The 57013-nt window shown below is 56.9% G+C and carries 54 protein-coding genes, 6 tRNA genes and 2 pseudogenes (1 of these 62 only partly in view); 24 read left to right on the plus strand and 38 right to left on the minus strand.

Annotated features, from left to right (window positions below):
- Positions 1 to 19 precede the first annotated feature (19 nt).
- A complete protein-coding gene (locus H8Z83_RS19865) occupies positions 20 to 271 on the plus strand; it encodes a DUF6076 domain-containing protein (RefSeq protein WP_256435319.1) in 252 nt (83 codons plus the stop codon).
- A 426-nt stretch (positions 272 to 697) separates the two neighbouring features.
- On the opposite strand, the gene H8Z83_RS07130 is transcribed toward H8Z83_RS19865, so the two are convergent.
- The 3 genes from H8Z83_RS07130 to H8Z83_RS07140 form a co-directional block, all read right to left on the minus strand.
- Positions 698 to 2167, minus strand: coding sequence for an S-layer homology domain-containing protein (locus H8Z83_RS07130; RefSeq protein WP_187014392.1), 1470 nt, complete (start codon positions 2165 to 2167; stop codon positions 698 to 700).
- 64 nt (positions 2168 to 2231) lie between these two features.
- Positions 2232 to 2942 (minus strand): response regulator transcription factor, encoded by a 711-nt coding sequence (locus tag H8Z83_RS07135; RefSeq protein WP_187014393.1) that lies wholly within the window; start codon positions 2940 to 2942, stop codon positions 2232 to 2234.
- Positions 2932 to 3996: a sensor histidine kinase gene (locus tag H8Z83_RS07140; protein WP_187014394.1), complete on the minus strand. Its 1065-nt coding sequence runs from the start codon at positions 3994 to 3996 to the stop codon at positions 2932 to 2934. The genes H8Z83_RS07135 and H8Z83_RS07140 overlap by 11 nt, the downstream gene beginning before the upstream one ends.
- 389 nt (positions 3997 to 4385) lie before the next feature.
- On the opposite strand from H8Z83_RS07140, the gene H8Z83_RS07145 reads away from it, so the two are divergent.
- Genes H8Z83_RS07145 through H8Z83_RS07155 form a run of 3 tightly spaced genes read left to right on the plus strand, consistent with a single transcriptional unit; the run spans position 4386 to position 7677 of the window.
- The gene (locus H8Z83_RS07145) at positions 4386 to 5636 is read left to right on the plus strand and encodes an HlyC/CorC family transporter (RefSeq protein ID WP_187014395.1); all 1251 of its coding nucleotides are present in this window, start codon (positions 4386 to 4388) and stop codon (positions 5634 to 5636) included.
- 32 nt (positions 5637 to 5668) lie between these two features.
- Complete coding sequence (locus H8Z83_RS07150; RefSeq protein WP_187014396.1) at positions 5669 to 7009, plus strand: TrkH family potassium uptake protein; 1341 nt, start codon at positions 5669 to 5671, stop codon at positions 7007 to 7009.
- A gap of 20 nt (positions 7010 to 7029) precedes the next feature.
- Positions 7030 to 7677: a potassium channel family protein gene (locus H8Z83_RS07155; RefSeq protein ID WP_187014397.1), complete on the plus strand. Its 648-nt coding sequence runs from the start codon at positions 7030 to 7032 to the stop codon at positions 7675 to 7677.
- Between the two features lie 349 nt (positions 7678 to 8026).
- On the opposite strand, the gene H8Z83_RS07160 is transcribed toward H8Z83_RS07155, so the two are convergent.
- Positions 8027 to 8872 carry a sigma-70 family RNA polymerase sigma factor gene (locus tag H8Z83_RS07160; protein ID WP_187014398.1) on the minus strand — a complete coding sequence of 282 codons (846 nt, stop codon included), beginning with the start codon at positions 8870 to 8872 and terminating at the stop codon, positions 8027 to 8029.
- Positions 8869 to 10086: a DUF6076 domain-containing protein gene (locus H8Z83_RS07165; protein WP_187014399.1), complete on the minus strand. Its 1218-nt coding sequence runs from the start codon at positions 10084 to 10086 to the stop codon at positions 8869 to 8871. The genes H8Z83_RS07160 and H8Z83_RS07165 overlap by 4 nt, the downstream gene beginning before the upstream one ends.
- Before the next feature lie 150 nt (positions 10087 to 10236).
- Between H8Z83_RS07165 and H8Z83_RS07170 the strand changes: the two genes are divergently transcribed.
- The 4 genes from H8Z83_RS07170 to mobP3 all read left to right on the plus strand — a co-directional run bounded on the left by H8Z83_RS07170 (position 10237) and on the right by mobP3 (position 13788).
- Positions 10237 to 10452: a helix-turn-helix transcriptional regulator gene (locus H8Z83_RS07170; protein WP_136891034.1), complete on the plus strand. Its 216-nt coding sequence runs from the start codon at positions 10237 to 10239 to the stop codon at positions 10450 to 10452.
- Positions 10449 to 11234, plus strand: coding sequence for a helix-turn-helix domain-containing protein (locus H8Z83_RS07175; RefSeq protein ID WP_243184805.1), 786 nt, complete (start codon positions 10449 to 10451; stop codon positions 11232 to 11234). Before H8Z83_RS07170 ends, H8Z83_RS07175 begins: the two co-directional genes overlap by 4 nt.
- 188 nt (positions 11235 to 11422) lie before the next feature.
- On the plus strand, positions 11423 to 11842 hold the full coding sequence (locus H8Z83_RS07180; RefSeq protein WP_187014400.1) for a hypothetical protein: 420 nt from the start codon (positions 11423 to 11425) through the stop codon (positions 11840 to 11842).
- Positions 11830 to 13788, plus strand: a complete 1959-nt coding sequence (gene mobP3, locus H8Z83_RS07185) for a MobP3 family relaxase (RefSeq protein WP_187014401.1) — start codon at positions 11830 to 11832, stop codon at positions 13786 to 13788. Before H8Z83_RS07180 ends, mobP3 begins: the two co-directional genes overlap by 13 nt.
- 239 nt (positions 13789 to 14027) lie before the next feature.
- On the opposite strand, the gene H8Z83_RS07190 is transcribed toward mobP3, so the two are convergent.
- Both H8Z83_RS07190 and H8Z83_RS07195 read right to left on the minus strand, forming a co-directional pair.
- The gene (locus tag H8Z83_RS07190) at positions 14028 to 14888 is read right to left on the minus strand and encodes a zeta toxin family protein (RefSeq protein ID WP_187014402.1); all 861 of its coding nucleotides are present in this window, start codon (positions 14886 to 14888) and stop codon (positions 14028 to 14030) included.
- 5 nt (positions 14889 to 14893) lie between these two features.
- Positions 14894 to 15148, minus strand: a complete 255-nt coding sequence (locus tag H8Z83_RS07195; RefSeq protein WP_187014403.1) for a hypothetical protein — start codon at positions 15146 to 15148, stop codon at positions 14894 to 14896.
- Between the two features lie 222 nt (positions 15149 to 15370).
- Between H8Z83_RS07195 and H8Z83_RS07200 the strand changes: the two genes are divergently transcribed.
- The 4 genes from H8Z83_RS07200 to H8Z83_RS07215 all read left to right on the plus strand — a co-directional run bounded on the left by H8Z83_RS07200 (position 15371) and on the right by H8Z83_RS07215 (position 18698).
- Positions 15371 to 15568, plus strand: coding sequence for a CAP domain-containing protein (locus H8Z83_RS07200; RefSeq protein WP_207732017.1), 198 nt, complete (start codon positions 15371 to 15373; stop codon positions 15566 to 15568).
- 203 nt (positions 15569 to 15771) lie between these two features.
- The gene (locus H8Z83_RS07205; protein ID WP_366463934.1) at positions 15772 to 16035 is read left to right on the plus strand and encodes a DUF6809 family protein; all 264 of its coding nucleotides are present in this window, start codon (positions 15772 to 15774) and stop codon (positions 16033 to 16035) included.
- A 63-nt stretch (positions 16036 to 16098) separates the two neighbouring features.
- The gene (locus H8Z83_RS07210; protein WP_187014405.1) at positions 16099 to 17307 is read left to right on the plus strand and encodes a tyrosine-type recombinase/integrase; all 1209 of its coding nucleotides are present in this window, start codon (positions 16099 to 16101) and stop codon (positions 17305 to 17307) included.
- Complete coding sequence (locus H8Z83_RS07215; RefSeq protein ID WP_187014406.1) at positions 17265 to 18698, plus strand: tyrosine-type recombinase/integrase; 1434 nt, start codon at positions 17265 to 17267, stop codon at positions 18696 to 18698. The genes H8Z83_RS07210 and H8Z83_RS07215 overlap by 43 nt, the downstream gene beginning before the upstream one ends.
- Before the next feature lie 161 nt (positions 18699 to 18859).
- On the opposite strand, the gene H8Z83_RS07220 is transcribed toward H8Z83_RS07215, so the two are convergent.
- From H8Z83_RS07220 to H8Z83_RS07245, 6 genes are all read right to left on the minus strand, one after another.
- Positions 18860 to 18936 (minus strand) — tRNA-Val (locus tag H8Z83_RS07220).
- A 128-nt stretch (positions 18937 to 19064) separates the two neighbouring features.
- Positions 19065 to 19724, minus strand: a complete 660-nt coding sequence (locus H8Z83_RS07225) for a P-II family nitrogen regulator (protein ID WP_187014407.1) — start codon at positions 19722 to 19724, stop codon at positions 19065 to 19067.
- Between the two features lie 13 nt (positions 19725 to 19737).
- The gene (locus tag H8Z83_RS07230; protein ID WP_243184807.1) at positions 19738 to 21303 is read right to left on the minus strand and encodes a DUF1538 domain-containing protein; all 1566 of its coding nucleotides are present in this window, start codon (positions 21301 to 21303) and stop codon (positions 19738 to 19740) included.
- A gap of 172 nt (positions 21304 to 21475) precedes the next feature.
- Complete coding sequence (spoIIP, locus tag H8Z83_RS07235) at positions 21476 to 22630, minus strand: stage II sporulation protein P (RefSeq protein WP_187014408.1); 1155 nt, start codon at positions 22628 to 22630, stop codon at positions 21476 to 21478.
- Positions 22631 to 22749: 119 nt separating this feature from the next.
- Positions 22750 to 23580 (minus strand): deoxyribonuclease IV, encoded by an 831-nt coding sequence (locus tag H8Z83_RS07240; RefSeq protein WP_187014409.1) that lies wholly within the window; start codon positions 23578 to 23580, stop codon positions 22750 to 22752.
- A gap of 65 nt (positions 23581 to 23645) precedes the next feature.
- Positions 23646 to 23816 (minus strand): hypothetical protein, encoded by a 171-nt coding sequence (locus H8Z83_RS07245; protein ID WP_187014410.1) that lies wholly within the window; start codon positions 23814 to 23816, stop codon positions 23646 to 23648.
- Between the two features lie 223 nt (positions 23817 to 24039).
- Here H8Z83_RS07245 and H8Z83_RS07250 point away from each other — a divergent pair, with 223 nt between their 5' ends.
- Positions 24040 to 25110 carry a uridine kinase family protein gene (locus H8Z83_RS07250; protein ID WP_187014411.1) on the plus strand — a complete coding sequence of 357 codons (1071 nt, stop codon included), beginning with the start codon at positions 24040 to 24042 and terminating at the stop codon, positions 25108 to 25110.
- Positions 25107 to 25535: a DUF3842 family protein gene (locus H8Z83_RS07255; protein WP_187014412.1), complete on the plus strand. Its 429-nt coding sequence runs from the start codon at positions 25107 to 25109 to the stop codon at positions 25533 to 25535. The genes H8Z83_RS07250 and H8Z83_RS07255 overlap by 4 nt, the downstream gene beginning before the upstream one ends.
- Before the next feature lie 55 nt (positions 25536 to 25590).
- Here H8Z83_RS07255 and H8Z83_RS07260 read toward each other — a convergent pair whose 3' ends face one another.
- The 11 genes from H8Z83_RS07260 to H8Z83_RS07310 form a co-directional block, all read right to left on the minus strand.
- Positions 25591 to 26193, minus strand: a complete 603-nt coding sequence (locus H8Z83_RS07260; RefSeq protein WP_187014413.1) for a chromate transporter — start codon at positions 26191 to 26193, stop codon at positions 25591 to 25593.
- Entirely contained in the window at positions 26190 to 26735 is a 546-nt protein-coding gene (locus tag H8Z83_RS07265; protein ID WP_187014414.1) for a chromate transporter, read from the minus strand. Before H8Z83_RS07265 ends, H8Z83_RS07260 begins: the two co-directional genes overlap by 4 nt.
- Before the next feature lie 118 nt (positions 26736 to 26853).
- On the minus strand, positions 26854 to 27414 hold the full coding sequence (locus tag H8Z83_RS07270) for an ECF transporter S component (protein WP_187014415.1): 561 nt from the start codon (positions 27412 to 27414) through the stop codon (positions 26854 to 26856).
- Between the two features lie 147 nt (positions 27415 to 27561).
- Entirely contained in the window at positions 27562 to 28497 is a 936-nt protein-coding gene (locus tag H8Z83_RS07275) for an SPFH domain-containing protein (protein WP_187014416.1), read from the minus strand.
- Positions 28498 to 28700: 203 nt separating this feature from the next.
- Entirely contained in the window at positions 28701 to 29903 is a 1203-nt protein-coding gene (locus tag H8Z83_RS07280; RefSeq protein ID WP_187014417.1) for a dicarboxylate/amino acid:cation symporter, read from the minus strand.
- 84 nt (positions 29904 to 29987) lie between these two features.
- Positions 29988 to 31178 carry a threonine ammonia-lyase gene (gene ilvA / locus H8Z83_RS07285; protein WP_187014418.1) on the minus strand — a complete coding sequence of 397 codons (1191 nt, stop codon included), beginning with the start codon at positions 31176 to 31178 and terminating at the stop codon, positions 29988 to 29990.
- A gap of 392 nt (positions 31179 to 31570) precedes the next feature.
- A tRNA-Lys gene (locus H8Z83_RS07290) sits at positions 31571 to 31646 on the minus strand.
- A gap of 57 nt (positions 31647 to 31703) precedes the next feature.
- Positions 31704 to 31778: transfer RNA gene (locus H8Z83_RS07295), tRNA-Gln, on the minus strand.
- 46 nt (positions 31779 to 31824) lie between these two features.
- Positions 31825 to 31900: transfer RNA gene (locus H8Z83_RS07300), tRNA-His, on the minus strand.
- Positions 31901 to 31940: 40 nt separating this feature from the next.
- A tRNA-Arg gene (locus H8Z83_RS07305) sits at positions 31941 to 32017 on the minus strand.
- Between the two features lie 5 nt (positions 32018 to 32022).
- Positions 32023 to 32097, minus strand: a tRNA-Gly gene (locus H8Z83_RS07310).
- 473 nt (positions 32098 to 32570) lie between these two features.
- Here H8Z83_RS07310 and H8Z83_RS07315 point away from each other — a divergent pair.
- From H8Z83_RS07315 to H8Z83_RS20135, 5 genes are all read left to right on the plus strand, one after another.
- Positions 32571 to 33626, plus strand: coding sequence for an ABC transporter substrate-binding protein (locus H8Z83_RS07315; protein WP_243184809.1), 1056 nt, complete (start codon positions 32571 to 32573; stop codon positions 33624 to 33626).
- Positions 33627 to 33677: 51 nt separating this feature from the next.
- Positions 33678 to 33899 carry a hypothetical protein gene (locus H8Z83_RS19515; RefSeq protein WP_243184811.1) on the plus strand — a complete coding sequence of 74 codons (222 nt, stop codon included), beginning with the start codon at positions 33678 to 33680 and terminating at the stop codon, positions 33897 to 33899.
- 14 nt (positions 33900 to 33913) lie between these two features.
- Entirely contained in the window at positions 33914 to 34429 is a 516-nt protein-coding gene (locus tag H8Z83_RS07320) for a hypothetical protein (RefSeq protein ID WP_187014419.1), read from the plus strand.
- A gap of 3 nt (positions 34430 to 34432) precedes the next feature.
- Complete coding sequence (locus tag H8Z83_RS20130; protein ID WP_187014420.1) at positions 34433 to 35458, plus strand: LuxR C-terminal-related transcriptional regulator; 1026 nt, start codon at positions 34433 to 34435, stop codon at positions 35456 to 35458.
- A 275-nt stretch (positions 35459 to 35733) separates the two neighbouring features.
- Positions 35734 to 35946: an integrase core domain-containing protein gene (locus H8Z83_RS20135; RefSeq protein WP_366463936.1), complete on the plus strand. Its 213-nt coding sequence runs from the start codon at positions 35734 to 35736 to the stop codon at positions 35944 to 35946.
- Between the two features lie 192 nt (positions 35947 to 36138).
- On the opposite strand, the gene H8Z83_RS07335 is transcribed toward H8Z83_RS20135, so the two are convergent.
- On the minus strand, positions 36139 to 36777 hold the full coding sequence (locus H8Z83_RS07335; protein ID WP_187014422.1) for a helix-turn-helix transcriptional regulator: 639 nt from the start codon (positions 36775 to 36777) through the stop codon (positions 36139 to 36141).
- 520 nt (positions 36778 to 37297) lie between these two features.
- On the opposite strand from H8Z83_RS07335, the gene dpaL reads away from it, so the two are divergent.
- The 5 genes from dpaL to H8Z83_RS07360 all read left to right on the plus strand — a co-directional run bounded on the left by dpaL (position 37298) and on the right by H8Z83_RS07360 (position 43389).
- Positions 37298 to 38533, plus strand: coding sequence for a diaminopropionate ammonia-lyase (gene dpaL / locus H8Z83_RS07340; protein WP_187014423.1), 1236 nt, complete (start codon positions 37298 to 37300; stop codon positions 38531 to 38533).
- A 60-nt stretch (positions 38534 to 38593) separates the two neighbouring features.
- Positions 38594 to 39985 carry a YgeY family selenium metabolism-linked hydrolase gene (locus tag H8Z83_RS07345; protein WP_187014424.1) on the plus strand — a complete coding sequence of 464 codons (1392 nt, stop codon included), beginning with the start codon at positions 38594 to 38596 and terminating at the stop codon, positions 39983 to 39985.
- A gap of 70 nt (positions 39986 to 40055) precedes the next feature.
- Entirely contained in the window at positions 40056 to 41255 is a 1200-nt protein-coding gene (gene ygeW, locus H8Z83_RS07350; protein WP_187014425.1) for a knotted carbamoyltransferase YgeW, read from the plus strand.
- Between the two features lie 225 nt (positions 41256 to 41480).
- Positions 41481 to 42422, plus strand: a complete 942-nt coding sequence (gene arcC, locus H8Z83_RS07355; RefSeq protein WP_187014426.1) for a carbamate kinase — start codon at positions 41481 to 41483, stop codon at positions 42420 to 42422.
- 220 nt (positions 42423 to 42642) lie between these two features.
- The gene (locus H8Z83_RS07360; protein ID WP_187014427.1) at positions 42643 to 43389 is read left to right on the plus strand and encodes a glycerophosphodiester phosphodiesterase; all 747 of its coding nucleotides are present in this window, start codon (positions 42643 to 42645) and stop codon (positions 43387 to 43389) included.
- A gap of 467 nt (positions 43390 to 43856) precedes the next feature.
- On the opposite strand, the pseudogene H8Z83_RS07365 reads toward H8Z83_RS07360, so the two are convergent.
- The 13 genes and pseudogenes from H8Z83_RS07365 to H8Z83_RS07420 form a co-directional block, all read right to left on the minus strand.
- A pseudogene (locus H8Z83_RS07365) lies at positions 43857 to 44639 on the minus strand (virulence RhuM family protein); the annotation flags it as partial.
- Positions 44587 to 45051: a GNAT family N-acetyltransferase gene (locus H8Z83_RS20140; RefSeq protein ID WP_366463926.1), complete on the minus strand. Its 465-nt coding sequence runs from the start codon at positions 45049 to 45051 to the stop codon at positions 44587 to 44589. The pseudogene H8Z83_RS07365 and the gene H8Z83_RS20140, both read right to left, overlap by 53 nt.
- A gap of 40 nt (positions 45052 to 45091) precedes the next feature.
- A complete protein-coding gene (locus tag H8Z83_RS07375; protein ID WP_187014429.1) occupies positions 45092 to 45844 on the minus strand; it encodes a response regulator transcription factor in 753 nt (250 codons plus the stop codon).
- Complete coding sequence (locus H8Z83_RS07380; protein ID WP_187014430.1) at positions 45838 to 47523, minus strand: sensor histidine kinase; 1686 nt, start codon at positions 47521 to 47523, stop codon at positions 45838 to 45840. The genes H8Z83_RS07375 and H8Z83_RS07380 overlap by 7 nt, the downstream gene beginning before the upstream one ends.
- Positions 47520 to 48542, minus strand: a complete 1023-nt coding sequence (locus tag H8Z83_RS07385) for an ABC transporter substrate-binding protein (RefSeq protein WP_187014431.1) — start codon at positions 48540 to 48542, stop codon at positions 47520 to 47522. Before H8Z83_RS07385 ends, H8Z83_RS07380 begins: the two co-directional genes overlap by 4 nt.
- A gap of 32 nt (positions 48543 to 48574) precedes the next feature.
- Complete coding sequence (gene pgmB, locus H8Z83_RS07390; protein ID WP_187014432.1) at positions 48575 to 49207, minus strand: beta-phosphoglucomutase; 633 nt, start codon at positions 49205 to 49207, stop codon at positions 48575 to 48577.
- The gene (locus H8Z83_RS07395) at positions 49195 to 50019 is read right to left on the minus strand and encodes an HAD family hydrolase (RefSeq protein WP_187014433.1); all 825 of its coding nucleotides are present in this window, start codon (positions 50017 to 50019) and stop codon (positions 49195 to 49197) included. The genes pgmB and H8Z83_RS07395 overlap by 13 nt, the downstream gene beginning before the upstream one ends.
- Positions 50020 to 50118: 99 nt before the next feature.
- Positions 50119 to 51765, minus strand: coding sequence for an ABC transporter ATP-binding protein (locus tag H8Z83_RS07400; protein ID WP_187014434.1), 1647 nt, complete (start codon positions 51763 to 51765; stop codon positions 50119 to 50121).
- A 3-nt stretch (positions 51766 to 51768) separates the two neighbouring features.
- Entirely contained in the window at positions 51769 to 53598 is a 1830-nt protein-coding gene (locus H8Z83_RS07405) for an ABC transporter permease (protein WP_187014435.1), read from the minus strand.
- A 189-nt stretch (positions 53599 to 53787) separates the two neighbouring features.
- Positions 53788 to 55179, minus strand: a complete 1392-nt coding sequence (locus H8Z83_RS07410; protein ID WP_187014436.1) for a hypothetical protein — start codon at positions 55177 to 55179, stop codon at positions 53788 to 53790.
- A 522-nt stretch (positions 55180 to 55701) separates the two neighbouring features.
- Positions 55702 to 55926: pseudogene (locus H8Z83_RS19530) on the minus strand (transposase); the annotation flags it as partial.
- A gap of 296 nt (positions 55927 to 56222) precedes the next feature.
- Positions 56223 to 56399 carry a hypothetical protein gene (locus H8Z83_RS19535; RefSeq protein WP_243184814.1) on the minus strand — a complete coding sequence of 59 codons (177 nt, stop codon included), beginning with the start codon at positions 56397 to 56399 and terminating at the stop codon, positions 56223 to 56225.
- A gap of 5 nt (positions 56400 to 56404) precedes the next feature.
- A protein-coding gene (locus tag H8Z83_RS07420) for a phage portal protein (RefSeq protein ID WP_243184816.1) crosses the window boundary here: on the minus strand, positions 56405 to 57013 show its final stretch. 795 nt of this gene lie beyond the right edge of the window; 609 of the gene's 1404 nt are visible here — the last part of the coding sequence; its start codon lies beyond the right edge, outside the window; it ends in the stop codon at positions 56405 to 56407.

Genomic DNA, 57013 nt, shown 5'->3' on the forward strand with positions numbered 1-57013 from the left:
ACAAGTGAAATAGTCATCTATGGTGAAGGAGCAAATAACGTCCGAAACGCTATTCCATAGATCGTACTTCGAAAGCACGCGCAAAGGAAGCTACAAAAAATATTTTGCCCGTACCCGAAAGGGGACGATGAGCAAGGGCGTGTTTGAAGTGTGGTCCCGGAAAATGGAGACGCTGCGGGACGATGCGTTGAAGGAATACAACAGAGCACAGAGTGAAGAGGAGCGTCAGCGCATTGTGGATGAAGTCACGCAAAAACTGAATAAGCTGTGAGCGAAAAAGCAGGAGGGAGCTGCGTCCGCATTTGCGGATGCAGTTCCCTCCTGTGCCGCAGTGCCGAAGCACTGCGTAGTCCCATTACGGAGCCCGGAGCAGTGGAGCACTTCGCAGACCGCTCTGGATCATACTGACAACAGCTTGTGTTTGATTTTCAATGCAAATCTTGACTTTCCATCTAACAATCTGTACTCTTAAATCGTATTATCTTATCCCACTCTTTTTTACCAGATAGAATATGCTATAATGCCTTTGCGATGCGACTAAATATCCTCATTAAAATTTTTTAGGGCCTCTTCCAATGAAAAGGTAGAGAACTGAAATTTAATCTATCGTTGTATAGGCTTCAGCGGCAGAGAGAGTGCCGAGGTCTTACCTCCTACGGTCCGATTGCGCCAAAGGTTCTGGATGACAGACGTAGTCTCAGAGTATCGCATCATATCGGGCTAAAATCACCGCTGCCTGTGCACGGGTTACAGCTCCGTTTGGAGTCAGCGTATGGGGAGTCGTGCCGCTGAGTAGTCCCTTTTCCACCGCCCACCCCATGGCTTTGGTCGCATAGGGTGCGATCTCGGTAAAATCGTTGTATTGATCCAGTGTATTTTGCGTATCGCGAGAACCGGAGAGACGCCACAAAAAGGTAACCATCTGCTGCCGGGTGACCTCTGTCATGGGATTACTTCCGTCACTGAGCCCTGTGGATACAGCCCATTGCCGAGCCTCTTCCATGGACTGGGGACGCACATTTTTTAGTCTTGCCATGACCATCCACATCTGCTGCCGGGTCATGGCGTGCTGAGGAGAAAAGATGGTTGCTGAGATACCGGAAAACAGTTGACGCCGGTAAACATACGACACCGCAGACTGATACCATGCACCTTCCGGCACATCCTGAAATGGAAGCGCCTGCGCCCCATAGATCGCCATAAAAACAGGTTGCATGTCCTCCAGCCACTTATGTTGTTCACGGTCATAAAAATGGCTGTCTGCATTGATCGCAAAGGGGATGCCCGCATCCGTCAACGATTGTGTCATATAGGAGGCGAAAGCAACCTGCTCGTCTACAGTGTAAGTATTTCCTTCATTGTAATTCCCTGGCATCCATGCCCCCACCCAAGTAGGAACTCCTGTTTCCTCCTGCCATTGGAGGGCCAAATCGATCTTTTCCTGAATCAGCGCCTTTTCCTCGGCAGTCCCACTGGTCCACAGCTTGCGTGGGTTCTCTTTGGAAGGACCGGAGGCATAAAAATGCCATTCCGCCATCAGGTATCCATTCGCCGCCGAGGGAATGGTGAGATCCCGCAGATATGTCGCGTCAGACCGCAAACGCGGCGAGATCATAACGATCCGCTCCGGATTGCTCTCCCGGACTACCGATACCAGCCGCTCATAAATCTCGTTAAGACGTTCCGGCTGGTTCTTCAAAGCATCGGTCACTTCGATGATAAGATCAAAGGACAGCAGGAACGACTCATCCTGAAAATGCTCTGAGACGGTTCTCCACCATGCTTCGACCCGGCGGAGATTTTTGTCTGATGGGTCTTTTTTCAGTTCATCGGCTTGATAGGCAATAATGGGGATCAGTCCAGTCTCCAGACAGTCGCTGACCTGCCGCTCCAGCAGTGCCAGAACCCCTGCAGTAGCCTCGTCCTTCACCCGGATACGGACATGGGATATTCCGGCCTGCTTAAAGTCTTTGGGGACATCTGAGCGGTAAAGCGACATACCAGCGGCAGTTTTACACCAATCAACATCCATGCCTTTTCCCAGCATCTGCTGGTATACCAGCGGATCGATCGGCGCGGCGGCGTGGGCTGTATCCGCCGCCTTTGCGGAAGGAAAGATCGAACATGTCAAAACAAACGTGAGCAGTATGATGATACTTTTTTTCATAGGGCCTCCTTATAGTTATAAAAACTATCAAAAAATGTTGAAGACTTGCTGTATAAGCCGCCTTTCATTCGTCCTCCGCCAGCATCCGGTAGCCGACGCCAAGCTCATTGATGATATAGCGCTTTTCGCCGGGCGTCACGCCCATTTTCTTGCGGATGTTCTTCATATTGACTTGCAGCTTCTTGACGCTGCCATAGTCGGAATACCCCCAAACCGCGCGGATGATGGCGGCATACGTCAGCACTTTCCCGGCGTGAACGGAGAGAAATACCATGATGTTGTACTCCGTCTGGGTCAGGTCGATCTCCTCTTTGCCAACAAAGACCTGCCGCGTATCATAATCGATCAGCAAGTCCTGAAGGCGGAATTTTCCGCCGGGGGAACTTTCCTTCTCTTCGCTGTGCCGATGGCTGCGGAGAACGGCGCGGATGCGGGCCAGCAATTCCTCCGTACCAAAGGGCTTGGTAATATAATCATTCGCCCCCAGATCCAGCGCCTCCACCTTGTCCCGCTCGTTGGAGCGGGCGGAGAGCACGATGATGGGTACAGTGTCCGTCTTTCGCACCTCTTGAATCAGACTCATGCCATCTCTGTCCGGCAGACCGAGATCCAGAACGATGAGATCCGGATGATGGGAGGCGTACATCATCATGCCGAGCGCACAGGTTTCCGCGCAGAGCACCTGATAGTCACTGGTTTCCAGATTGGCTTTGATAAAGCTTCGGATGTTGGCCTCGTCCTCTACGATCAGGATCTTGTACTTGTTATTGCCCATCGTCCTCACACCCTCTTTCCAGTGCAAAGCGGAATACCGCACCGCCGCCCTTTCTGTTTTCTGCGGTAATGTCACTGCCGTGCGCTTTGACGATGGCGGCGCATACAGATAGTCCGATCCCCATATTGCGGCGGGTCCCGTCCACCGGTGCGGCAGACTTTTCATAGCTTCCGGTGAAAATCTTTTGAAGCGCATCCTCCGGGAGGCCGCAGCCGTTGTCAGAAACCTCAAATACCGCCTTGTCCCCCGCAAGGGAAACGGAAAGCATCAGTTCCGTCATGCCTTTTGCGTGGAACACGGCGTTTTCCAGAAGATTCATCAGCACCTGCTCAATAAGGAGCGAATCCATGGGAATGTCCACAAATTCCTCCGGTATCTGTGTGATGACCTTCTGATTCGGATGCTTTTTGGAAAACTTCATGAGAACCGAGTCAATCAGCTCATCCAGAACCGTGGGTGTCTTCACGACTTCCACTTTCGCGCCGTCGATTCTTGTAACCGACAGAAGATTTTCAACCATGCGGATGAGCCATTCGCTGTCCTCCTGAATTTCTCCCAACAGCTTGAGCTGTTGCTCCTTTGGCAGCGCGTCATACTTGGAGATCAGCGTGGAGGAGGACCCGTATATAGAGGTGAGTGGTGTGCGCAGATCATGGGAAATCGCCCGCAGCAAATTGCCCCGCATTCTCTCTTTTTCACTTTCTGCCCGCAGCTTTTCCTGATCCCGAATGCGGCTGTTCAGCGTACTGGTGGAAACGGCAACTGCCAGCATAATGACGGCAGATAAGATGCTTTCCTCCACGAAAAAGTCGAAGACATAATAGGGATAGGTAAAGGCAAAATTCACCGCAAATACGCTGACAATTGCCGACGTGATGCCATAGCAATACCCGTGGGTTTTCAGCGAGATCAAAAACACGCCGAACACAAAGATCATGGGTACCAGCGTCTGCGTGGTAAAGAGCTTCTGAATCAGCAAATTGACGGCAAAGGCACTGCCAAAAATAAGGATCGAAAATAGAGTATCCTTTTGTCGCTGTCGATTCTTCATCATGCTTCTCCTGAAATTTATTGCGGGATAATACGCCATGTTTTTCGGTTTCGGGCGAAGCCCGGGAGAAAAACGGCTTAAATCCAGTGGTATAAATAACTGCCAGCAGTTATTATATCGCATAAGCGGAAGCGCTTCAAGATTTCTCACAGGAGGATATTGCGCCGCACTCGTTTCTTTACCGAATCTACACCGGAAAAATGCTATGATATAAGCACACAGCAAAAAGGAGGAAGAAATCCGTGGAAAATGACAGTAGCGACGATAACGGTAACTGCTCTTATATGGTCTGTTCGTATGTGGCATGTCTACGCCCTTTGCTGCGGTATCGGGTATAGGTGTGTCTTTTTTGCATGAAATGATCGTATGAACAGAACATAAAGGAGTTTGAAATGAATTATTTTGGAAGCATTTTCGCAATGGTGGCCTGCATCGTCATGTCCGCCTATTTCAGCGCCACAGAAACGGCATTCTCGTCTCTGAATAAGACCCGCCTCAAGGTGTTGGCGGACAACGGAAACAAGCGGGCAGCGCTGGCGCTCAAGCTGTCCGAAGATTATGACAAGCTGATTTCCACCATCCTGATCGGCAACAATATCGTCAATATCATGGTGGCGTCCATCGGCACACTTCTGTTCGTCGGACTTTACGGCGACATCGGCGCGACGGTTTCTACGGTCGTCGTAACGATCGTTGTTTTGATTTTTGGTGAGATCACCCCCAAGAGTGTTGCAAAGGACGCCCCTGAACGCTTTGCTTTGTTCAGCGCGCCCTTTATCCGCCTTTGGATTTGGGTGCTGACACCGTTGAATTTTCTCTTTTCCCAGTGGAAAAAGCTGGTTTCCCGCTTCTTCAAGACAGATGACGATGCAAAAATGTCCCACGAGGAGTTGCTTCTTTTTATGGAGGATGTAGAGCAGGACGGCGGCATTGACGAAAATGAGGGTGAGCTGCTGCGCAACGCCCTTGAGTTCCGCGACCTGACGGCGGCAGAAATTTTGACCCATCGAATCGACTTGGAGGCCGTGGACATCGGCGAAAGCCATGAGGAAATTGCCAGAGCCTTTACACAGTCCCGCTTTTCCCGCCTGCTGGTCTACCGGGATACCATTGATCAGATCGTCGGTGTTCTTCATCAGAAGGACTTCTATATCAATGGCAAGATGACGGATCAGCCCATTGCGGAGATCATGACGGAGCCGCAGTTCGTCTACCAGCACACGAAGATCCGGGATATTTTGAAAATGCTCCAGCATCAGAAGTCCCACGTCGCCGTTGTCGTGGATGATTTCGGCGGAACGCTCGGCATTGTTACGATGGAGGATATTCTGGAAGAACTGGTCGGTGAAATTTGGGACGAACACGACGAGGTGGAAGAAGATTTTGAAAAGCTGGACGAGAATACCTACCGCGTGGACTGCTCCGTCAGCTTGGAGGATTTTATGGAATTCTTTGACGTCAAGCTGGAATCGGACAGTGTTTCCGTCGGCGGCTGGGTCATGGAGCAGCTGAATAGAGTCCCCATCAAGGGCGATTCCTTTACCGCTCAGAATTTGGAGATCACAGTCTCCGATCTGAGTGCGTACAGGGTATCCTTCATCACAGTCAGGCAATGCGACGTGTGTTTGACCTGCGAACAATAAAGCAATCGCGCGATTCATAAGGGGTGAGGATGATGTCGGAAGAAATGGTTTGCAGAAAGCACCGCCTTTCGTCTTTTCAAATTATCATATTGGGCTTTGCCGGGGTCATTCTGCTGGGTGCGCTACTGCTGATGCTGCCGCTCTCCACAACAGCCGGGTGCGTAACGCCGTTCAATGAAGCGCTGTTTACCGCAACCTCCGCTGTTTGTGTAACGGGGCTTGTGGTGCAGGATACCGGCAGCTATTGGTCGGTCTTTGGCCAAGTGGTGATCCTGACGCTGATTCAGATAGGTGGACTCGGTGTTGTCACCGTGGCGGCATCGTTTGCGCTGCTGTCCGGGCGAAGGATCTCTCTGATGCAGCGCAGCACCATGCAGGACGCCATCTCAGCGCCGAAGGTCGGAGGGATCGTCCGGCTGACACGGTTCATCCTGCGGGGGACATTTCTGATCGAACTGATCGGTGCGCTCGCCATGCTGCCGGTGTTTTGCTGCGACTACGGATGGTGCGGGATCTGGATGGCAGTATTTCACTCCATCTCCGCCTTTTGCAACGCAGGGTTTGACATTCTGGGAACGAACAATAATTTGTATCCGTCCCTTACCGGTTATGTCCAAAATCCGGTGATCAATATCACGGTCATGCTGCTGATCATAACCGGCGGCATCGGATTCTTAACGTGGGATGACATTTGCGAAAACAAGCTGCATTTCCACCGTTATCGAATGCAAAGTAAGGTCATTCTCGTTACGACACTCACGCTGATCGTCCTTCCGGCGCTGTTTTTCTTCTTTGTGGACTTTGATGCCCTTCCCCTCGGAGCGCGCGTTCAGGCAGCCCTGTTCCAATCGGTCACGCCGAGAACGGCGGGCTTCAACACAATCGATCTACCCGCCATGTCCAGCGCATCGCTGGGCGTGATGATCCTTCTGATGCTCATCGGCGGCTCTCCGGGGTCTACGGCAGGCGGCATGAAAACCACCACGCTGGCAGTTCTGCTTTCCAATGCTGCCGCGACCTTCCGCCAGCGGGACAGCGCCCAGTTCTTTGGGCGCAGAGTCGATTGCAGTGCCGTCAAAACCGCCGCGACCATTCTGACGATGTACCTTGCGCTGTTCTTTGGCGGAGGCATTTTTATCAGCGTATATGAGAATCTCCCGCTGTCCTCCTGCCTGTATGAAGCAGCGTCGGCAGTAGGCACGGTTGGTCTGACATTGGGTATTACGCCGCAGCTGCATATTCCCTCGCAGATGGTATTGATCGCGCTGATGTATCTGGGCAGGGTCGGCGGGCTGACGCTCATTTATGCGACGGTGTCCAGCAAAAAAAGCGGCAATGCAAAGCTGCCGCAGGAAAGCATCACGATTGGATAAGTAAAGGAGTTGTCTATCCCATGAAAAATGTTTTATTGATTGGAGCAGGCCGCTTTGGGCGGCATATCGCCATGCAGCTCTCTCAACTGGGGCATCAGGTCATGGCAGTCGATACCAATGAGGAACGGATCAACGATGTGCTTCCGTTTGTCACCAACGCACAGATCGGTGACAGCACCAATGCGGAGTTCCTGCGTTCGCTCGGCATCGGGAATTTTGATGTTTGCTTTGTGACCATCAGCGGCAACTTCCAGAACTCGCTGGAGACCACCTCGCTGCTGAAAGAGTTGGGCGCCAAATGCGTAGTATCCCGCGCCGAACGCGATGTGCAGGCGAAGTTTCTGCTCCGCAACGGCGCAGATAACGTGGTCTACCCTGAAAAGCAGATGGCAAAATGGGCGGCGATTCGCTTCACTGCCGACCATATTTTCGACTACATAGAGATCGACGAGCAGCACGCCATCTTTGAAGTGCAGGTGCCGGAGGCGTGGATCGGGAAAAGCGTTGGTGAGCTGAACGTCCGCAGAAAGTTTGGCATCAACATTCTTGGCATCAAACGCGCAGGAAAAACGGATGTTTTCGTTACGCCGGACACCATATTGTCCGATGACACTACGATTTTGGCGTTGGGTGAGTATAAAGCCCTGCAAAAGTGCTTTCGGATTTGAAATGATATTATCGCTCCCAGCCGTCGTTGCTTTTCTTTTTTTGCTGTTGCTGTACCTGCTGCATTTTCTGCTTCTGCCGCACGGACTCCCGAACAGACCCGTTCTTCAACTTCCTCTTCAGCAGATTTACCACATCACGCTTGCTGAACAGCATCATCACCGGGGCGCATTTATCACCGTAAGGAATGTTCAATAATTGTTAAGCCAAAAAACGGCCCTCTGCCAATGAAAAGGCAGAGGGCTGAAATTTAATCTAATGTTATATCCCGTATCAAGTCTGCGCATCCAACTGAAATGTGGCACTCAGATAAACTTGGGATCAAAGAAAAAGGTTCTTTCTCTTTACGGCTCAGAGCAGCTGCTCCAGTGTAATCGCATGGTCCACCATGTGTCTGGCTCGGCGGAGCTTCCATGCCATGCTGTCCAGACACCATTCCCGCAGTTTTTTCAGCGCTTGTTTCTTCGCCTTCTCCACGCCATCTTCCCGAAGTCTATTCCGAATGGCGATCTCCCGCAGGTCCGTTTTTGTGTAACCCAGAGCGCCGAAGCTCCTGCCCAGAATATCCTGCTCCCGCTTGGACAGGCTTCGGAATTGCTCACGCAGAGACTTCATCGTAAGCGCCCGAAGGACGATCTCCTCCGCAGATGCAGACAACCGATCAGACATGAGATACTCAAAAATATCTCCGTCCTCCTCCGGGATTGGCAAGTCATAAACAGAGAAGAAATGCGTGGGATAGGCTACCGCCCTGGCTACTTCCGCTAAAGAAACACCCAACTCCCCTGCGATTTCGCTCATCTCTTTTCCATCCCGGTGATAGAGCATCTGCGCCTTGCGTACCAGCCCCATGCTGTCCCGGTCCAGGGAAAGGGTACCCATGCTGGCTTCCAGGTGCCGCCGCATCGCGCCGTCCAGAAATGGTACGTTGTATGTTCCGAAAACTCCCTTGGAGCTATCATAGCCGCCATTCATGGCGCATTCGATCAGCGTCAGCATCCCAACGCTCTCCAATTCGGAGAGCGTTTCTTTCGTATAGTCGCTCCAACCTCCGTGACTGCCGGGGCGCAGACAATTGTATTGTCGGGCGATCCACTGCGCACGTTTCCGAATCAATTCAGCATACCTATCACACAGTTCCGTCAGCGCGGCCTGATCTCCCTGCGTGATTCGATCCAGCAATTCTTGGTCGCTCATGCGTCCCCACCGCCCTTTCGGGGGCGCCCTCTGGGTTTCGCCTTCCGGGTAACACCGCAGTATGGGTAAAGTCTCTCACTGGAGATGGACCGCTCAAAGTCCGCGTTAGAGACATCTGCCTTGTTGAGCGCATTGAACAGCATGTCCCGGACCGTATCCTTCAGCCGCCGCGCTTCCTCCGCCGTGATAACGTCGCGCTTTTGGTCCTGCCGTATCCGTTCAAAAGCGGCGAGCTTCGCTTGGAGCTTCGGCACATCCCGAGCCAGTTCCTTCTGCACTTCGTAGGTTCCGAACTGTCGGCAGGTATACTGGGGCGCATGGGGACATGCTCCCTCACAATATAGTGCATGAGCGCCGCCCTTCACCAGAAAGTATTTTTTGCAGACAACACACTGGCGGATGTTGTGTCCGGCATTCAGAGCCGTCATGTAATCCGCCTTCAGCAGCATCTGCAAGCTGTCGGTGGTGTGCTCCTGGCAAATGGCGAAGCGCTTGTCCGGCAGCTCCCGCGGCACATAGCTCACGACGCAGTGGTCATATTTCTGATAAAACGGCTGCTCCAGGCTTCTGGGATTGACGATCAGCTTCTCCATCAGCCGCTCATCGTTGTAGAGCTGATAGAGGGAGGCGGCATAGTTCTCCGGGGAGTTATGCTCCAGCTTGGCGAGGAGGAAGTGGATGAAGTTATGGATGGTAGGATTGAAGCACGCGACGTCGCCCAGATAGCGTTCATAGCGCTTCATCTGCTTCCGATAATAACTCCACTTCGTTTTCCGCCCTCCGGGAATAATCAGAAGCGGAACTGGGATCTGGCCGGTTGTCTCCGCCTGCTCCGCCATGTCTCCCCATTGCTCTATGGAAAAATCCTCATAGTCCAGATCTTCTTCCGGCAGCAAGGAGCGGAACTCGGTGTACTGCTGGGTCTCGTCGAAAAATTTGCTGTCATCCCGAAGCAGGATCTGAAACACCCGGAACTCCATCATCCGCTTACGCAAAGCCACGAACTGGTGGTTGAGCTTCCACCAAAATTCCCGGTCCTGGGTTCGCTCGTACTGCTCCGCAAGGTCCTTCATGCACTGGACGTTTTTATGGATGCACTGATAGTCCTTCAGTGACAGGTTCAAAATATCCGCTGTCAGTTCGCCTGTGGAAAATAATTCCCCACCGTACTCGATCGTATCACCGTGGATATAGAAAACGATATCCCCATCCATGCGCTCGCCTCCCTCGAAATAAATTGTCCCCCCTGGAAAATAATTCGTCCCAACTTTTTATTATCTTATCAAAATCTCCGACACAATACAAGCAGAAGGGCATCAGCGTCGCCGCTGATGCCTTTACTTTCTGCAAAGGAGAAATCGAAAATGAAACAGTCACAGTACAACTCTTACGATGACCTGCCTCTGTTCCTCAACGCCGACATAGTGGCGAAGGTGCTGGGGGTATCGTCCTCCACCAGCTATGAGCTGATGCATGAGCCGGACTTCCCAGTACTGAATGTCGGCAGCAGGATGGTGGTTCCCAAGGAAGCGTTCATCCAGTGGGTCACCAAGCACACGGAAGGAGGTGTCCGCGAATGACTGCGCTCACCTATCAGAAAGACGCAAGAGCGTATCGGTTTTCGCTGCCCAACGAAATCTGGGGGCTGAAGCTTCCGCCTCCCGCCTTCAGTATCCTCGCCTACCTCTGCTATCTCAACAGCCACCATAAGGGTGAAGCCATGCCAAGTGTGGACGAGATCGCAGCGCTGCTCCACATGGGGGTAGCCATGGCACAAAAGCAGTTGGATACTCTGGTCAAACGAAATCTGATCTCGCCGCAGATGGTTCCGGTATTCAGTCGCAAACACACAGGAAAGTTTTTCTCCCTCCCTAACGAAATCTTTTCCCTGGACCTGGGGCATGGTGCGATCACCGTCTACGCCTACCTGCTCTACTGCGAAGACCGCAGCAGCCATCAATGCCATCCCAGTTACAACACCATCTCCGCCACTGTGGGGCTGGCCGTGAACACGGTGATGAAACACATCGCCAAACTGGAGGACAGGCAGTTTATCACAGTAGAGCACACCAGCTATTTCGACCGCCAGGGAATGAAGTGGAACGGCAACAACTGCTACACCATTCTGCCGATCCAGGAAGCCGTCGACCATTCCTACGAGCGGCAGATGGTGAAACTGGAGGAAGTCACGGAGCGTCAGCGGGTAGCAGAGGAACTGCAAAAACAAGGCCGTGTTCGCCCCTGTGAGCCGCTGTGTGCGGCTTTGCCGGGAGCAGCGAGAACAGATACCGGCCAGGCCTATTCGAACGGATTTAGGCCGATTTCGGAAGAGCCTACGAGGACGAAAGTCGAAGCAGGATAAACACCAGGCGTCATGCGCGACGCTCTGTTCGGTCACTTCTGCCCGCAGTGCGGGCAGTTACGGGGTTTTCTGGGAGTTCCAAAGTGGGGTCAAAATCGAAGGGGAGCTATCACTTCTGCGGTCGTTATCCCTGAAAGCCTACACCCACAAGAAAAAAGTAGGGGTCATGCCCCGGAAAGGAGCTCATTTTGAGCAAGAAAGAAAAATTTGCCCTCTATCTCACCCCTGAGAAAAAGGCACGCTTGGAGCGACGATATCAGGAGGACGGCAGCCGCAGCATCACCGGATTCATTGAGCGGGCCATCGATTTCTACCTGGACTATCTCAGTGCCAACAACGCTGGGCTGTTCCTCCCCACCTCCATCCAGTCCTATCTGGACGGTCGAGTGGGGCAAATGGAAAACAAAATGGCATCGCTGGCTTACAAGCAGGCGGTGGAGTTGGACATGCTGTCCGGAATCATTGCGGACAGTTTTCAGTTCAGTGAGGAGGACCTGCGCCGACGCCGTGCGGAGAGCGTCCGAAATGTGAAACAGACCAATGGTCGCATCTCGTTCGAAAAACGGGTGCGGGAATCCTGGGAGGACGATGACGGATGGCAAGACTGATCGTCAAAAGCCCGTACATCAAGTGCGGAGTCGGTCACTCAGCAGGCGGATACATGAGATACATCGCCACCCGTGAGCGGGTCGAGTTGATCCAGGATAACCGTCCGCCAACAAGAAAGCAGGAACAGCTTATCGCAAAACTGGTGAAGGATTTTCCTGACGCAAAGGAGATGGGTGAGTACGGTGACTACCAAGAACGCCCCACCAAGGCCAATGCCTCCGCCTTTATCTCTCAGGCGTTGGAGGAAAACTGGAGCGATGTTCAGAAATCGGATGGCTACATGAAGTACATCGCAACACGGCCAAGAGCAGAACGGCTGGGCTCCCATGGTCTCTTCAGTGACAAAGATGGCGTGGAGCTGGACAAGGCTATGGCGGAACTGGAGGACTACACAGGAAATGTGTGGACGCACATCATCTCCCTGAAGCGAGAGGACGCAGAACGGTTGGGCTACGACAATGCCAGGGCGTGGAGGAATCTCCTTCGCGCCCACCGCAACGACATCGCCGCCGCTATGAATATCCCGCCCCAGGACTTCCGCTGGTATGCTGCCTTCCATGATGAGGGTGACCATCCCCATGTGCACATGATGGCATGGTCCGTAAAACCGGGACAGGCGTATCTATCTCAGGACGGCATCCGACAAATCAAATCCAAGCTCACCAACGATATCTTCCAACAGGAAATGCTTCACCTCTATGAACAGAAAACGGTTTCCCGTGACCAGCTGGTACGGGAAGCGCGGCAGGCCATGCGGGAGCTGGTCCAGCAGATGCGAACCAGGATCTGCGACCACCCCGAGGTGGAGCAACTCATGCAGGAGCTGGCTCTCCAACTGGAAACCGTCAAGGGGAAGAAGTCCTACGGCTACCTTCCGAAGAAGCAAAAGGCGCTGGTAGATGAGATCGTGGACCAGATGGAGCAGCTCCCGACCGTGGCCGAGTGCTACGAACAGTGGTGGCAGCTGCAAGGTCAAGTGGAAGATTTCTATTCTGAGAAGGAGCGGCACCGCCCGCCGCTGTCCCGGCAGAAGGAGTTTCGCCAAATCAAGAATGCGGTCATCCAAGAGGCGGAGACGATCCGCCTGGGGAAAATCACCTTTGAGGATGATACCCTGGACCAGAGTGATGAGGCAGAGAAGGATGAAAATGTGTCCTGGGACTTCCGGACGCTGCGGATAGACGTTCAGGATGAATACTCGTCACTGGCAGAACGGGATGATGCCGTGGAAAGTATGCGGGAACTTGCGGAGAACGGTGACATCCATGCGCAGTATTTTATGGGAGAACTGTATCGGGACGGCCCGCTGCTGCCGCCGGACTGGGTGATGGCCCGATACTGGTTTGACAAAGCGGCAAAGCAGGGATATGTAGCGGCTCAGTATGCTTTGGGAAAATTATATCTCTCTGATGATGCCAGCGTCCATGATCCCGAGCTTGGCATCCAGTGGCTGGAGTACGCTGCCTACAACGGAAACCACGATGCATCCTACCGCCTTGGCAAGGAATATCTGAAGGGAGAATCAGTAAGAAGAGATACCCGCAAGGCTATAGATCACATCTATACCTCCGCTCAGGCCGGCAATCTCCATGCGCAGTATCTGTTGGGAAAGCTGCTGCTCCAAGGGAAGGCGGTCGAGCGTGACAAAGAGGCGGGCATCCAATGGCTGTCTCAGGCGGCGGAGCAAGGACACAGTTACGCGCAGTGCCTTCTGGAAAGGCAGAGTGCTTCGACAGCGCCGGAGGTGTTCCTTGCAGTGACGAGACTGCTCCATCACATGGCAAATATCTTCCAGAACAACTCCCTGCCGCAGAGCGGCACGGGGCTCACCCACATCGACCGCAAGCGCCGTCAAGAGCTGCGGGAGAAACGTCTCGTCCACGGCCACAAAGAGGACGATCATGAGGAGCAGCAGTATGGCGGTTGGAATATGACGATGCATTAGAACTGCGTGCTTTCGCAAAAGTCTGAAAACGTCGAATCCTTTAGTGCCTTTCTTTCTGGGACCTTTACATGTTGTGTTTGCAAAAAATCATCAAAGCAACTCAACAATCATGAAAGGAGGAAGCCTGATAAGGCAAAAAAGATAGCTCTCCTGCTGGGAGAGCTATCTACAATTTCAGTTGATTAAAAACGCCATTCTCAAAAGAGCTTTCTTGCTGAACGAAGAGCACGGTCAGTCCATCACATCATCGTGTTGAACGTAAATCCAGGGCCCATAGCCGCCTCTTGCACCCTTCGTTCTAACTCGTCGATAGACGGGCTTTGCTTCAGCTGGCAAGCCTCCTCCTTATGGCGCAGTCGAAGGATAGATCGTTGCATATCCTGAAGTTCCTCATCAGGCCAAGGTCTGTTCCAATACTGACGTAATACTTCGGATGGACACTCCGCAGTCCTACAGCTATCGTAAATTTTTGTCGGTGTTCTATCCCAAATGGTAATTCCAGAAATCACAGGATCATCACGAAGAATGTCGAGATTATCTGGCAGAACACGAACGACATAGTCATGGGCTTCCACGGCTGTCGCTCTCGGAATCGTTCCCCTTTCGTTCATTTCATAGAAGCGGAGGAGTGTGCTGCAAAGGGAGTGTTCTGGCCTGGTAGCAATGACTGCAAGTTCGACCCGATAACCTTTTTTAACAAGAAGTTCAGCCGTACGATGCGGAACATCTGTGGTGCGTCCAGTGCCTTCAATGATCAGATGGATGCCCCGCTCTGATGTTTCATGGATCAGCCGCTCCGTCACCGCACCAGAAAACCCACTGGTCATCTGTACAGAATCCGATCCATACCGGGCATACAATTCTTTGTAATTGGGGTGGAAACGCCGATACTCATCTGCATTAATAAAATACACGTTGCCGCACAGAAGTTTGTTCAGCATGGAAGAAAGTACTGTCTTGCCAGCACCCGGCTGCCCAGCCAAAAGTATTGCCCGTGGCTCTGATTGCCGATTGTACCTTGCAGCGTAATTCCGCTCACTGGCAACAACCGCCTCCACATCACTCGGCAGAAAATCAGCAAGATTTTTTTCAATGCCCATTCTGCTCACGCCTCAATACCAGCGTAAAACTTACGAGCAAAATCAAACTGCGTTTCGATCCGATCCAATTCGGCCTCAGTATCCGCACCCAGAATGCTACTCTTGGCGTTCCATACCAAACCGTAAACAACATTAACTGGATCTTTTTTGTCAGAGGGAGAAATGTGGTTATTCCTTGCAAAATGGAAAAGTGACCCGAGAATGTCGGCCCCCTTTTCAAGCAGGACTTCCTGTCTGAGGGAAAACTCATAATTGCTCACACGAAAGACCTCCTCGCTCGATCTGTAAATACAGTATATGCACTATACGATAGAACCGTACTGGAAATCAGCGTTCCTATCTTCGGAGATCATTGTAGCATACCACAAACAGAGTTGCAAATCAAAAAGGTAATCGACCGTTGCGGCGCAAAACAATCGTGAAAGCACCCCTTCCGAATTGTCGGCTGGGTACGGATATACCCCCACGGCTTCGGTTCCAACCTGACGGCGTTCACCGTCACGGCCCCCGATAGAATTCCCGAAAAGGCTGTATCGAACTGGAAGAACTCTCCCGGCCATCTGGCAACGATGATTGACCCGAACCGTGATACCGTTGGCGTCGGCGTTACTATCGATAACGGCAGAGCCTTCTGCTACATGTTCGTAGGCAATCCGACAGCGCATAATCCCTATGCATAAGATGAACTCAGATGGGCCGCATCCAATTTTGGATGCGGCCCATTGCAGTTCACTCTGAACTTGATAATTTTCTGATAATTGTTGTCATTTGGGATGGCTATTCAGCCGTGGTTGCGGTATTGTGTGTCGTTGACAGGAGGTGGCATACCATGCATGACTACATGAAAGCCCTTTACCACAGGTTTGAGGCACCATCCAGGAGGATGGAATACATGGACAGAAAAATCAAAAGAACACACAGCCAGCTTGCTCGGTTACTGGGTAAGTCAGAGAAAAAGCTGCTCCTGCGGATAGCGGACATGGAAGATGAACTGCGGGACGAAGCCTGCCTGAACAGCTTCATATCCGGCTTCCGTCTGGCACAGGGCATCCAGCAGGAGCTGCTGGCAGACCAGCCGCCCTACAGCTTCGAGGCAGAAGAAGAGTGGCAGGCCTGCGAAAAGATTTCACAAGGAAAAAGCAGCTAACAATACCGTCAAAAACTGCGATGGTGTAAACAAAGAAGAGTTCCTACAGAGGAGGCGATTCAAATGAGTAAACGCAGGCCGTCCGGCGACGGCATGGTGCGCAAAAAGGACGATGGCCGTTGGGAGGGCCGCATCGTGATCGGCCATAAGGAAAACGGCGACAGCATCTTCCGCTACATCTACGCACCCACACAAAAAGAGTTGACCGCAAAGCTCCGCCAGGAGATCACCGCCTACCAGGGCGTAGACCTGACCGAGGACAGCAAGCTCACCCTGAGCGAATGGCTGGACTACTGGCTGGATGCGATCATGGCCGGAACCATCCGGCCCAGCACACTGAACGGATACCGCAGATACGCGGATCTCTACATCAAGCTATACCTCGGAGATAAGCAGATTTCAAAAATCACCCCGGCGGATGTACAGAAGATGTACGAAGTTCTGAAAGCACGGGGGCGTGTCAAGGAACACGCTCAATACGGTCACCAGCTATCCGGCAGCATGGTACACAGCATCCACACCATGTTCCACGAAGCCATGAAAGCGGCGAAGGAATCCCATATCATTGCCAAAAATCCCACCGAGAATATCCCGGTTCCTAAAGCAAATCCCAAACCCAAGCAGATCCTGAATGATGATCAGCTGGAACAGTTCATGGAGGCAATCAAACACGACGCCGTCTGGCACGACTTCTTCTACACAGAGCTGACCACCGGTCTGCGGCGGGGTGAGCTCTGCGGACTCATGTGGGCGGACTTCGATGAAGCAGCCGGAACACTGGCAGTAAGGCGGACCATCCACATGGAGAAAGGCGGCAGGCTGGTGGCCGGTGCCACCAAGACCGGGCGAGGGACCCGAAATATCCTGCTACCAGCAAGTACTGCCCAGCTTCTGTCGGAACGCAAAAAGCATTCCTGGTCAGAGTGGATCTTCCCGAATCCGCTGAAGCCCGAATCCCCTACCAATCCCCGCTCCGCATACGGCCACCTGAAGGCCTTGCTGGACTCCGCTGGCCTGCCCAACATTCGGTTCCACGACTTGCGTCATACCTTCGCCACCCATGCCCTGGCCTCCGGCGTGGACGCCAAGACGTTGTCCGGCATTCTGGGCCATACAAAGGCATCCTTCACGCTGGATACCTACACCCATGTCACTGGAGATATGCAGCGCACCGCCGCCGAAATCGTCGGAGATTTTATGACAGAAATCCTGGGAGAGGAGATGAAACCTTGGCAAAACGCAGAAAACGAGGGGACGGGAGCGTCCATCTGAGAAAAGACGGCCGCTGGGAGGGCCGGGTAGTCATTGGCTATGATGACAACGGCTATCCCAAGACAAAGAATGTGCTGGCAAAAAACAAGAAAGAGTGCCTACAAAAGCTGAAAGTCCTGAAAGACAGCCTGAAAAAAGTAGAGCCGGAACGACTGTCATCCGATATGTGTTTTGGAGCATGGCTGGATCACTGGTACCAGAACCAATGCAAGCCTACGATTGGAGCAAAGACACAAACGGACTACGAGAACCGCATCTACCGGCACATCATCCCGGAAATCGGCCAAATCCCGCTGAACAGGCTTACCGCAGCAGACCTTCAACAGTTCTACCGCCAGCTCAAGCAGGGCGGCCGCCTCCAGGCTGTGGAACAATATGGCCCCGGACTCTCTGACCGTATGGTGAAGTGCTGCCATGTAACCTGCCGGACGGCGCTGGACCAGGCGGTAAAACAGGGCCTCATCCTGAAAAATCCCGCCGATGCCTGTAAGACGCCGACGCTCCGTCCGAAGGAGATGCAGGTATTGTCTCCGGAGGAGATTCGGCGTCTGCTGATACAGGCCCGTGAGAACGACTGTTATGAGCTTCTGCTATTAGAACTCTCCACTGGTCTGCGTCGGGGCGAAATCCTGGCCCTCCAATGGGATGACTTGGATCTCTGCACAGGAATACTGCGGATCGAACGGCAGGTCCAGCGGGTGCGCAGAGAACTGGTGATCTCCGCCCCTAAGACGAAGAGCTCTTGTCGGAGCATCATTCTGCCGACCCCCATTCTGGGTGTCCTGCGAGACTACCGGCAGAGTATCCGTTCCAGGTGGATGTTCCCTTCTCCGAAAAAGGAGGACTCCCCACTGGACCCGGCCGCCGTCCGGAAGAAGCTGGCCAAGGTTCTGAATCGGGCGGACTGCAAGCACATCCGCTTTCACGACTTGCGGCATACCTTCGCCACCAACGCGCTGGAACATGGCATGGACATCAAGACGCTGTCCACCATCATCGGCCATGTGACGTCCGCCACCACACTGAACGTCTATGCCCATGTCACCGACACCATGCGGGAGAATGCCGCCGCCAGCATCGACCGGGGGATCGCCGGAATCGAACCACCGCGTCGGGCATCCTCCCCGGCTAAGCCAAAAGTCGCACAAACGGACTTCCAGGCGGTGAAGGGGAAATACCGGAAGCCGGGAACGGGTTGTGTCAGTCAAATCGACGAACACCTCTGGGAGGGCCGCTACTCCCCGAAAATCAACGGGAAACGAATGGCACGCAACGTCTACGCCCATACAGAGGCGGAGTGTGAAGAGAATCTGGCCAATATAATCCGGGAGATGAAAGCAGAAATCGCCGCTGAGAAAGAGCGGCAAAAGCAGGCAGGACTGACAGGTTGAACAAACGGGCCCCCGAGGGCGAATCGCCCTTGGAGGCCCAAATTTTTTCTGACTGTGGCTGGCCGTGTGGTCAGGGGCAAAGCAAGTTTACATAACTCTCAAGTAAATCGCATAAAAAGTTATGAAAAAGCACCGTTTTCATCAGAAAACGGTGCTTTTTGTGGTGGACGATACAGGACTCGAACCTGTGACCCCCTGCACGTCAAGCAGGTGCTCTAGCCAGCTGAGCTAATCGTCCGAAGCGGAACGTGTATATATTACATGAGTTCCGCCGCTTTGTCAAGCCTTTTTTCGTTTTTTCTCAAAAAGTTTTCCAAGGCGCTTTATGTCGGCAAATTTTTCCGACAGGCAACTCCCTTTCAGCGCTTATTCCACGTTGAACTGCCGCAGGCCCGCCAGGTCTGTGACCGGCAGAGAGAACGCCAGCGCCTGGGCCTCGGTCTGCATTCCGGCCTTTTCCATAATGGCCTTCATGATGGGCTTCCGGGTCTCCGCCGAGGCGAGAATAAAGATCAGTTCCTTCTCCGACGCCAGCGACACGCCGAAGAATTTCTTCGCCAGCTCCGTTCCGGTCCCCTTTGCGTGGACCGCCGTGCCGCCGGTAGCCCCAGCCGCCCGGGCTGCGTCCATAACCTGATCCGTAGCGCCCTGATTGGCGATCACAACGATCAGCTCGTGGGTCAATTTCTTTTCCATGCGGTCCTCCGCCTCCCCCTGTAACAAATAATTTTTGGCAGACGCGCCGCCGATGCTGGACACCGGCACCGCCATCATAACGCCTCGGCCCGGAACATCCAGCCAGAGGTCCTTGGCAGCTTTCCGGAGCAGCCCCTTCCGGCTGGGCAGCATACACAGCAGCACTGCCTTTTCCGTAGCTTCCAGCCCCAGACAGTCTAAAACCTCAGTGGTGGCGGTGCCACGGCCAAGAGCCGTGAGCACCAGCGTTGCCCCCTGTTCCCGGAACCAAGCGGAGAAGTCTCCGCCCCGGCTCCGGTCCGTGATGGTAAGGATCAGATCAGCAGACATATAACTCCCCCCCTTACAGTTCGATGATCTCGTCGTCCGCCGCCGGCATCTCCGGTGCAGGCGCGGCAGGTGCTTCCGCCGCGGCCTTCTTCAGCTTGAGCTGATAGACAAGGCCCAGCAGTTGGATGGTGATAAGCGGCGTCATGGCCACCATGGCCACTACGCCGAAAGCGTCTGTTACCACATTGCCGCCCAGGGTCTCACAGGCCCCCATAGCAAAGGGCAGCAGAAACGTGGCCGTCATGGGACCAGAGGCCACGCCGCCGGAGTCGAAGGCGATGGCAGTGAAGATCTTCGACACCACGAAGGATAAGCCGATGGCGCACAGGTATCCCGGCACCAGCAGGACAAAAATAGAAATGCCCGTCAGCACCCGCAGCATGGCGAGACCAATGGACACCGCTACGCCGATGGACAGGCTGGTGCTCATGGCCTTGCTGGGGATAGCCCCGGAGGTCAGCTCCTCCACCTGCCGGTTCAGCACATGGACGGCAGGCTCCGCCTGCACGATGAACCAGCCCATCAGCATACCGATGGGGATCAGGACCCAGCTTTGCTCCAAAGCCGCGATCTGGCGGCCCAAATAGCTGCCGGCGGGTAAAAAGCCCACATTCACACCGGTCATAAACAAAACCAAACCGATATAAGTATACAGGAGTCCCACAGTGATTTTCAACACATTTTTTCGAGACAAATGCAGAGACGTCACCTGAAACACGGCGAAAAAGGCCGCAATGGGCGCCAGCGCCGCCCCCATTTCCTTTGCGTAGACCGGAAGGCCCTGGGCGAACAGCCGCCACAGCTCCCGGCTGTCCCCGGCCTCCGGCACTACGGAGGGCACATAGCTTCCCGCTGCCGGGTATGCCAGTGCCAGCGTCAGCACCGCCAGCACCGGCCCCACGGAGCACAGCGCCACCAGACCGAAGCTGTCCTCGCCAGCCTTGCCGTCGCTTCGGGTGGAGGACACGCCCAAGCCCAGCGCCATGATGAAAGGCACGGTCATAGGCCCGGTGGTCACGCCGCCGGAGTCAAATGCCACCGCCAGAAAATCCTTGGGGGCAAAGGCCGCCAGAGTAAAGATCACGATGTAGGACGCGATCAGCAGGCCATTCAGTGGGATCTGGAACAGGATACGCAGCAGTGCTATCACCAGAAAGATCCCCACGCCCACGGCCACCGCCCCGATCAGGACGGCGTTGGGGATCCCCGGCACCTGCCCCGCCAAAACCTGAAGATCCGGCTCGGAAATAGTGACGATGATGCCGATAAGCAAGCTGACGCACACCACCACCCACAGCTTCCGGGATTTGGTCATCTGTGCGCCCACCCGCTCACCAATGGGGAGCATGGCGGTATCCGCGCCCAGAGTAAACAGGCCCATACCCACGATCAGCAGCACGGCGCCTACCAAGAACGCCAGCAGCACGTCCGTTGGGACCGGAGCCGCGGTAAAACACAAGATCAGCACGATCAGGGTAATGGGCACCACGGAGGCCAGCGCCTCCCTCACCTTTTCACCCAATATCGTTTTCGTCTGGCCGATCTGGTCCCGCCACTTCTTCCGCAGTCCTGCAAACAAACGCACCGCCTCCTTCGCTGATGATCACTTGATGGATTTATCATACCATTTTTCACCTTAGCATCGCAACTTTTTGTCGGAATCTTTTCAAATTATTAACAATATATGTGAAAAGTGCTGTGCACGCCCTTGTGATTCCGCAAAAACTGCCCGGCTGTTGCCGGGCAGTTCCCTACTTGCTTCGTTCCTCCAGCGTTTTTGCCAGCTCTGCCGCAAACAGGCGGGCGGCCAGCTCCGCCTCCTCCGGGGCGTTTCCGGCGGTCCCCACCTCCACCAGCAGAGAACCTGTGGTGGCGTGTTGATTGTACCGGGAATTCCGCAGAAGCAGAGGCCGCATCAGCGTGGGATAGTCCGTCAGCGCCTGCTCCTGCACCGCCACCGCCAGCCGCAGATTCTCCATCCAGTCGGGATGGCTCAGTCCGCCGCCGTCGCTGCCCATGATGAGGGAGAGTTGCGCCGCCGTCCCCTGTCCCTCGATCTCCGACACCACTTTCACCTGACTGCCGTCGGACGCCTCGATAGCGTCCCGGTGGACATCCAGCACGAAGCGGATAGATGGGTACTCTTTCAAATACCGGTCGATCCCCGCCAGAGACCGGTCATAAGCCCCGGCGTACTCCGGATAGTCATACAGGGTCCGGTCATGGAGCACGGAGATCCCCGCCTGAGCAAATACCTCTGCCATGGCGTCCCCCATGCGAACCACATTGTACCGGGAGTCCGTGGTGCGGTGGTCCCCGGACCAGACGATGCCGTCATCCACCGCCGGGGTATAGCCCTCGCTGCCGTGGCTGTGCAGAATCAGGATCTGCGGCGCTTCGCCGGTCAGCTCCGCCGCGAAGGGCTTCAGCAGCTCCTCGTTGGAGAGGGTATATTGGGTGGTGTTTCGGATGTAGACCTTCCCGCAGACGGTATAGCCGCTGGGGTCTGTGGGGATCAGGGTCTTTGCCGTCACGCCGTTGTCTGCCCCAGCTGTCACCGGAGCGGGCTGGGACTCCTCCCGTACCGGCTGGGTCACGGGGGCGGGGCGTTCGTCCTCCGGTTCCTCCGCCGCCTGACGCCGCAGGTCGGAGATCTCCCCGCGGGCGGAAAGCAAGATCGGCGCCTGACTCAGCATCAGCACGGACGGCGCCGAAAGGCCGTCCCTCTGCCCCATGTCCCCTAACTGCCACTGGAGCAGCGCCAGTGGCAATTCCCTCTTCACGGCCATCCACGCTCCGGCGGCGTCAACGCTGCCCGCCGTGGCATAGACGGTCCACAGTGTCACACCCGCCAGCAGCAGCGCGCCCAACCGCTGAGAGAGCCTTGCAAACCTCTTTCGTTCCATTTGCTTCACCTCTTGGGACAACCTTATGCGCCACAAATCAAAAAAATGACCATCCAATGAAAAACCGCCCGACACATTTGTGCCGGACGTTCCTCTATCTCAATACCATTTATCCAAATTCATTCCGCGAGGCTTCGCATCAGGGCGATCTCTTTGGCATAGCCGGGCAGCTCATTGGGTGTTTCCAGGCAGAAGGGCAGATTTTTCAGCGCCGGATGATTCACCACCCGGGCCAGCGCCTCCTGTCCAATGCAGCCCTCCCCGATCCGGGCGTGGCGGTCCTTGTGGGCGCCGCAGAGATTCAGACTGTCATTCAAATGAATGGCCCGCAGCCGCTCCAGTCCGATGGCCCGGTCAAATTCCGTCAAAACGCCGTCCAGATCGTGAATGATGTCATACCCGGCGTCGGAAACGTGGCAGGTGTCCAGACAGACGCCCATCTTCCCCGTCAGCTCCACCCGATCCAGAATCTCCCTCAGTTCCTCAAAGCGTCCGCCTACCTCGCTGCCCTTCCCGGCCATGGTCTCCAGCAATACCGTTGTAGACTGTTCCGGGGTCAGGATGGCGTTGAGTCCTTCCGCGATATAGGTGATCCCGGCTTCGATCCCATGTCCCACATGGCTGCCGGGGTGGAAATTGTAAAGCTGCCCCGGTATGTGCTCCATACGGCGCAGATCGTCCGCCATGGTGTCCCGTGCGAAAAGACGGTTTTGTTCCTCCGCGCCGCAGAGATTCAGGGTGTACGGGGCATGGGCGATGATCGGTGCGAAGCAGTGATCCTTCATGAGCGCCACCAGCGCCGCCGCGTCCGCCGGGTCCAGTTCCTTGGCCTTGCTCCCCCTGGGATTCCGGGTGAAAAACTGAAAGGTGTCCGCCCCCAGTTCCAACGCCTGCCGGCCCATAGCCAGAAAGCCCTTGGAGGATGATAAATGACAGCCGATGTGCAGCATAGAAACCTCCTGAAAAATAGTTTCTTCATTATAGCACACCGGCTGCCGCCTGTCACGGGTCTTATTTACGGAGTCTCCGCTTCTATCTCACCGTCCTGCGGCGTATCGGACAGAAACAGTTCCTCCGCCTGCCGCTGAACGGCGATCAGATCCTCCCGGAGCTGTCGGAGCGTTTCTTCGGTATCTGTCAATGCGTTGAACAGAAGCAGGTATTCTTTCGTCAGTGTATGGTTCATATAGTATCCTTTCTTTTCCGAATGAATTGCAATTTCGGAATACGGCTCTATCATACAAAATTTCCGGCTGCTTTTTTGTCGGATTTTGTCGAAGAGATATATTTTTTTGTCATCAAAGGGTATTATTTTCCCAAGCAAGCGGAATCTTGTCCCAAAAAGCGGTTGCAGGTCCAGATGTCGGATGCTATGATAAAAAGGCAAATGATCGTGCAAGGAGGCACTTATGAGTCCTGCGTCTACCGAACAATTCCTTTTGGAGCAATATACCGGGCATCCCGCGTCTCAGCTTCAGGATCTGCGCAAAGCCCTCTATCAAAGCGTCTTTGGCTGCGAGCATCTGATCACGGACACCTCCGCCGCCGCAGAGGGTATCCGGAGGGAGGCTGCGGAAGCCGGACCGTGCAGCCGGGAGATTGAAGCGCTGGACGGTCCCTGGTCCCGGGTGCAGCTGGGCGTTCTGGCAGATGGTCTGACCCCCGAAACGCTATCTCGCATGTTTGCCCGGTCTGCCGCTATGTCCCACGGGGATGCGGATGCCTTGCAGGAAAAGCTGACGGTCCTGCGGCGGCTGATCCGCTCCGGCGCTCTGCCCTATTCCCCGGCAGAGGCCGATGCGGAACTGGATGACTGGCGAAAAAACGGTTTTCCCGTCTGCCGCCACTCCGAGGAATACCGGGCCGCCTACCGTCCAGCTTACCGGGTGCTGCACCGCACTTATGTCCGCCTGCTGCCGCTTCTGGCGGCCATTGACCGGGCCTTGGCGGAAAACCCTCGGGTCCTGCTGGCCATTGAGGGCGGCGCCGCCAGCGGCAAAAGCACTCTGGCAGATCTGCTGACGGCGATTTATCCCGATACGGCGCTGTTCCATGCCGACGATTTCTTCCTCCGTCCGGAGCAACGGACCGCCGCGCGCTACGCCCAGCCCGGCGGCAATCTGGACCGGGAGCGGTTGGAATCGGAGATTCTGATTCCTATCAGTCGGAACAAAGCCGCCGTTTACCGTCCCTTCAACTGCCGCACCCTGTCCCTCCGGGAGCCGGTGACCGTCCTGCCGGGGCGGCTGAATATCGTGGAAGGCAGCTACAGCTTTCACCCGGAATTGGCCCGTTATTACGATCTGTCCGTCTTTTTGGACATTTCCCCGGAAACCCAGCGGAGCCGGATACTGAAGCGCAACGGTCCGGAGTGGGGTCAGCAGTTTTTTGACCGTTGGGTCCCCTTGGAGCAAACTTATTTTCACGAAACAGACACGCAGGGCCGCTGTACGCTGGCTTTAAAGGAGGAAATACGATGAAGCTTGTTGTGATCGACGGCCAGAGCGGCCGCACAGGGGCGCTGCTGGTAGAACGGATCCGGGCGGCGGGACTTCCCTTGGAGCTGTTGGCGGTAGGTACCAATGCCATCGCCACTGCCGCCATGATGAAGGCTGGGGCTCAGCGAGGCGCCACCGGAGAAAACCCGGTTCTGGTGGCCTGCCGGGATGCGGACATCATCGCCGGACCCATTGGCATTCTGATGGCGGATGCCCTCATGGGGGAGATCACCCCCGCTATGGCGGTGGCCGTGGGCCAGAGCCGGGCCCAGAAGGTACTGCTGCCGGTGAATTCCAACTGCGGCAAGATCGTGGTCGGCGTCCGTGACCTGACCCTCTCCCAGATCATGGATGAGGCGGTGGAAGTCCTGCGGAAACTGTGCGGTCTGTCCGCGCAGCCGCTCTGAACAAAGAACGCAAAAAAGTGCCTGAGATTTGAAATCTCAGGCACTTTTTCATCTTTTATACACCGCCGAACCGGAACACCACGCCTACCGCTGCAGAAAGGCCGATGAACACAATGGGATGCCACTTTTTCGTAAGCTTCACCCAGTTAGTCAGCACCAGCAGCACCGCCGCCAGCGCCAGACCCATCCAGCTTACCGTACCGTCCCAGGAAAACCGCATAAAAAGAGAATCCGGGACTGCAGTGCTGGTGACGCGCAGAAGCACCTGTAAGACAACGCCGGCACAAGCCGCACCGATCAGGCCGCTGGAGGCGGGCCGCAGGCCGTAAAAGGCGTTCTCCACATATTTACTGTTCCTGAACTTGGTCAGCATGGCCGCCACGATCAAGATGACGATGATAGAGGGCGTCACCTCACCGATGGTGGCGATGACCGCGCCGGGGATGCCCGCCACGGTGAAGCCCACATAGGTGGCCATGTTGATGCCGATGGGGCCGGGAGTGGACTCGGAGACCGCCAGCATATTCATCAGGTCCGTCTGGCTGTACCAGCCAGTAGCAAGGCCGATGTTTTTCAGGAAGGGCACGGTGGCCATACCGCCGCCCACGGCGAACAGCCCCGTCTTGAAAAATTCCCAGAAAAGACGCAGATAGGTCATTTCGCAGCCCTCTCTTCCAGGTTTTTCAGCAAAATCCCCGCCACAGCGGAGACCACCACAAACCACACCGGAGAAATATGCAGGAACAAGCTTCCCGCCATGACGATCAGGAAAATGGCCGCCGTCCGCTTATCCACCACAGATTTTTTCAGCAGCTTCAGCACGGCGTTGAAGATCAGGACACACACGCATACCTGGATCCCGGCAAAGGCGTTCTGTACCCAGGCCAAATGGGAGAAATTCGTGATCAATCCCGCCAGGATCGAAATAATGACCAAAGAAGGAAACACCACGCCCAGCGTGGCCACGATGCCTCCTAACCAGCCCCGGTGCTTCTGACCGATAAAGGTGGCGGTATTGACGGCGATGACGCCGGGGGTGCACTGGCCGATGGCGAAATAATCCATCAGCTCCTCCTCTGTGGCCCAGCCCTTATGCTCCACCACCTCCCGCTGGAGAATGGGCAGCATGGCATATCCTCCGCCGAAGGTCATCACGCCCACCTTGGCAAAGGTTCCGAACAAATCCAGATATTCGTTCATTCAGTTCTCCTCTTTCCAACATCAAATCGGAATTTTATTATACTCTTTCTGAGCAAAAAAACAAGCCCGGCCCCCATGTGATACTTCACAAAGGGACCGGGACAAGGGAGGCCGAAAATCAGGGAAGCTGAATATGCGTCCGCTTCAGGGACCGCCGCAGAGCCACGCACAGCGGGGGCGCCAGAATGATGGCCACCGCGCCGTTGAACAGGGAAGCGGGGATCTTCAGAGGCAGAGCCGCCGCCGCCACGGAAGCGGTAAGGCCACCCATCAGCAGACCGTCATACGCAAAGGACTTGAAGAAATAGAGAATGTAGTAGGCCACGCAGCCCAGAGCCGCGGAGACGGTGCAGCGCCCGTAAGCAGGCGTCTCCCGGTCCTTCATGGCCAGGCCGGCTACCATACCCATAACGCCTTTGGTGAGGAAGGTGATCCAGCACTCCGGAGCGTAGGCCGGGTTGGTCAGGTCATAGATGGCGGAGCCAAGGCCGGAGGCAAAGCCGCCCACAGGCCCCAACAGCAAGCCGGACAGGCAGCACATGATGTTGGCCAGAGTAAAGGAGGTGCGGCCGCCGATGGCGATGGGCATGGTGATCCGCAGATAGTTGCTGACAAACACCAATGCCGTCATCATACCCAGCATGGTCAGCTTATTGACATTCTTCTCATTCCGATTCATAAAAAGCACTCCTAAGTTGTTTGTTGAAGCTATCATAGCATGTAATTGACTTTGTGGCAAATGCCAGTTCTTATAAATTTGATAAGGTCAGTTTTGACAAGAGCAGTCCCGCGGCTTTTGGGCCGCGGGACTGCTTTGCTTCACTGTTTATGCCTTGGGTTCTTCGGACTCGAACACGGTCTTGGCGCTGGCCGCCAAACCCGCCAAGCCCTGCAATTCGCTGGGGATGATGATCTTGGTGGCCTTGCCGTCCGCCACCTTGGTCATGGTCTCCAACGCCTTCAGTTTCACCACCTGATCGTTGGGCGCAGCCTCGTTCAGCAGCTTCAGGGCATCCGCCGTGGCCTGCTGGACCTTCATAATGGCCTCACTCTCTGCCTCAGCCGCCAGGATTTTCGCGGTCTTTTCCGCCTCGGCCTCCATGATCTTTGCCTGCTTGGCGGCGTCGGCCCGCAGGATGGCAGACTGCTTCTCGCCCTCCGCCACCAGGATCTGACTCTGCTTCTGGCCCTCGGCCTGAAGGATGGATTCACGGCGCTCCCGCTCCGCCTTCATCTGCTTTTCCATGGCGTTCTGGATCTCTTTGGGCGGGATGATGTTTTTCAGCTCCACCCGGTTAACTTTGATGCCCCAGGGGTCCGTGGCCTCGTCCAGAATGGAGCGCATCCGGGAGTTGATGGTATCACGGCTGGTAAGGGACTGGTCCAGTTCCATATCGCCGATGATGTTTCGCAGGGTAGTGGCCGTCAGATTCTCGATGGCGTTCATGGGGTGCTCCACACCGTAGGTGTAGAGCTTGGGATCGGTGATCTGGAAGTAGATGACCGTGTCGATCTGCATGGTGACGTTATCCTTGGTGATCACAGGCTGGGGCGCAAAATCCGCCACCTGCTCCTTCAAGCTCACCTTTTTGGCAACGCGCTCGATAAAAGGCACCTTCAGATGCAGGCCCACATTCCAAACGGTGCGGAACGCGCCCAGCCGCTCCACCACATAAGCCCGGGACTGCTGAACAATGACGATATTGCTGACAACCAGGATCAGGAGCAGCGCAACGAGGATAGGAACAATGATCCACTTCATAATGAGTACCTCCACTTTTACAACGGTTTCCAAAGGGCTTGCTGGTTGGCTTCATCTTACCTTATTTTAACCGTCAGCGCAAGCGTCATTTCCGCTTTCGCTCCAAATTGCAAAAAGAAAGAGAAACGCGGACAGTCCAATGGACTGTCCGCGCTCCCCTTTCCAAAACAGAAAGCATGTATAAGAGAAGAGAAAATGGAAATTTACTTTGCAGCAGCCTTCTTCTTGCCGGTGATAGCGTCCATGAAGACAGCGATAGCGCCGTCGCCAGTGACGTTGCAAGCAGTACCGAAGCTATCCTGGGCGATGTACAGAGCGATCATCAAGCCGCACATGGTCTCATCGAAGCCCAGCATGGACTGTAGGATACCCAGAGCAGCCATGACAGCGCCGCCGGGGACGCCGGGGGCAGCAACCATGGTCACGCCCAGCATCAGAATGAAGGGGAACATCTTGCCGAAGCCGATGGACTGATTGGTCATCACCATAACAGCCATAGCGCAGCTGGTCAGGGTGATGGTGGAACCAGACAGGTGAATGGTAGCGCACAGGGGGCACACGAACTCGGCCATACCGTCAGAGACACCGTTATTCTTGGTGCACTGGGTGGTAACAGGGATAGTAGCGGCAGAGGACTGGGTGCCGATAGCGGTGGTGTAAGCGGGCAGCATGTTCTTGATCAGAGCGAAGGGATTCTTCTTGGCAGCGCTGCCGGCCACGGTGTACTGGAACACGATGATGACCCAGTGCAGAACGAGGATCATAGCGAACACCTTGATGAAGGAGCCCATGATCTCCACGATGGTACCGGCATAAGCCAGCTTAGCGAAGATACCGTACACATGGAAGGGCAGCAGGGGGATGACGATGTTGCTGACCAGCTTGTCGATGATCTCAGCAAACTCGTTCATCACGGTCTTCATGGTGTTGCCCTTGATGACAGCCATGCCCAGGCCCAGGATGAAGGCCATCAGCAGAGCGGTCATAACGCCCATGATGGCGGGCATCTCAATGGTGAAGTAGCCGGAGAGCACAGTCTCCTCAGCGTTGGCGGCGTTCTCCATGAACATGCCAGCGTGGACCATGTGGGGATACAGCAGGGAAGCCACAACGAAGGCCAGAGTGCCGGAGATGATGGTGGAGCCGTAAGCCACACCAGTGGTAGCGGCCAGAGTCTTACCAGCGCCGGCGCCCAGGTCAGCAATACCGGGGGCGACGAAGCCAATGATGATCAGAGGGATCACGAAGTTCAGGAAGTTGCCGAAGATGCTGTTGTAGGTAGCGCCGATGCGGATGATGACCTCACCGAAGGCACCCATACCGGGGGTCACGAAACCGACCACGATACCGAGTACGATGGCGATGACCAGTTTGAGCAACAGGCTCATCTTTTTCTTTTCTTTCATTTCTCTCGTCCGTGTGATCTCACACGGACATCCTCCTTTTCTGATTTTCCTTTTTTCTCTTCTTTTATATCCAGCTGCTGCCGCTTACGCGTCCAGCAGAGAATATCCCTTTGCAGTCAGCTCATCCTTGATCTTCTGCACGTGATCGGCGTTCCGGGTCTCCAGGACCATGGACACCACGCATGCGTTGACCTCAGAGTTGACATCCTCACGCTCGTGATGGATGCGGACCACGTTGGCGCCGGTGCCGCCGACAACATTCAGCAGGTTGGCCAGGCTGCCGGCACGGTCAGCCAGCTTGGTGGTGATGGTAGCGAGACGGCCGCCGTAGGTCAGGCCGCGGGTGATGACGCGGGACAGGGTGGTCACGTCCACGTTGCCGCCGGAAACCACGCACACAGTCTTCTTGGTGGTATCGACCTTGCCGGACATGCAGGCAGCCACGGGAGTAGCGCCAGCGCCCTCGGCAACAGTCTTCTGGACCTCCAGCAGAGCCAGGATGGCAGCGGCGATCTCGTCCTCGCTGACGGTGACGATCTCGTCCACATACTTCTGGCACATCTCGAAGGTCAGGCTGCCGGGAGTCAGCACATGGATGCCGTCAGCCAGGGTCGCGGCATCGGGCACAGTGGTGACCTTACCGGCCTGACGGGAAGCATACATGGAAGCCACAACGCCGGCCTGCACGCCGATGACCTTGCAGGAGGGCTTGAGCTGCTTGATGGCGAAAGCCACGCCGGAGATCAGACCGCCGCCGCCGATGGGGACCACGACCTGCTCCACTTCGGGGAGCTGCTCCAGGATCTCCAGACCGATGGTGCCCTGACCGGCAATGACATACGGATCGTTGAAGGGATGTGCGAAGGTGTAGCCGTGCTCCTTGGAGAGACGCTCGGCCTCGCGGGCGGCGTCATCGTAAACGCCGGGGACCAGAACCACTTCAGCGCCGTAGTTGCGGGTGGCCTCCACCTTGGAGATGGGAGCGCCCTCGGGCATGCAGATCACGGACTTGATGCCCAGCTTCGTGGCGGACAGAGCAATGCCCTGAGCATGGTTGCCGGCGGAGCAGGCGATGACACCGTGAGAAGCTTCCTCCGGAGTCAGGGAACGGATCTTGTTGTAGGCGCCGCGGATCTTGAAAGCGCCGGTGAGCTGCAGGTTCTCAGACTTGATGTAAATGTTTTCGCCCAGCCGATTGGCATTTTCCAGCGGAGTCTTGCGGGCAATGCCCTTCAGAGACTCCTGGGCTTCCTGAATCATCTGTAAAGTTACCATAATAATCCCCCTATTTGTCTATGATTCAAAAACCACAATTAACTATACTGTCATTGTATGACGGACAGCGTTTGTTTTCAATACACATTTCCGCCAAATGTTCTTTCAATAAACACGCATTTTGCACAATATTGGCCTGATTATGGCCCTTTTTGGTTTCATTTTTGGCAAGAATGGCGTTCACTGGCGGACATTTGTGCATCATATCAAAAAGCAGGGAGGAAAATTCAAGTTACATCGTGCACTTTTTCAAATGCACTTTCTTGATAATGCAGGGAGAATTAGCGGGATTTTAAGGCGGCCGAGCCATCGGCACAGCTGACTGCCGGACAACTCAAGTATGACTGATCCATTATATCAAAAAAACGGCACACTTATGTGTGCCGTTTTTCTGGTGACCCGGCGGGGATTCGAACCCCGGACCCACTGCTTAAAAGGCAGTTGCTCTGCCGACTGAGCTACCGGATCAGAGTAAAACACTTATTACCTATAAATCACAGGCCGAGAGGCCGTATTCATGGTCAATGGCAGGGACGGCTGGACTCGAACCAGCGAATGAGGGAGTCAAAGTCCCTTGCCTTACCACTTGGCTACGCCCCTAAGTGGAAAAAAGAAGGGACCGGGGATACCCCGGCCCCCTCATGTCTGGGGTGGGTGATGGGACTCGAACCCACAACACCTGGAACCACAATCCAGTGCTCTGCCAATTGAACTACACCCACCACATATAAAAACCGTTCAAGCCGACGCCGCCCAGAGAGCTGGTACGCCAGGAGGGACTCGAACCCCCGGCCCACTGCTTAGAAGGCAGTTGCTCTATCCAGCTGAGCTACTGGCGCAAATCTGGAGCAGGTGACGGGAATCGAACCCGCATCCCCAGCTTGGAAGGCTGGTGCCCTGACCATTGTGCTACACCTGCATTGCCCTCCGAGTAAATCGTCAGCTTGATAAGGATACCACGGAAAGGCTTGATTGTCAAGCACTTGACGGCAATTTCTTGTGATATTTGAAAGAATTATTCAGCCAGAGAAACAATAAGCCGTGCTTATAGGGTGGATGGAGGACATTACACACAGCGTTTCATTCAGCTGCTACCGGCTGTCGCAGGCTGCGTTTGGTTGCCAAAAGTTGCCACGAGAAGCGCTGCCGGTTTAGAATTATGCAAACTGATTTTGATGGCGGTTTGGCTGACAGACACAGCCTAAACGAAGCGAGAAAATCAAGCGGGCTGTCAGCCCGTTAGAACTGCCGCAGTCCACGATCCCCCGTCTCTCTTTCGCAGACATCTGTTTCTGTTATGAGCGACAGTAAAGTATGCTATACTACATTATTATATTATATCGGATAAGACATCCGCAGCCACGGTATTCTTTTGGAAGGGGTGGGGCTGATATGAAAAAGAGGATCGTTCTGTGTCTGCTGGCGCTGGCGCTGCTGTCCGTGATGACAGGGTGCGGAAAGAAAAAGGACGCAGACCCGCTGACCGTGACGCTGTGGCATGTCTACGGCGGTGAGGTGGATTCCCCACTGAACGGTTTGATTGAGCAGTTCAACAGCACCATCGGCGTGGAGCAGAATATCCGGGTGAAGGTAGAGCTGGTCAGCAACAGCGGCAGCATCCATAAAAGCGTGCTGGCCGCCGCCAACAGTGACCCAGGCGCCCCTTCCCTGCCGGATATGTTCGTGTCCTACCCCAAAACGGTGCTGGCTCTCCCGGATCAGGACATGATCGTGGACTACCGGGACTATTTCAGTCCGGAGGAACTGGAAACATTTATCCCCGCCTTTGTGGAGGAGGGACAGATCGGCGGGCGGCAGGCCATTCTGCCCCTGGCCAAATCCACTGAGGTACTGTTCGTCAACCGGACGCTGTTTGACCGCTGGGCAGCCACCTCTGGGGCCAGTTATGACGATCTGACCACCTGGGAAGACATCTACGCCTTAGCGAAGCGGTATGCCGCGGATACTGGGAAGTGCTTTCTTGTCAACGACTATCACTTCAACTACTTTCAGGTAGGGGTGGAGTCGCTGGGGGAGAATTTTTTCCAAAGTGACGGCGTCCGCTTCGGCCCAGCCTTTGAGCGGGCATGGGAGCCTTACGCCCACGCGGCGCTGGAGGGCGGTGTGTGGTTACAGGACGGCTACGCCACGGAATCTCTCCGCACCGGCGATACCATTGTCTCCGTAGCGTCCTCTGCCAGTGTACTCTATTACTCCGACACGGTGACCTATCCCGACAACACCTCGGAGCAGGTGTCTATCACCTCCATGCCCTACCCGGTGTTTGACGGCGGCGAAAAACTGGTCATGCAGCGGGGCGTGGGAATGTGCACGACAAAATCCACCCCGGAGCGGGAAAAAGCGTGTATTACCTTTCTTAAATGGCTGACGTCGCCGGAGCGAAACGTGGAATTTGTCACCAGCCTCGGCTATATGCCGGTGACGTAGGAGGCATTTGATGCCTACCTTCCCGCCGCTGTGGAGCAGCTCAGCAACCCCATGTATGTCTCTCTGTATGAGACCTATCTCAAGATGCAGGAATCCTACACCTTCTATTACGCGCCGCAGATGGAGAACTATCTGGATCTGGAAACACGGTTTGAAAATCTGTCCCGGCTGAAGCTGATGGCTGGCCGTGCCCAATATCAGAAGGGCTCCAGTACGGCGGAGGAGTTGGTTTGGGACACGCTGGACAGCTTTAAGTTAGATTACGGTACATAAGAGAGGGAGCGCCAATGCGGCCAATCAGGGAAGCAATTCAAAAAAAGCGTGCAGCCGGTCCCAGTATGGGGCTGCGGCTGCTGCTGTACCGGTTCATCATGGTGCTGCTGCTGATGGCGGCGATTTTGTCTACCCTGATGGCCACTGGCGTGTTGTCCCATCCCGCGCATCAGCTGTCCGGAACGCTGGATATTCAGCAGAGGAACACCTACGCCGCTCTGGACTCCCAAATGGACGCACTAACAGCGCAAAGCATGGCTATGTCGGAAAAACTGGGAAAGGAACTGGACGTCTTTCTTGCCGCCAAGGGCATCGCCTTTGATGAACTGAACAACAATCCGGATACCATTGCGGAGTTGGAAAAGCGCCTGTATACGCCTTTAAGCAACACTCTGGGCGCAGCCTCGTGCAGTGGGATCTTCTTCGGTCTGAACGTCACCGCCAACACCTCTCTGCCAAATGCAGAGGATTTCCGGGCGGGGTTATACCTCCGCTATTCTGGCTTACAGCCAACGGTGGCCTCCGAGTAGGATGTGATCTGCTTCCGGGGTGCGGCGGAAACAGCCCGGAGCTTGCAGCTTCAAATGCACAACCGCTGGAATCCGGAGCTGAACGCCGCTCTGATCCCCGGCAGCGATCAGGTCACCGCCTATCAGGGGGCCCGGCTGGCAGATGGCTGCCTGTGGACAAAACACACAGAGCTGCCGGACACTTGGGAGCAGGTCATGCTGCTGTGCTTACCCATTTTGGATGGCGGCGGTACCGTAAGGGGCTTTTGCGGTGCGGAGATCAGCGATCTTTATTTCAGTCTTTCCCATAATACAGTCCCCAGCGCCTTCGGCAATATGCTGACGCTGGCAGCCCCCATAGACGGCGACAGCCTGCTTCTCTCCGGGGCCATGCTGGGTGCCACTGACGGCTCCCGCCTGACGGCCAACGGCATTCTGCACATCAGCGACGGAAAATACTACACCACTTACAGCGATGGGAAGAACACCTATCTGGGACGGCACCAGCTTCTGGATGCTGCCACGTGGGACGGCATCCCCCTTGCCGCTGTGACGCTGGTGCCGGACGGGACCTTCCGCAGCTATGAAACGGGGTCCCAGATTGCATGGTTCCTGGGAGCGGTTCTCTTCCTGCTGGCCATGCTGGTAGTGGCAACGGTGCTGTCCCGCCAATTCGTAAAGCCCATCAATAAAAGTCTGGCGGCAGTACGGGGCGGTACAGAGATGGTCGCTTCCGGTATCCCGGAGATCGACGAGCTGCTTGCCGCCATCCGTGATCGGCCAACGGGAACGCTGCCGCCGGATGTGGAGGCACGGCTGCGGGGCTTTGCAGAGCGGGCCAGTACGCTGACCGGCACGGAACGTACCATCCTGCAATATTATATGGACGGCTATACCGTTAAGGATATCCCGGAGCTGGCGTGTATCAGCGCCAGCACGGTCAAGACCCACAATCGCAACCTTTACCGAAAGCTGGATGTGGATTCCTTTGACGAACTGAGGTATATATCGAATTGTTTGCAAGCTGCGGCCGCAGCAGTGAACTGCTGAACAAGTAAATATTTTAATGAGCAGAGTGCACAATCCGATTTGCAGCGGGTTGTGCACTCTGTCTGCGCCTAAGGGTGATCTTTGAGTTTCCAGGCAAAATTCACCCTTATCGAGGAGATCCCAAAACCTACTATAACTGTTTGGATCAACTATGCAAACGCGTAAAAAATGTGAAGGAGCAGACCGCAGGTACGGTCTTGCACACCGACCAAGGCGCAGTCTACTCCTCCAGAGCTTTCTCAAGGACTCATTCTAATTATAACATAATTCGCTCAATGTCAAAAGCCGGAACACCTACGGACAACCCAATTATCGAATCTCTGAACGGATGGATGAAGGCCGAATTGATTCTGGATTTTGGTATCAGTAAAGTTTCCAACCTCAAAAAGACACTGGATCAATATGTCCTATACTTTAACTCCGAACGTTTTGCCGCTGCCTTGGATTACAAAACCCCAATCCAGTACAAAACTGAATTGGGATTCTGATGCTATGACTTTTTATTCGTGTCTATTTTTACTTGACAGATACACTTCGTAAAGAAGCCTCCCCCTTTTGGTTTTTCACATTCCATTCGTTATCCTGTTAAACAAGACAGATCGGCTGCAAACCTCGGTTTGCAGCCGATCTGTCTTAATAATAAGCATGATAAGCATCTGAACGTCTGTGTTTGAGATGTTTCACGCCTTGGATTCGTCAATATAGCTGTACAGAGTGTACTTGGAGATGCCGAAGAACTTGCATACCCGGTCGCCGCTCTTGGTGATGAGGAAGGCTCCGGTCTCATTGAGAAACTGCACCGCCTTGACCTTATCCTCCTTGTTCATCAGGGCCACTGGCTTACCCACCACCTTCACGCTCTGCTCGATCAGCTCATCCAGCAGGTCAGAGACATTCCGGGCAATCGGCTCCGGCTCCTTCTCGTCCCTTTCGGTGGCGGTAAACTGCTTGATCGCGTTCTCCATGGCCAGCATCAGGGTGATATCGTAGTTGATGCCGAAGATGCCAATAGGGGCACCGTCATCATCTCGGATATAGATGGTGGTGGATTTCAGGGTCTTCCCATCCTTGGTCCGGGTCAGGTAGGACAGGTGATCGTGGAGCTGTTCGGGATTCCCCCGCAGGGCTTCCAGAACCACATGGGAGGGCCCGTCCCCCACCTTGCGTCCGGTGACGTGTCCGTTTTCAATGGCAACGATGGACCGTTCCGGGTCATTGGTGGCAAGATCGTGAACCACCACCTCGCAGTTGGGGCCGAATTGACTGGCAATCCCCTTTGCCAGCGTCAAGAGAAATTGCAGCGTAGATGCATTCGGCACGTAAATGCCCTCCTTTTCCGGTCCGTGGCAGAAACGCCCCGAAAAGAGCGGGGCAAACCATGGAATACACGGTCCGATCCGTTGCCGCTGACAGACCTGCTATGATTATTTCATTATTGTATCATAATTTTAGTGAGTTTCAACCATTTTTTTGAGACCTAAAAATTTTTAATTTTCTCATTAAAGTGTATGGGCCGTCAAGCAGATTGCAGCAGGAGCGATATATCTGAAAACAAGTCAGATCTCCCTCCACTCACGAAGAGGCCTTCCGTAAAAAGCAAGGGCACTTCCAAACCTTCCATGCATGGAAAGCCGGGGAAATATCCCTGCTGCGGAGGCCCGATTTTTGGAAAAAACAGCCTTGCGCACAGGTTCCGCAAGAGGAACCAAAAAAAGTTTTAGCTTTACAGCATTTTTTTGAGTTTTTCTGCTTGACAACCGAAGAACACATGCTATGATGGTCTCAGAAAGCTAAATAAATTTTGCCATGAAGTAAAAAGATTTTGGAGGCGAGTATTCCATGAAAGATCAGCTCAAATGGGTCCTCAATCATATGCCAAAGAGTGACGATCAGCATCTGGATGTGATGTCCCTGCCCAATGTGGCCAAGGCCCGCTCCTTCCACGGGTCCTTCCCCCAGTACTCCATCACCCCTCTGGCGCAGCTGGACGGTATGGCACAGTATCTGGGGCTGGCGGGTGTGTATGTGAAGGATGAGTCCTACCGGTTTGGTCTCAACGCCTTCAAGGTGCTGGGCGGCTCCTTCGCCATGGCCCGGTACATCGCCGGCGAGATGGGCCGGGACGTGTCCGAAATGAATTACAACTACCTGACCAGCGAAGCCTTCCGTAAGGAATTCGGTCAGGCCACTTTCTTCACCGCCACCGATGGCAACCATGGCCGCGGCGTGGCTTGGGCAGCCAACAAACTGGGCCAGAAGTCTGTGGTGCACATGCCCAAGGGCAGCAGCAAGTCCCGCTTTGACAATATCGCCAAGGAGGGCGCCAAGGTCACCATCGAGGAAGTCAACTACGATGACTGTGTGCGTATGGCTGCTGCGGAAGCCGCACAGACGGAACACGGCGTCATCGTGCAGGATACCGCCTGGGACGGCTACGAGGAGATCCCCTCCTGGATCATGCAGGGCTACGGCACCATGGCTAATGAGGCCGCCGACCAGCTTCGTCAGTGCAGCGTAAACCGTCCCACCCACGTGTTCGTCCAGGCCGGCGTCGGCTCTCTGGCCGGTGCGGTGGTGGGCTACTTCGCAAACCTGTTCCCCAACGATCCTCCCAAGTTCGTGGTGATGGAGGCCGGGGCGGCTGACTGCCTGTATCAGGGCGCGCTGGCCAATGACGGCAAGCCCCGCATCGTCACCGGTGATCTGAAAACCATCATGGCCGGTCTGGCCTGCGGCGAACCCAACACGATCTCCTGGGACATTCTGCGGAACCATGTGTCCGCCTTCATCTCCTGCCCCGATTGGGTCAGCGCCAAGGGTATGCGGATGCTGAGTTCCCCCGTCAAGGGCGACCCCCGCGTGGTGTCCGGCGAATCCGGCGCCGTGGGCATGGGTGTTCTGGACGCCATCATGTGTGATGACACCTACAAGGAGCTGCGGGACGCTTTGGAGCTGGACCGGCACAGCCGGGTGCTCATGTTCTCCACTGAGGGCAACACCGATCCCGAAAAGTATCGCCGGGTGGTGTGGGACGGTGAGTATCCCACCGATGACACCCCGCAGAAGCCCTGCTGAATGCACGGTCCAGAGGCGAACCCGATCAAAATTTGAGAAATAAAATTGGAGATTACTACCATGGATTTTGAGAAGATCAAAGCAGCCGCTCAGGCCTATCAGGCCGATATGACCCGCTTCCTGCGGGACATGATCTCCCACCCCAGCGAAAGCTGTGAGGAGCGTGAGGTTGTTCACTGCATCAAGGCCGAGATGGAAAAGCTTGGCTATGACAAGGTGGAGATTGACGGTCTTGGCAATGTCATCGGCTGGATGGGTGATGGCGACAAGATCATCGCCATCGACTCCCACATCGACACCGTAGGCGTGGGCAACATCGACAACTGGACCCATGACCCCTACCAGGGCTACGAGGATGATCAGGTCATCTATGGCCGCGGTGGCTCCGACCAGGAGGGCGGTATGGCCTCTGCCACTTACGGCGCCAAGATCATGAAGGATCTGGGCCTGATCCCCGCCGGCTATAAGATCATGGTGGTGGGTTCTGTGCAGGAGGAGGACTGCGACGGTATGTGCTGGCAGTACATCGTCAACAAGTACTTCCCCGCCAACGGCATCAAGAAGGAGCAGGTGGAATTCGTTATCTCCACCGAGCCCACCGACGGCGGCATCTACCGCGGCCACCGCGGCCGCATGGAGATCCGTGTGGATGTGAAGGGCGTTTCCTGCCACGGTTCCGCGCCCGAGCGTGGTGACAACGCCATTTACAAGATGGCCGACATTCTTCAGGAAGTCCGCGCGCTCAATGAGAACGGTGACGGCCCCTCCAACGAGATCAAGGGCCTCGTGAAGATGCTGAATCCCGCATTCAACCCCGAGCATTACGAGGACGCTCAGTTCCTTGGCCGGGGCACCTGCACCACCTCTCAGATCTTCTACACCTCTCCCTCCCGCTGCGCTGTGGCTGACTCCTGCTCCATCTCCATCGACCGCCGCATGACTGCCGGCGAGACCTGGGACTCCTGCCTGGAGGAGATCCGCCAGCTGCCCAGCGTAAAGAAGTACGGCGACGATGTGAAGGTCTCCATGTATATGTATGACCGGCCCTCCTGGACCGGCGAGGTCTACGAGACCGAGTGCTACTTCCCCACCTGGATCAACAAGGAAAACGCCGCCCACGTGCAGGCTCTGGTGGATGCCCACCATGCGCTGTACGGTGAGGAGCGCATTGGCCCCGACGGCGCGATGCACCTGCGTCACCGTCCCCTGATTGACAAGTGGACCTTCTCCACCAATGGCGTAGCTATCCAAGGCCGTTACGGCATCCCCTGCGTTGGCTTCGGCCCCGGTGCGGAGTCTCAGGCCCATGCCCCCAATGAGATCACCTGGAAGCAGGATCTTGTGACCTGCGCCGCCCTGTACGCCGCCGTGCCCGGTCTGTACAAGGAGGAGAACAAGACTGCCGATGTTTCCCAGTTCCGGGCCGGCAAGACCAATAACGACATTCAGTAATTCGCACAGAAACCGTTTCAGACCGTTTCTTCCAAGCACAAAATATAGATTTATAAAGGAGCCAATTATCATGGACGCTACTCTGCAAAAATATATCGACAAGCTGAACGCCCTGAACTTCAAAGAGATGTATGAGGGTGACTTCTTCCTGACCTGGGACAAGTCCGATGACGAGCTGGAAGCCGTCTTTACCGTGGCGGATGCCCTGCGCTATATGCGCGAGAACAACATCTCCACCAAGATCTTCGAGTCCGGTCTGGGCATTTCCCTGTTCCGGGACAACTCTACCCGCACCCGTTTCTCCTTCGCCTCCGCCTGCAACCTGCTGGGCCTGGAGGTCCAGGATCTGGACGAGGGCAAGAGCCAGATCGCTCACGGCGAGACTGTCCGCGAGACTGCCAACATGATCTCTTTCATGGCCGACGTCATCGGCATCCGTGACGATATGTACATCGGCAAGGGCCACACCTATCAGAAGGAAGTGGCTGAGGCCGTGACGCAGGGCCACAAGGACGGCGTTCTGGAGCAGAAGCCCACCCTGATCAACCTGCAGTGCGATATCGACCACCCCACCCAGTGCATGGCCGACATGCTGCACATCATTCACCACTTCGGCGGCGTGGAGAACCTGAAGGGCAAGAAGATCGCTATGACCTGGGCTTACAGCCCCTCCTACGGCAAGCCCCTCTCCGTGCCTCAGGGCGTCATCGGCCTGATGAGCCGTTTCGGCATGGACGTGGTGCTGGCTCACCCCGAGGGATACGAGGTCATGCCCGAGGTGGAGGAGGTCGCCAAGGCCAACGCCGCCAAGACCGGTGGTTCCTTCACCAAGACCAACTCCATGGCCGAGGCCTTCAAGGACGCTGATATCGTCTATCCAAAGAGCTGGGCTCCCTTCGCCGCTATGGAGAAGCGCACTAATCTATACGCTGAGGGCGACGCCGACGGCATCAAGGCTCTGGAGAAGGAACTGCTGGCCCAGAACGCCGATCACAAGGATTGGTGCTGCACCGAGGAACTGATGAAGACCACCAAGGACGGCAAGGCCCTGTATCTCCACTGCCTACCCGCCGACATCAACGATGTTTCCTGCAAGGACGGCGAGGTTGAGGCTTCTGTGTTCGACCGCTACCGCACGCCCCTGTATAAGGAAGCTTCCTACAAGCCCTATATCATCGCCGCCATGATCTTCCTGGCTAAGGTGAAGGATCCTCAGACCACGCTGAAGGCTCTGGAGGAGCGCGGGATCGCCCGTTGGTTCCAGAAGTAAATCTTCTCAGAACACGCTGTATTTTACAGGCTTTCCGCCTGACATCCCTTTTCCATTCCGGAGGCCCGTCCGCATAGGTCAACCTGCCTGTATCTGTGCGGACGGGCTCCCTCATTTTCACCGGCGGCCATGACAGCCGTCTCAGCGGCACCCCCACAACACGGGGCATCTATTGCCGTTTTTGCTCCAAAATGTATAGAATCTAAACAAATTGAGGTGTTTTTCATGGGTAAGCGTATTGTGATCGCGCTGGGCGGCAACGCTCTGGGCAGCAATCTCCCTGAGCAGATGATCGCCGTGAAGCAGACTGCCAAGGCTATCGTCGATCTGATCGAAGAAGGACACGAGGTCATCATCGCCCACGGAAACGGCCCTCAGGTGGGCATGATCCAGAAGGCCATGGCCGAGTTGACCCGCTCCGAGCCGGAAAAGTACATTCCCTGTCCTCTGTCCGTATGCGTGGCCATGAGTCAGGGCTACATTGGTTATGACCTGCAAAACGCGCTGCGGGAAGAACTGCTGGACCGCGGCATCCAAAAGGGTGTAGCCACCGTGCTTACTCAGGTTGAGGTGGACCCGAATGATGAGGCGTTCCAGAACCCTACCAAGCCCATCGGTGCTTTCATGACCAAAGAAGAAGCTGACAAGATGGTGGCTGAACGCGGCTACAACGTCATCGAAGATGCCGGCCGCGGATACCGCCGGGTGGTCGCCTCTCCCAGACCTCAATCGATCATTGAGATCCAGTCCATCCGTGATATGGTAGAGGCTGGGCTGGTGGTGGTGGCCTGCGGCGGCGGCGGAATTCCCGTCTACAAGACTGAGGGGCACCATCTGAAGGGCGCCGCCGCTGTTATCGACAAGGACTTCGCCTCCTGCGTACTGGCTCAGCAGGTGGAAGCCGACACCCTTATCATCCTCACTGCCGTGGAAAAGGTTGCCATCAATTTCGGCAAGCCCGATGAAAAGTGGCTGGATTCCCTGACCCCCGACGAGGCCCGCAAGTACATCGGTGAGGGCCACTTCGCCCCCGGCTCCATGCTGCCCAAGGTGGAGGCCGCCGTGGAGTTTGCCGAAAGTGCCCCCGGCCGCTCCGCCCTCATCACGCTGCTGGAAAAGGCCAAGGACGGCGTAGCCGGCAAAACCGGCACCGCCATCCACCAGTAAACGCACACAAAACCGAGGCTGTTGCAGCAACAGCCTCGGTTTTTATCAAAAACTGCGGGCACTTCTGTTCAATTTCGTCCCGAAATTCCTTTTGCCAAAATTTTGTGTTAATACTTGTATTTCCCTGTTTATGCGGCTATAATACAAATCAGAGATGTTGAGAAAAGCGTATGACGGGAGCGTCATGCGCTTTTATTATTACGTGTAAGGAGAGAATCATATGAAACGCCCACTTTTGCTTGCGCACCGCGGTTTTTCCGGCAATTACCCGGAGAACAGCCCTCTGGCCTTCCGGATGGCAGTGGAAAAGACCGCTGCCGACGGCTTTGAAAGCGACGTCCACATCACCAAAGACGGCAAGCTGGTGATTTTTCATGATGCCTCTGTAGAGCGCACCTCCAACGGCACCGGCTTCATCAAGAACATGACCTATGATGAGCTGCTCTCACTGGATATCGGTGCTTGGAAGTCTCCGGAATTTGCAGGTCAGCATATCTGGACCTTCGGCCAGCTACTGGACTTCTGTAAGGAGACCAAGATGCTGCTGAACATGGAACTGAAAAACTACGAGGTGTTTTACGAGAATCTGGAGCAACGGGTGATCGACGAAATCTGCAAACGCCAGATGCAGGAGCAGGTGTTCGTTTCCTCCTTCAACCATATCTCCATGCAGCATTTCAAGGAGCTGTGCCCGGACATTGAAACCGGCCTTCTGTATGATAAGCCCTATCTGGACATGGAACATTATGTCCAGCGCTCCAATGCCGACAATATGCATCCCCGGTATATGCTTCTGCAATATCAGCCGGAGCTGATGGAACTGTTCCACGGCCGGGGCATGAAGGTCAACACCTGGACGGTAAATGACGAGGAGAACATGAAAGATATGATCGCCCGGGGCGTAGACTGCATCATCTCCAACCACCCCGATGTGCTGTGCCGCGTAGCGGATGATGTCTGCGACTGAAAAACACTTCTGCATTGCATTTTGCAATGCGGGAGCTCTTCTTGATCCCAGATTTATCTTTATAACGAAAAACACCTGAAATCCGAAGATTTCAGGTGTTTTTCTGGAGCTGCTGACCAGATTTGAACTGGTGACCTCATCCTTACCAAGAGATTTTTGGTGTTTTTTATAATAATTTCCGTTTGTTTTTAGTCGTTTCTATTCCGAACAACATCGTTTCCAGAACTTTCGCGAAGTGCAGTCCCCGTTGTTTCCACGCTTGTCTGTGGTGAAACTGTGGTCAACCAGCGATTTGTGCAGACAGTGCCTGCGCAAATCGCATCGACTCAGCACCACAGATAACACCGCAGTTTCTTCGAAAGTCGATATAGTCATCAGGAGGTTGGTATCACAATTTGATACCAACCTCTTTGTCAAAACAGGCGTAATAGCCCATTCATATTTTGGGCCGCTGTAATCAATAAGAGTTAATCCTCAATCACGGAATCCTCCGCCGACTGCTCCAACATGAGGAATCGATCGAAGTCGCTCTCGTAGAGTCGATCCTGAATAATTCGATATTTCTCAAACTCTGTTTCGGCATGAAGCTTTGCCTGCTCCGCGCTGATTTTACCGGGTCCCGTCAGCAGTTCGTTTCCGTTAAACTCCAAGAACCCGTCCAGACGCTTCGCCCAATCCTCCATACTCATAGGAATTTTGCGTTCAGCCTGAAGCTCGGCATAGTCCAAATAGAGAGACACGATCCGTTCCAGATATGACATTTCCTTTTCGCTCAAATAGTTCTTGGCTACGGTCACATCAGCCTTTACGATTTTTCCGTCTGGTGCATTTTCCCAGGTTGCCAGCCCCATGTGTTCTTTCGCCGCATCAGCCCGCTCCACGATCAACTCTGCCGCTGTGTGGCGATGAACGGCATAATGCAGCTTGTTCTGCACGGTCTGGAAAAACAGACGAGTGGTCCTTGCATCCTTGTCGTAGTCGAAAGCTGTAGCGTAGAGGTCCGTGACCTTTTGATCGAATTTCCGCTCAGACAGCCGGATTTCACGGATGTACTGGAGCTGACGCTCAAAGTATTCATCTGTGAACATATGTCCTTTTTTCAGACGTTCCTTATCCATGGTCCAGCCTTGGATGGTATGGTCTTTCACGATCTGCCCCGCCCATTTGCGAAACTACACCGCACGGGGATTATTGACCTTAAATCCAACAGCGATGATCATTTGAAGCGTGTAATGCTTCAGTTCTCTCGTTGGTGTCGATGCGCAGATACCGGCAGCCATGCTCCCGGGCGTACTGCTCGTAAAATGCGGCGAAGGCGCGGCCAAGGCCCCGTTTTCCGGCCTGCGGATCGACGGCCAGCGTGTGCAGGACCATGATCTGGTCATCCGGCGCGTCGTACTGCCACGGAGCGCCCGCGTAAACGTCCGCCTGAAGCCGGTTGAAGATGCCGGTGCCCACCACGGCGCCGTCCGCCTTCTCCACGAACAGGTCGCCCCGCTCCAGCGCCGCCTCAGCGGTGGAGCGCACGGGGTACACGCCCCGCACCCAGCCCACCTGCGCGGGGCCGGCCTCCTCTGCGTCGTGGACGTGCTCATAGACCCGGACCACGGCGTCCAGATCTGCGGCATCGGCCTTCCGAATGGTGATCTCCACGAAAAACACTCCTTTGCGTCTTTGCGTCGGCCCGGCGGCGCTCCGCCGGTCACTGGCAGCGCTTCTGATACTCCGATGGGGACATCCCCACGCTTTTTTTGAACGCGCTGCTGAAATAGGCGATGTCCCGGTAGCCCACGGACTCCGCCACCTCGTAGACCTTTACGCGGCAGTCCCGCAGAAGCTCCGTGGCCTTGTGCATCCGGTAGTTGGTGAGATAGGCCGAGAGCGTGTAGGACGTCTCCTTCTTGAAAACATGGCTCAGATGCCCGTCGCTGACGCCCAGACTGCGGGCCACGGACGAGACGCTGATATCCGGGTCGTTGTAATGCTCGGAAAGATAGGTCAGCGCCTCCCGGACGTATTTGCTCTTTTCCGGCCCCTGCCCCTCCGGCAGGACCGGGGCGGCGGGAGCCGCCGGGGCTGCGGTCTGGGCGCGGCTGCGGATGCGGGCGATGGTCTCCTCCAGCTCCCCGTCGTGAAAGGGCTTGAGCAGATAGTCCGCAGCGCCCAGCTTCAGCGCCGACTGGGCGTAGGAAAAGTCGCTGTACGCGGTGAGAAAGACCACGTGGGCCCGGTTCCCCTCCTCCCGCAGGCGGCGGAGCATCTCGATGCCGTCCAGCTTGGGCATGCGGATGTCGGTGACGATCAGGTCCGGGCGGTAGCGGCGGATGACCTCCAGCCCCTCCTCGCCGTTGGCGGCCTCGCCCACCACGGCGCAGCCCGCCCCGGCCCAGTCCACCGTCAGCACGATGCCCTTGCGGACCAGCTCCTCGTCCTCCACGACGACGACCTTCAGCATGGCGGTTCCTCTCCTTTCCTGAAAACCGGAAGTGTGATGCGGATGCACGCGCCCTCGCCCTGCACGGGGACGAAGCGGACGCCCCGGTCCGGTCCGTACCGGATGCGCAGGATGGCGTCCACATTGTGCAGGCCGAAGTGCCCGCCGGGCCGGGGCGCGCCGTCCCGGTACTGGGCCAGGACCTCCTCCGGCACGCCGCAGCCGTTGTCCCGGACGGTGAGGATCAGGTCCTCCTCCGCGCGGTAGGCGCTGATGCGGATCTCGCCGCCGGAGCGGTCCCGGAAGCCGTGCAGAATGGCGTTTTCCACCAGCGGCTGGAGCATCAGCTTCGGTACCGGCACGTCCCGCAGCGGCTCGTCCACCTCCACCGTCAGGGCGAACGCGCCGGAAAAGCGGATGTTCTGAATCTCCACGTACCGCTCCACAAGGCGCAGCTCCTGCCGCAGAGGGACCAGCTCATCGGCGGAGATGCTGCTGCGCAGGATGTCGGCAAGGTCGGCGGAGATGGTGGCGATCTCCGGGGCCTGATGGATCTTGCCCATCCACTTGATGGTGTCCAGCGTGTTGTACAGGAAGTGGGGGTTGAGCTGGGCCTGCATCATACGGATCTGAGCCTCGTTCAGCTCCCGCTGCTGGCGCAGGGAGTCCTTCAGATTCTGCCGCAGGCGCTGGGCCATCCGGTTGAACCGACCGGAGAGCTGGCCCATCTCGTCGATGCGGCGGTTGTCCAGCTGGACGTTCAGGTTGCCCTCCTCCACCTCGCGCATGGCGCTGTTGAGGGCGCGGATCGGCTCAAAGAGCTGGCGGCTGAAGCGCATGGACGCCAGCACGCACAGCCCCAGGCACAGCAGCAGGGAAAGCCCCGCCACCAGATACATCAGTTCGGCGGTGCCCTCGGTCATGGGCTTGGGCTGCTGGAGCACCAGACAGAAGCCGGAGCGCGGCTCCTGCCGGACGAAGTAATCATAAGCGCCGTGGCTGTCGGAGAGGGCCTGTCCGGCCAGAAGCTGGCTGCGCAGGCGGGCGGCCAGCGTCTTGGCGGGGAGGTCGGACGAGGCGTACACCTGATCCCAGAAGGGGTCCAGCAGCAGAAGGCGGCTGGTGGCGGTGTACTGCCCGTCGAAAAGCGCGGTGAGCTGGGCGGCGGTGACGTCCGCCACCACGTATCCCAGCGGAACGCTGCCCCGCCGGACGGCGCAGGCCGCCTGAATGCAGGCGGAGCTTTTGGACGATGCGCCGCGGTAGACCACGCCGCCGTCCGCCGCCGCGGCCAGCAGCCCCCAGCGGGGGGAGAGGGAGCCGGAGGCGGGCTGGCTGGAGGTGGAGTAGAGCTGGCGGCCGTCCGCGCCGTAAACGGAGAGACTGGCCCCGCCGAGGACCGGCGCGGCCGCGCGGTACAAAACGGAGTAGACGCGCTGCTCGTCCAGCTCGGAGCGGTCCAGCGCCGCCGCCACCGCCGGCTCGGCGCAGAGCTTTTCCATGACGGTCTCGCAGTCGGACAACAGCCCGCTCAGCTCGCCGGACATGGCGTCAAGCTGCGTCTCGGCGGCGTCCGCCGCGCTGCGGGTCAGCGAAAGGCGGAAGATGTTGAGCATCAGCAGCGTGCAGATCAGCAGGGGCAGGATGCCGATGGCCAGAAAGCTGGTGAGCAGCTTCTGGCGGAAGGAGGCGTTTTTCATGACAACGCCTCCTCCCGCAGAAGCTCCGGCCAGCGGGCGGAGAAGGCGTCCTTCAGCTCCGCCGCCCAGCGGACGGGATAGTCGATGAGCGCCAGCTCGTCCGCAGGGGGCAGTGCGTCGCCGTCGGACACGTCCGTGCGGACGCTGCGGCGGGAGAACTGGCTGACCACCAGCTCCTGCACGTCCCGGCTCTGGGCAAAGTCCAGGAAGGCCCGGGCGTTGTCCGGATGGGGTGCGCCCGCGATCAGGGCGCTGCCGTCCGGCACGGCGCTGGTCCCCTCCTCGGGGTAGACGATGGCGATATCCGCTCCCTGAGCCTGACGCTTCAGGGCGGTCTCCTCCAGCGTCACGCCCACGCGGCAGCTTCCGCCGGCCACCGCGGCCACCACGTCGCCGGAGTCCGGCAGGACCCGGCCCTCCAGCTGGACGGCAAGGCGGTCCAGCTGGTCCCAGTCGTCGCCGGGGAGGGCGCAGAGCATGGTGGCCGCCGCCGTGTAGCTGGACCCGGACACAGCGGGGTCCGCCAGCGCGATGGAGCCGGACCACCGGCCGCTTAGCAGGCTCTCCCACCCGGTCAGCTCGCCGGGGGAGACCAGCTTGGTGTTGTAGATCAGCACCACGGGGAGGGAGGAAAAGGGCGTCCACAGGTCGTCCGCCGGGCGCAGGCCCGGGCGGATCAGGTCCGCCTCGGCGCAGGCGTAGGGCTGAAAGTAGCGCTCATAGGCCGTCAGGCTCTCCACGCCGCCGCCGAAGATCACGTCGCACACCGGCGCGTCCGCCTCGCCCGCGATGCGGGCAAGCAGCTCGTTGGTGCCGCCGGTGACCACCTCGGCCCAGATGCCGGTGCGGGCTTCAAACTCCTTGACAATGGGGCCGTAAACCTCCTCCTTATGAGAGGTGTAGATCACGACCCGGTCGCTCTCCGCCGGGGCCAGCGTCGCCGCAGACTGGCCCGGGGAGCCGGCACAGCCGGTGAGCAGCAGCGCGGTCAGCGCGAGGATCAGGCATCGTCTGCCCATGGCGCGTCCTCCTTTCGGGTTGGATAGAGCGGTCAGACCAGCTCCAAAAGCTCCGGCAGGGACCGGATCTCGTGGTCCGCAAGGCCCTCCGCCGCAGCGGCGGGGCCGAGGGCGGCGCTGGAAAAGCCGCCGCAGCGGGCGGCGCGGACGCCTGCGGCGGCGTCCTCCACCACCAGCGCTTCCGCCGGGGAGACGCCCAGCACCTGCGCGGCCTTTAAAAACACCTCCGGGTCCGGCTTGGACCGGGCGATCTGCGTCCCGTCCACCACGGCGTGGAAATACGGCGTCAGGCCGGTGCGCTCCAGAATGAAGCGGGCATTTTTGCTGGAGCTGGCCACCGCCAGCAAAAGCCCACGCTCCCGCAGGGCCTTGAGCGTGACTGTTGTATCCGGGGCGACGTCCGCCGGGGTCATTTCGGCGATGAGGGCGCGGTAGCGCTCGTTCTTCTCCGCGGCGAGGGCTTCCTTCTCCGCCGGGGTGAAGCTGCGGCCGCAGCCCTCCAGCACGATGTCCAGCGCCTCCATCCGGGAGACGCCACGCAGCCGCGCCGCGGCGCGCCCGTCAAAGGGGATGCCGAGACGGCCCGCCAGCGCACGCCACGCCTTGTCGTGGGCCTGATCCGTGCGGACCAGCACGCCGTCCAGATCAAAGATCACTGCGCGCATGAGAGGATCGCCTCCAATTCGTCGCACACGTCCCGGCAGGATCGGGGCGCTTCCCGGACCGCGGCGGCGCGGGAGTCCGCCAGCGTCCGGCGCAGCGCACCGTCCGCCTGCTCCATGAGATAGCACCGGCCCGCCATGTCCAGCATGGCCTGATCGTTCCAGTTGTCGCCGAAGGCCGCCGTCTCCTCCGGCGAAACGCCCAGTGCGCCGCACATCTCCGCAAGGCCGGTGCCCTTGGTGGCGATGGAGAAGTCCAGCCACACAAGGCCCGCCATCGCCATGTGGAACGGCTTGCCCCAGCGGGGGGCGAGGAGCGCGGCGGGGCCGTCCATCCCATTGGGACAGTAGGCCGCGATCTTCACGATCTCCTCCGGCACGTCCTCGGGCCGGTCCACCATGGTCACGAGATTCCCGTGGTTTACGGCCATCTCGTGGACCAGCTCCGGGCCGCAGCCGCACAGATAGTTGAGGTTCTGCCCCTCGATGATGACGTCGCAGCCGGGAATGTCCATAATGGCGTGGGACAGGGCCAGCGCCTCCTGACGGGGCAGGAGCGTCTTGCTCAGGAGGGGCGCGCCCTCCTCCGTTCCGGGGCCGTACAGCACGGCGCCGTTTTCACACAGAAAGCACATCTCGTCCGCCACGGGGGCGAACAGCGTGCGCATGGAGTGGTACTGCCGGCCGGAGGCGGGACAGAACAGGATATTTCGCTCCCGCAGGCGGCGGATCAGGGGAAACAGCCGCTGGGGCATGACGGTCTCGTCATAGGGCAGCAGCGTGCCGTCGATATCGGATGCAATGAGACGGATCATAGAACGCTCCTTTTTGGGATCAGGATGGAAAACGGAGAAAAGAGGCCCCGGCAGGGGGCCTCTTTCCCGACAGCGCCCGGCCGAGGGACCGGGGCGGATTTACTTCACGCTCAAAGAGCCTTGCGCGATCATCCGGCCGTTCCTACGACTGAATAATACCACGCCGTCGCCCTGAAAGTCCAGACGGATTTTCTGGCCGATGCGGTAGAGCACGCCGCCGAACACCACGCCGGTGAGCAGGAAGCTGCCCACCCGGACCTTCACCGTGGTCTCCATGCCGGTGGGCATGGCGGAGTAGATCTCGCCTTCGATGGCGCCGGAATCGCTCAAACGCAGGAACTCCGGCCGCACGCCGAGAACAAAGTCCCCGTCGGTCAGGGCCGCCTCGTCGCCGAAGTCCTCCGTCTCGTTGACGCGGGCCACGTGATAGCGGAACAGCACGTCCTTGTTGCCCTTTTCCACGCTCTTCTTGTCCAGCGCCCGGGCGTTTTCCGCGTCTCTGCGGGCCTTGTCCTCCGCGTCCGCGCGCTCGTACCACGCGGCCACGTCCAGCGGCTCCTTGGGACGGAAGGAGAGCTGCATCCCGTCCAGCGCGGAGAGGGTCAGCGTTCCATCGGACTGCTGGGCGCCGCTGGCGTCGATGAAGTTGATGGCGGGGTTGCCCACGAAGTCCGCCACGAACACGTTATTGGGCTTGGCGTACACGTCCAGCGGCGCGTCGTACTGCTGGAGGACGCCGTTTTCGATCAGGCAGATCTTGGTGGCCAGCGTCATGGCCTCCATCTGATCGTGGGTGACGTAGATAAAGGTGGAGCCGGTGTCGATGTGCAGGCGCTGAAGCTCGGAGCGCATCTCAAGGCGCAGCTTCGCGTCCAGATTGCTCAGCGGCTCGTCCATGAACAGCACCGTCGGCTCCGGAGCCAGCGTCCGGGCGATGGCCACGCGCTGCTGCTGGCCGCCGGACAGCTCGGAGGGATAGCGGTCCATGAACATGCCGATCTTCACGATCCGGGCCACGCGGCGCACGGACAGGTCGATCTCCTCCGGCGTCAGCTTGCGCACGGCGGTGACGGGCTTGCCGTCCTTTTCGTACTCAAAGCGGTCGTTGAGCGTGCAGCCGGCGGCGGCGGCCTTGTCCCGGGCGGACTTGAGCGCGGCCTCCAGCTCCGGGCGGCGGGCCTGCGCCACGGTGCCCGGCTCCATGGACTCGTGGAGCTTGTAGCTCATCAGGGTCTTGGCGGCGTAGATGGAAATCTCATAGCGGTCGATCAGCTTGATCTGGGCCTTGTTCACGTCCAGCTTGCCCTTTTTGTCCACGCACTCCACGATGGTCTTTACCACGTCGTCCGGCTTCTGCAGGACGCGCAGCAGCGTTGCGGCGCGGCTGGCGTCCGGGTCGAACTTGGGCAGCTCTTCCTTGATATTGGAAAGGCCGAAGGAGATGTTCTGGTAGACGGTCATGTTGGGCCAGAGGGCGTAGTTCTGGAACAGGAAGCCCACCTTGCGCTTGTTGGGCGGGATATTGATGCCGGCCTCGCTGTCATACACGACCCGGCCGCCGATGGTGATGCGGCCGCTGGTGGGAGTCTCCAGTCCCGCGATCATGCGCAGGGTGGTGGTCTTGCCGCAGCCGGAGGGCCCCAGCAGCGTGACGAAGGCGTTGTCGTCGATAACCAGATTCAGGTCGTCCACAGCGTAGAATTTATCCCAGCGTTTGGTTACGTGGGTCAATACGATCTCAGGCATGATTTAACCTCCTATTCCCTTATCAAGGCTTGCGCCGGTGACCTTGTTGACGAGGGTGTTGCAAATCAGAATGGTGACGATCAGGATCAGGTTGATGCCGCTGGAGAAGGCGTACAGACCCATTTCGTCGAAATAGTCCAGCGTGGTGGAGAGGATGAAGCCCTGAACGCACAGCAGCATGAACAGGCTCAGCTCGCGCAGGCAGGTCATGAACGGCAGCAGATAGCCGCTGATGATGGAGGACTTTTGAATGGGGATGATGATGCGGGTCATCCGCTTGCTCCACGGAATGTCCTGAATGATGGCGGCCTCTTCGATCTCGCCGGAGAGCTGGAGCATGGAGTTCAGGCTGGCCCGGCTGGCGAAGGGGATATATTTAATGGTGCCGACGATGATGAGCAGCGTGTACGTATTGAAGAGGTTAACGTACCGATTGGAAAAGAGAACGAAGAACGCCACGCCCACGGCGATGGAGGGCATCAGATACGGCAGGAAGGCCACCGCGTTGACGTAGTTCGCCCATCGGCTCCGCCTCGTCTTGGATACGGCGTAGCCGATCATGGTGCCGATGGTGCCGGCCAGCAGGGAGCAGCACACGGACACCAGGATCGTTCCGCGGAAGGCGTGCCAGATGGTCTCGTTGTGCAGGATGCCCTTCTGGCCGTACATTCCGTTTTCCGTGATGTTCTCGTCCGTCGTCCACCATTTGACGGTCAGGTTGTCGGCGTCTCCGGTGTATAGGAAGCTGTAATCGCCCGGGTTGGGCAGGAACGTTTCAAATGCAAAGGAGACGATGGGGAAGATGCTGGTGAAAAAGGTGATGACGATCAGCACGGCGGCGATGATGTACTTGCCCGCCCGGCCCAGATTGATCTTGGAGGTCTGGCCGGACTTGCCGGTGACGGTGGTGTAGTTCTTCCGGCTGCGCAGGCTCATCTGATTCAGGAACATGATGGCCACGCCGAAGATCATCATGATGATGGCGAGGATACTGGCCTCGCCGGTGTACTTGGAGTTCAAAGAGACGTACTTGGTGGCGAGGGTGGTCAGGCCCAGATAGTGGGGCACGGGATAGGAGCCCATGGAGCTGCCGAACACCAGCAGGATGGTGGAGAGGATGGCGGGCTTGACCATGGGCAGCGTGATCTTGAACATGGTCTTCCACTTGGGCGTGTCCAGGATCGTGGCGGCCTCCTCAAGATTGGCGTCCATGTTGCGGAAGATTCCACCGATAAGGATGTAGGCAAAGGGAGCGTAGTGCAGGCCCAGCACCACAAGGCTGGGGAACAGGCCCTTGCACCACCACAGCGGCATCTGCACGCCCAGCGTGGCGGCCAGCAGGCCGTTGGACGTGCCGGTGACGGCGTTGGAGTTGAACAGGTTCTGCCACACCACGGCCAGCGTCCACTGGGGCATGATGTAGGGGAAGATGAAGATGGAGCTGAGGTATTTGCGGCAGGACAGGTTCGTGCGCGTAATGAGGAAGGCGAACAGCCCGCCGAACACGATGGCCACCACGCAGGTGCCCACCGCCAGCAGCACCGTGTTGATGAGCGGCATCCACAGGTTGCTCATGGCAAGGCGGCTGGTGAAAAGGTCGATGTAGTTGACGAGGGTATAGCCGCTGGCCTGACCCGTCAGGTGGGCGTCGATGGTGCCCGCGTGGATCTTGAAGGTATCCTGCACGATGGCGACGATGGGGGCGACGGTGGTCACCGTCAGCACGATGCCCATAATGAGCAGGATGACATTATGGGGCTTTGAGAAGTAGGTTTTGATCCTGTTGAGCCGGATCGTGGACCTGCCGGTGCTCACAGTAGACGACTGGTTCATAGATGACCATTCCTTTCCCAGACTTGTGCGGGCCGCGGCAGGACCGCTCCCACAGGACCGCCAGCGGCGGTGTGCGAACCAAAAAACGCTGGATTTTTCTGGATTTTTGGAGAAAAAGCGCCCCTGACGGTCATGAAAGCACCCGTCAGGGGCGTTTTTACGCGTGAGTCAGCGTACCGCGCCGGACGATCAGCCCGCGCTGTACTTGGTCAGCAGCTCGATCCAGCTGCCCACGGTGAAGGCCACGGAGCTGCAGTACTCGGGATCCTCGAGCACCAGCTTGCCCTGATTGGTCCACCACTCATAGCCGTGGTCGTCCTTGGCGGGGAAGGTGTCCACGCCATCCACGTAGCCGCCCTTCTGGTGGCCGTAGGTCGCCTCGATGGCCTCAGCGACGGTGGGGTTGGAGGAGTAGCCGCCCATGTCCTTGCCCCAGGCGGAGAAGCCGTCCTCGGTGCAGGTCATGTAAGCGATGAAGGCGCAGGCGGTCCAGGGCAGGGGAGAGTTGTCGGTGACGAACAGATAGTGGCAGTAGCCGAAGCCGCCGATGCCGGTGTAGCCGTCCTGATAAGCGGCCACGTTCACGTTGTTCACGGAGACGGTGGCGGACTCCTCAACGGAGCGGAGCTTGGAGTACACCAGCAGGCCGAACTGATCCGTGGCGGACTTGTCGACCAGCGTGTTGCAGATGGGGCCGTCATCGGTCTGGGCGTTGTAGCTCTCGACCCACAGCTTGATCCACGCCAGAGCGTACTTGCCGTTCTCACCAAGGCCCAGATCGCTGGCCTCGGAAGCCATGGCGTCGATGGTGGGCTGGAAGTAGGCCTGCTCGTCGGCGGACAGCGCGTCAAACGCCTCCTTCAGCCAGCCGGCGTAAGTATCCTCCGTGAGCATGTACAGGAAGTTCTTGCCCACGATCTCGGAGTCGATGTCCATGTACAGGCCGTGCTCGCCCTCGGCCACGAAGTCCCAGCAGTTGTCATAGGTCTTGGAGCCGGTGTTGTTGTACATAAAGACCTTGTTCAGGGTCTGCAGGGGCAGGAAGCCGGTGTACGCGTCGGCGGTGGTGCCGTTGGCGTCGGCCCAGTCCTTGGGGATGAAGGTATCCAGCACGCCGGGCTGGACCATCTTGCTCTCGATCTGGTTGCCGTCCTGGATCAGGGTCATGGCATAGGTGCCGGTGGGCTTGAGCGCGTCGGCGGTGAGCTGATCGAAGATCTTGTTGTTCTTGGGCTGCTGCCAGTCGTACTCCATGTTATAGCTGGGGTCGATGGACTGCAGATACTCGATGAACAGAGGCAGAGCGGTCTTGCCGCGGCTGGAGTTGCCCACGCCGTAGAACGTGGCGCCGTTGGATTCCTCGATGGCCTTCTTGGCCAGCTCCTCCAGCGTCATGCCCTCGGCCTCGGCGATGATCTTCTGGGTGGCGGTCAGCTCGGCGGCAGGCTCGGCCGGAGCGGCGGAGCCGGAGCCGGAAGCGGAACCGGCGCTTGCGGCGGGAGCGCTGGAGCCGCCGCAGCCGGCCAGCAGGGCCGACGTCATGGCGAGGGCCAGCGTCAGTGCAAGAAACCTCTTCTTCATAGGGTGATGTCCTCCTCCAAAATATTTTTTGGTGTTGCGTAACAGAAACTTACTTTGCGTCAGCTTCCAGTTTCATTTTACAGGCTGGAACTGAAAATATCCACTGGACAAATCTGCTGTTATTTGTGAAATCCCAATATTTTTGCACAAACTGCACATCAAACCCGCCGCGCCCGCCGCGCCGGGTGAGCGACCTGCACAGCCGCGCTGCCAAAAAAACGGCGGTGCGGACGGGAAAATTGTGGATTCTGCTGGCGCGGGAGAAAAATTTACGTAAATCCGATGGCGGGAAACGGAACCTTTCAAGCGGCGCGGGCGGGACGGCGGCGCTGGGAATTCGGAAAAAGTCAAGCATTAAATGCGCACAATTTTTCACTTCTTGTTTTGTCTAATTTTGACAATCCAACATGGCTGCCGTCATATCCCATGGTCGGCAGCCTGTGTATTTTCCTATTCAGTTCTCCGTGTTCCGCTCTGCTCACGCCCTCTCCCCTCGAATGTCTGCTGTGCTGTTTCTTCCTGTTACGCGCTCAGTCCGATCTCTCGCAGGCACTCCCGGAACATGACCTCACAGCTCTTGTACCCTAAGATTTTTCGAGGATAGTTGTTAATCCATTCCTCCGTGGCCGCGATCTCCGCCGCGCTGACCTTGGAGAAATTTGTGCCTTTCGGATGCCGCCGCCTGATCATGCTGTTGGCGTTCTCGTTGCTGCCACTCTCCCACAAGGAATACGGATGGCAGTAGTATGGTTGCCGCGCTGGCGCACAGGCCGTCGATCTTCGCCGTCACCGCCGCCGGGTGCTGTTCAAGCTGGTTGCCGATGGCCTGCGCTGCGAACACGTCGCCGCCGCTGTTGATGCGCACCGTGATCTCGTCCAGCGCTCCCAAACCGGCCAGTTCCTCCGCAAACTGCTTCGGGGTCACCTCGTCGCCCCACCAGCTCGTCTGCGAAATGTCGCCGTAAAGCAGCAGCTCCACCTTGTTTCCTGCCTGATTGCAGAATTTCCAGAATTTCTTGTTTTCGGGCATTTCTGTTTTCCTCCTATTCTCCCGCCGTCTGCGCTTTTCCGATCTCGTCCACCTCGCGCTTGCGCTTGGCCTCTGTCATGTGCAGTTTGATGTTGCGGTTGTAGTCCCCGCCGGTCATTTGCGCCGTCTCCTCCTGCGCCGTGCTGAAACCGGCATCCACCCGCTTGATGGCGGCATCCACCTCCTGCACGGGGTTCAGGTTCGTCCGTGCCGGGCCGTTCCACGCACAGGCCGTGTACGCCTTGCGCCGCGCCGGGTCGGTGAAAAACCCGGCGCGTGGATACGCCCACGGGCGACCGCCTCTGCAAACCACTCCTCATAGACCGGCTGGCAAAAATCGTCCGTGAACCAATCCCGCTGCATACTACAGGTGCGCCAGAACTCGTTGAGTGCGCCGCGAGCCGCCGAATAGCTGGTGGTGAACTGCTTCATCATCACTTCCGGCGGTATCTCCAGCCCCGCGCCGATCAGGCGGATGGTGGCGTTCGTGAAGTCGTCGTACCCGGTGTTCGGGTGCTTCGGGTCTGCAAACTGCACCTCTTCGCCGGGGTTCAGGTCAATGATGGCCCCCGGCCCCAGCTCGATGCTGCTCTGGTCGGCGTTGTCGATCAGCTCCTCCGCCGGTATCATTTCTCCAAACGGTCTGCCGTCCGACGGGTTTTGTGACTTCACGAACACCGTGAACATGGCGCTGATCACCGCCGCCGTGATCTCCGCGTCCGTGTAGCGTCCAAGCTGTTTCAGGCTCTCCAGCACAGGGGCCAGCAGGGGAACGCCCCGCCGCTGGCCGATGCGCTCGCGGCT

Source organism: Dysosmobacter segnis (assembly GCF_014297285.1).
Taxonomy (GTDB): Bacteria; Bacillota; Clostridia; order Oscillospirales; family Oscillospiraceae; genus Oscillibacter; species Oscillibacter segnis.

Coding starts and splice junctions, on each gene's coding strand:
- pgmB (WP_187014432.1), bottom strand. CDS start 49,207: ATGCGCGCAGTGATCTTTGATCTGGACGGCGTGCTGGTCCGCACGGAT.
- mobP3 (WP_187014401.1), top strand. CDS start 11,830: ATGGCAAGACTGATCGTCAAAAGCCCGTACATCAAGTGCGGAGTCGGT.
- H8Z83_RS07380 (WP_187014430.1), bottom strand. CDS start 47,523: ATGAAAAACGCCTCCTTCCGCCAGAAGCTGCTCACCAGCTTTCTGGCC.
- H8Z83_RS07190 (WP_187014402.1), bottom strand. CDS start 14,888: ATGGGCATTGAAAAAAATCTTGCTGATTTTCTGCCGAGTGATGTGGAG.
- H8Z83_RS20135 (WP_366463936.1), top strand. CDS start 35,734: ATGTCAAAAGCCGGAACACCTACGGACAACCCAATTATCGAATCTCTG.
- H8Z83_RS07375 (WP_187014429.1), bottom strand. CDS start 45,844: ATGCTGAAGGTCGTCGTCGTGGAGGACGAGGAGCTGGTCCGCAAGGGC.
- H8Z83_RS07395 (WP_187014433.1), bottom strand. CDS start 50,019: ATGATCCGTCTCATTGCATCCGATATCGACGGCACGCTGCTGCCCTAT.
- ygeW (WP_187014425.1), top strand. CDS start 40,056: ATGGACGCTACTCTGCAAAAATATATCGACAAGCTGAACGCCCTGAAC.
- H8Z83_RS07320 (WP_187014419.1), top strand. CDS start 33,914: ATGCGGCCAATCAGGGAAGCAATTCAAAAAAAGCGTGCAGCCGGTCCC.
- H8Z83_RS07410 (WP_187014436.1), bottom strand. CDS start 55,179: ATGAAGAAGAGGTTTCTTGCACTGACGCTGGCCCTCGCCATGACGTCG.
- H8Z83_RS07210 (WP_187014405.1), top strand. CDS start 16,099: ATGAGTAAACGCAGGCCGTCCGGCGACGGCATGGTGCGCAAAAAGGAC.
- H8Z83_RS07345 (WP_187014424.1), top strand. CDS start 38,594: ATGGATTTTGAGAAGATCAAAGCAGCCGCTCAGGCCTATCAGGCCGAT.
- H8Z83_RS07145 (WP_187014395.1), top strand. CDS start 4,386: ATGAATTATTTTGGAAGCATTTTCGCAATGGTGGCCTGCATCGTCATG.
- H8Z83_RS07155 (WP_187014397.1), top strand. CDS start 7,030: ATGAAAAATGTTTTATTGATTGGAGCAGGCCGCTTTGGGCGGCATATC.
- H8Z83_RS07170 (WP_136891034.1), top strand. CDS start 10,237: ATGAAACAGTCACAGTACAACTCTTACGATGACCTGCCTCTGTTCCTC.
- H8Z83_RS19865 (WP_256435319.1), top strand. CDS start 20: ATGGTGAAGGAGCAAATAACGTCCGAAACGCTATTCCATAGATCGTAC.
- H8Z83_RS07160 (WP_187014398.1), bottom strand. CDS start 8,872: ATGAGCGACCAAGAATTGCTGGATCGAATCACGCAGGGAGATCAGGCC.
- H8Z83_RS07360 (WP_187014427.1), top strand. CDS start 42,643: ATGAAACGCCCACTTTTGCTTGCGCACCGCGGTTTTTCCGGCAATTAC.
- H8Z83_RS07250 (WP_187014411.1), top strand. CDS start 24,040: ATGAGTCCTGCGTCTACCGAACAATTCCTTTTGGAGCAATATACCGGG.
- H8Z83_RS07270 (WP_187014415.1), bottom strand. CDS start 27,414: ATGAATCGGAATGAGAAGAATGTCAATAAGCTGACCATGCTGGGTATG.
- H8Z83_RS19515 (WP_243184811.1), top strand. CDS start 33,678: ATGTATGTCTCTCTGTATGAGACCTATCTCAAGATGCAGGAATCCTAC.
- H8Z83_RS07205 (WP_366463934.1), top strand. CDS start 15,772: ATGGAATACATGGACAGAAAAATCAAAAGAACACACAGCCAGCTTGCT.
- H8Z83_RS07265 (WP_187014414.1), bottom strand. CDS start 26,735: ATGAACGAATATCTGGATTTGTTCGGAACCTTTGCCAAGGTGGGCGTG.
- spoIIP (WP_187014408.1), bottom strand. CDS start 22,630: ATGGAACGAAAGAGGTTTGCAAGGCTCTCTCAGCGGTTGGGCGCGCTG.
- H8Z83_RS07140 (WP_187014394.1), bottom strand. CDS start 3,996: ATGATGAAGAATCGACAGCGACAAAAGGATACTCTATTTTCGATCCTT.
- H8Z83_RS07385 (WP_187014431.1), bottom strand. CDS start 48,542: ATGGGCAGACGATGCCTGATCCTCGCGCTGACCGCGCTGCTGCTCACC.
- H8Z83_RS07240 (WP_187014409.1), bottom strand. CDS start 23,580: ATGCTGCACATCGGCTGTCATTTATCATCCTCCAAGGGCTTTCTGGCT.
- H8Z83_RS07245 (WP_187014410.1), bottom strand. CDS start 23,816: ATGAACCATACACTGACGAAAGAATACCTGCTTCTGTTCAACGCATTG.
- H8Z83_RS07260 (WP_187014413.1), bottom strand. CDS start 26,193: ATGACCTATCTGCGTCTTTTCTGGGAATTTTTCAAGACGGGGCTGTTC.
- dpaL (WP_187014423.1), top strand. CDS start 37,298: ATGAAAGATCAGCTCAAATGGGTCCTCAATCATATGCCAAAGAGTGAC.
- H8Z83_RS07275 (WP_187014416.1), bottom strand. CDS start 28,497: ATGAAGTGGATCATTGTTCCTATCCTCGTTGCGCTGCTCCTGATCCTG.
- H8Z83_RS07225 (WP_187014407.1), bottom strand. CDS start 19,724: ATGTCTGCTGATCTGATCCTTACCATCACGGACCGGAGCCGGGGCGGA.
- H8Z83_RS07315 (WP_243184809.1), top strand. CDS start 32,571: ATGAAAAAGAGGATCGTTCTGTGTCTGCTGGCGCTGGCGCTGCTGTCC.
- H8Z83_RS07400 (WP_187014434.1), bottom strand. CDS start 51,765: ATGCCTGAGATCGTATTGACCCACGTAACCAAACGCTGGGATAAATTC.
- H8Z83_RS07255 (WP_187014412.1), top strand. CDS start 25,107: ATGAAGCTTGTTGTGATCGACGGCCAGAGCGGCCGCACAGGGGCGCTG.
- H8Z83_RS07165 (WP_187014399.1), bottom strand. CDS start 10,086: ATGGATGGGGATATCGTTTTCTATATCCACGGTGATACGATCGAGTAC.
- H8Z83_RS07150 (WP_187014396.1), top strand. CDS start 5,669: ATGTCGGAAGAAATGGTTTGCAGAAAGCACCGCCTTTCGTCTTTTCAA.
- H8Z83_RS07280 (WP_187014417.1), bottom strand. CDS start 29,903: ATGAAAGAAAAGAAAAAGATGAGCCTGTTGCTCAAACTGGTCATCGCC.
- ilvA (WP_187014418.1), bottom strand. CDS start 31,178: ATGGTAACTTTACAGATGATTCAGGAAGCCCAGGAGTCTCTGAAGGGC.
- H8Z83_RS07175 (WP_243184805.1), top strand. CDS start 10,449: ATGACTGCGCTCACCTATCAGAAAGACGCAAGAGCGTATCGGTTTTCG.
- arcC (WP_187014426.1), top strand. CDS start 41,481: ATGGGTAAGCGTATTGTGATCGCGCTGGGCGGCAACGCTCTGGGCAGC.
- H8Z83_RS07135 (WP_187014393.1), bottom strand. CDS start 2,942: ATGGGCAATAACAAGTACAAGATCCTGATCGTAGAGGACGAGGCCAAC.
- H8Z83_RS07130 (WP_187014392.1), bottom strand. CDS start 2,167: ATGAAAAAAAGTATCATCATACTGCTCACGTTTGTTTTGACATGTTCG.
- H8Z83_RS07405 (WP_187014435.1), bottom strand. CDS start 53,598: ATGAACCAGTCGTCTACTGTGAGCACCGGCAGGTCCACGATCCGGCTC.